Below are 57671 nucleotides of genomic sequence, written 5' to 3' on the forward strand. Positions count from 1 at the left end.
AGCGCTCTTGGTCTTCAGGTGTCATAGCGAGTGATCCCTAGGGCTACCCTTCTATTCTCCCCCTTGGCACTGTTTTTGCAAAAGTGGGATGCTCCCGTTGACGTTGAGCTGGAGGAACAGAATCGCCGGCGATCGCCCATTGAACTCAACCAGCGCGATGGTCGTCTCGATGTGGATCTTTATGATCGTCGTCGTCCAGAAACCGACGTTCGCATTCAAGGCGATGATGACTCCTATGGAATCGAGATCGAGCGCCGAGAGCCCGAGCCGCTGCTGCAGTTTGGCATTCCTCTAGACGAGGGCGATCGCTAAGGTCGCTGTAGGCGTCGCTGATAAGAGTAGGAGAAGCGGGCTCAGCAACAGCCAAGCCCGCTTCTCTTCGTTATTGAGTAGGTGGATTAGTAGGTGGACTCCATTCGAAGCTCTGTTACCGGGTCTCGACTCCCCTCAACCCTCTTCTCATAAGGATTAGAACATTGAGCGCCGTCGAAATACTTGCCCATAGCTACTTAGTTCAACTCGTCATAGATTCAAACCGTCTCTTCATCAATACCTTCATCCATTGGCGGCAAGCTTCCCTGATCCATATTTTGGGGCAGCAGCCAGTTGAGCAGAATTGCCGTGAGACCGCCGGTGGAAATCCCCGACGAAAACACATTTTTAATCAGCGGATGTTTGTCGGCAAGAATCTCGGGAGAATAGACCACTCCTAATCCCAACGCTAGGGAAACCGCCACAATGATCAGAGAACGGCGGTTAATTTCAGCCGACGCAATAATATTGATACCCGCTACGGCGATCGCTCCAAACATGACGATCGTGGCACCGCCCAGAACCGGCTGTGGCAACACTTGAAATAACCCGGCTACCATGGGCAGCAGTCCAAGCAGCACGAAAATACCCGCCACAAAAAAGCCAACATAGCGACTGCCCACCCCGGTCATTTGAATGACGCCGTTATTCTGACTGAAGGTGGTGTTGGGGAAGGTGTTGAACACAGCGGCTAGTAAGGAGTTCACACCATCACCTAGCACTCCACCCTTGATACGACGCATGTAGAGACTGCCTTTCACCGGTTGTCGGGATACGGCGGAGGTCGCGGTCAAGTCGCCAATGGTCTCAATCGCCGTGATGAAATAGAGCAGCACGAACGGAATAAATGCCGTGAAGTTAAAGTCCATGCCGTAGCGAAAGGGAATCGGGATCCGTACCAAGGGCAAGCTGCTGAGGCTGCTGAAATCAACTCGGCCGATGGCAATAGAAACGATGTAGCCAACGCCTAGACCAATGGCGATCGCTCCCATGCGCAGATAGCGGTTGCCGGTCATGTTCATGATCACGATAATCAACAGCACCAATCCGCCTAGTCCCAGATTTTGCCAATTCCCAAAGGTTTCATTTTGGAGGGCGATCGCTCCCCCAGCTAGGCTAAAAATGCCGGTTTTAATGAGGCTCAGACCAATAATCATCACCACCGTGCCTGACACCACCGGGGTAATCACCTTGCTGGCTAGGTGTAAAAATCGGCTGAGGAAAATTTCAACGAAGGCTCCGAAGAAACATAGCCCAAAAATCAGGGCCAGTGCACCCTGGGGGGATGAGCCCGCCGCGATTGTTGCTGTACCTACCCCAATAATGGGCCCCAAGAAGGCGAAACTGGTGCCCTGTAGACTCAGCAAACCGGAGCCAACGGGGCCAAGGCGCTTGCATTGAATGAAGGTAGCAACCCCGGATACAAACAGCGACATACTAATGATGTAACCCATATCCGCTGGCTCTAGCCCTAGGGCACCACCAATAATCAACGGCGGTGTGATAATGCCAACAAACGACGCCAGCACATGCTGAAAGGCCACAAAAATCGCTTCACCAACAGGGGGGCGATCGTCTAAACCGTAGAGTAGATCAAAGGATGAGCTAGGGCGATCGCTACTTGGAGCCTGTTCGCGCGGTAGGGGTTGGTTTTGGGTTGTCATAGTGGGGTACTTAAACGTGGGGTACTCAACATCAGGGCATGGCTAGGTCAAACCTGGCGCATCTTCGTCGCAAACCACAGACGGCTTTAGTGCATCGGGCCCGCTAGGATCACCTTCGAGATAGCGTCCGTCACATCCTTAGGCGATTCTTCAGCTAGCTGCTGATACCACTTTTGGGTCAGATCTGGATCTTTGCCGTGAATCATTTCTGCACGCTGCCGAGCCTTCTGCACCACGGCGGTTGTGCGCTCTTTGCGATCGCGCTCATAACGCTGGAGGGCGTAGTCCACGGTAATGTTGGTGGTTTTCAGATATTGAGCCAGCACCCAGCCATCTTCCATCGCCTGGCAGCCGCCCTGCCCGAGGTCTGGACAGGTGGCATGGGCGGCATCCCCCAACAGCGCCACCCGCCCTCGCACCATGGCATCAATGGGGCCCACATCATGAATTTCTGGCCGCGCCACCGTGGCCGGATCAAAGGCTTCAATCAACCGCTGCACCGGCTCTGCCCAGCCAGCAAAATGGGTCGCCAGCTCAGACTTGTATCGATCTGGCTCCGCTGGCGTTCCCTTAGGTAACGGAACATCAAAAAAGAAATAGAAGCGATCGCCCGCCACCGGCATCAGGGAAGCCCGTTGATGATCGCCCACATAAATGACCCAGCTCGTTTTCGGAGCCAAGTCTTCAGACGCAGGCACCAAGCCATTCCAGTTCACATAGCCGCCATACTTAGGTTCGACGGTCTTGCCTAGAATATAGTCCCGCAGAATTGAACGCACGCCATCAGCGGCAATCACCAGGTCTCCCGTCGCTCGATGTCCGTTCTCAAAGAGAGCGATCGCTTGAGTTTCGTCCTGCTCTACAGCAATACAGCGATGGTCTAGATGCACCTCGCCCTGAAATGCCTTAAGCAACATGGCTTGCAAGTCTCGGCGAGCAACCGGATAGGGTCGTTGTCCCACCGTTTCAATTAAGGGCAACAGGTCAATATCGTTCAGCAACTCTCCCGTTTTGGTGCGATATTGCATCCGGTTCATCTGCCCACCAATGGCGGCCATCTGTTCTCCCAAACCCAGGGCATTCAGCACCTTGACACCATTCGACCACAGGGAAATACCTGCCCCCGCCGGCCGCAGTTCTCGGACGCGATCGTAAATCTCTACGGTAAACCCGGCTTGCTGCAAAGCAATACCGGCTGTCAGTCCACCAATGCCTGCCCCGATGATGACCACATTCAGGTCGTGCACAACCATTTCTCCACTCAACAGTCCCAGCTAGTTTGAAGAGCGAAGCGTCTTCGTAGACTGCCTCACACCTTGAGGCTGCCCCTCAGGCTTCGGCGTTCCTAGCTGATGACTCACCCTACCGAAAGAGATCCACACCTGTTGATAGAACGGATACAAATTTAGAATTCTTCAATCGGTAGCTGTCCCAAGGGCTATATCCGTCATATCCCCTAGAAGTCCTCTGTAGGGTTCTTGCTCTCTTAGACCTTATGTAGGCAATCCTCTAGGTCATGGGCGTGTCACAATCAGCACACATTTACAGATCAGTGTATCGGTCATCACACTTCAGTCTTTTTGTTCTGGTAGCATAAAACCCACTTAATAACTTCCCCTATGTGGTGTGGGGGCATCATTACCTTAAGATTATGCACAATCACTTGCTGGTGCGACCCACGAAACTAGCGGTTTCGCTGGTTATCGGTCTATGCTCGGTTTCCCTAAGTTTTCTTCTGCCTGGTTTAGAGCAAGCAGCGATCGCCGACGATCTTCCCTTGAGTGATCCTCAAACAGGTACCTTAGCTCTGGATGACCTGCCTACCTCTGAATCCAGCCCGATCCCAGACTTAACGCTTGAGGCAGCGGTGTCTGAGGCTAGCCCAGAGGCAGCGATCGCTCCCCTCAGCGCAGCCCCCCTCGACGAATCAACCTCTGAACCTAGCGTAGTACCGGACTTAATAGCTGAAGAGTCCCTATCTGAGGTCACTCTAGACGCCACCCCCGAGGAGGCCGTAATCCCAGACCTTAACGCAGACGACTTCTCAAACCTTGGCGATGCGTCATCTCTGTCTGTGGTAGAACTAGACCCTGCCGTTCTCAATGGCAGCATGGCAACCGTTACATCGGTAAACCAGCTTTCCGATGTACAGCCCACCGACTGGGCTTACCAAGCGCTCTCCTCCTTGATTGATCGCTATGGCTGTATTGCCGGCTACCCAGACGGCACCTTTCGCGGCAATGTTGCCATGTCTCGCTATGAGTTTGCCGCAGGGCTCAATGCCTGCCTAGATGGCTTTGCCGCATCCCTATCTCCAGACGATATGGGTACGGTTGATCAACTAGTGCAGGACTTCAGCGCCGAGCTAGCGGATATTAGAAGTCGAGTAGACGATTTAGAAGCTCGTTTAGCGGTTTTAGAAGGCGCTCAGTTTTCCACAACCACGAAACTTAGTGGACTCGCCTTCTTCCACTTTGGATCTGCTGGTGCCGATGGCAGTGTTCTCGCAGAAACTAGTGACCCTGGTGCTCCCCTCAATATCCGTCCAGCCGCCCGCAACTCTGTCACCAATCGCCCTATTGTCAGCAGTATTGATGAGGATCCCCAATTCACCTTTGGATATCTTCTTTGGCTGAACCTATCGACCTCGTTTACTGGCGATGACTTGCTCTTTACCCAATTGGCCGTTGGCAATGGCGATTCCCCAGCCAACCTCTTTGTGTCATCTGGGCTGTACAACACCTATGGAGTGCCCTTTACGGATCAATCCGGTGGTGTCAACGATAACGATTTTGTGGTGCGGGAGCTGTTCTACGACTTCCCAGTGGGCGATCGCATTCGGGTAGCCGTTGGCCCTCGCATTAACTGGTATCGATATTTTGACGGCAACGCCTACACGTTTTTCCTCACGGGAGCCAGCAGCTTCAACTCTAGCGGCGGCACCCAGTTAAACGCCGTTGACCGGGGCGCTGGGGCAGTTGTGCGCTGGGATATCAACAATCAGCTTGCCCTTAATGTTGGGTACTTGGGCGAAAATACAGAATTTCTCCCCGGAGCCTTCTTCAACACCGCTACCGATCCAAACCAAGGGCTGTTCAACGCATCCAATACCCTCACCGTCGGACTCACCTACTCGCCGAGCAGCCGCGCCAATATCCGGTTTACCTACACTCGCTCCTACCTGCTGGCCAATGCGGCGATTCGGGACGAGAACGGCAATATCACTGGCTTCGGCGTAGGGGGTGCCGTCAGCGAACCGATCTATGGCGTAGCGGATGACGGCTTTGGTGGCTCCATTGACAATGCCTCAGCAGACACCTACAGCGTCAACTTTGACTGGGGCATCACCGACCGATTTGGGATCTTCAGCCGCTATAGTTATGGCTCTCTATACGTTGATCCCCTCCAAGCTGGTCGCAGCGACGGCAGCATTGACGCTCAGTCGTTCCAAGCAGGGTTGGCCTTTCCCGACCTTGGTAAAGATGGGGCTCTACTCACCCTGTCCTACTTGATTCCCTTTTCCGTCTTAGATGGACGGGAGTTTCTAGCCTCGGGCGGCGGTGATGGGGGAATTCAGTACGAATTTGAAGCGACCTACTTCTATCCCCTGGGCAACAATATTTCCCTAGCGCCCACCCTTTATGTGATCAACAATCCCAACAACTTTGACTCCAATCCAACCATCTGGGTTGGAAACCTACGGATGCAGTACGCATTCTAGCGATCGCTGCCTGACCTACAGAGCTAAACCATCCCTACGCTAAGCCCCATGGATTAACGTTCCACAGCGTAGGGATACCCCTCAGCTCTTGGACTAAGGCATGTGACCCGCACCGATGTTTAACGCTATGGCTAAACAGGACTGAGTACATCTCAGTCTTTTTTTTGGCTTTCCAGATTCTGGGACGTCAATGACGTATACACCTAAGCATTTCTGCTAGGGTCAGAAGGTCAACTCTCAAAAAACCGCGATCGCATCCTTGCGGTCTCTACTATTCCTGTCTATCGTATAAGCCATTGCGCTATTCGCCGTTTCTACCGCACCTATGATAGACCCCAGCCTATCGATTGATACATCCCTTCCTGACACATCCCTTGAAGGCGATCGCCATATCATCGCCCTAGGGCAGCTCCTCACCAGTGAAGATCAACCTCGTAAACATTTCAACCCGCAGAAAATGCAGGAACTCACCGAGTCGGTGAAAACCCACGGGATCCTGGAGCCCTTAATTGTTCGTCCCATTGACGACAACTTATACGAACTAGTTGCAGGAGAACGCCGCTACCGGGCAGCGCAAGCCGCCGGTCTGCACGAGGTTCCTGTCGTTGTGCGAGCCCTAACCCGCGAAGAGGCCCTGCAGCTAGCGCTCGTCGAGAACCTCCAGCGGGAAGACTTGAATGTGGTAGAAGAGACCGAAAGCTTGATTATGTTGCTGTCATTGCGGCTCAATCAACCGGTCAAAGATATCCCATCCCTCTTACATCGCCTTGCCAAATCTTCCGACAACGTTGTCGGAACAGCCGATGAATATGTTCTCGAACAAATTCAGGCTATCTTTCAAAGCATTGGAACCCTCTCGTGGACATCGTTTGCGACCCATCGCTTGCCACTTCTCAACTTGCCACCTCACCTTTTAGAAGCCCTACGGTCAGGACAGATTGCCTACACCAAAGCCAGGGCGATCGCTAAATTGAAGGAAACCAAGCGGCAGCAGAACCTACTCAAAGACGCTATTCGAGGGGATCTATCCCTACGAGACATCCAGTCCCGTATCGAATCACTTGCAGACGTCCCCCAGGAGAGCACCCTTCCCGAACCGGTCTATGCTCCATCCTTGGATCAACGCTGTGCTGACCTCAGTCGCCAGTTGCGCCGTAAAAAGGCGTGGCAAAACGATAGTAAGCGGAAGCGAGTTGAAAAACTGATTGCAGAACTGGAAGCCATTCTCATGAACGATGATGAGCCTTAAGAGACAACCCGGTCAGCCACTCATCTCACAGTAGTGTTTAGGCCAGGCTCTTGCCCCATGCGGGTCACCGTTCAATCTATCAAGTCCAACTCACGTTCAGCTAGGATCAGCATAATTGGGCAGTTGCACCACAAAAAATGTCCAGCCCGCATCACTGGTGACTTGCAGATCTCCCCTAAGACGCTTCACCAGCTTATGCGTCAGCTTCAACCCTAGTCCTCGACGGTTACTCGTAGCCGGTTCTGTGTCCTGAAACAGAGCAGTCAAGTGAGCTACATCCTCTGGCGCAAGCTCCGCTTGGTTGCTGACCATAAACGTCGTCATAAAGCAGGGAGGCTCTCCCAAACCGACCGGCATGGGCGATCGCGACACCTCTAGAACAATCTTGCCACGGGGAGATGTATACCGACAGGCGTTATCGAGCAGTTCACCCAAAATTTGCTCTAAATCCGTGACATCTGTCACCATAGATGAAATATAGGGTGGCAACGTGAACTGAAGAAGTTGGCGTTCAGTTTGTGCCTGCTGACGGTAGGTTTCAATCATAGTGGGCAAACGCTGCTGCAGATTGATCACCTCTGGGCGGAGAGAGCGGCTCCCAGCTTCCAAGCGCTGGAGGTCAAAGAGATTGTTAATCAGCCTCAATTCACGTGTACATTCCGAGCGCATCAGTTCAATGTAGCGCTGCATTTTCTGCACATTAGGAGACTTGCGCAGCATTTCTACAGCCATTGATATATTTGTGAGCGGGCCTCGCAGTTCCTCTGATGCCGTACTCATAAACTCATCTTTGAGATAGTTAGATTGCTCTAGTTTCTCAATCTGCTGCTGCAGCTTCAGAATCGACTGCCGTTTGCTCAGGCGTGTAGCGATCGCCTCCAGAAGCTCCGTTCGTAAAAATGGCTTACTCAGATAGTCGTCAGCGCCCAGATTCATCCCTTGGCGCATATCAGCGGCTGTTGCTTTCGCTGTTAGAAAAATAAACGACGCCAGAGCCGTTGTTGGGTCTTGGCGTAGTTGAGATAATACACTATGTCCATCTAGTTCAGGCATCATGACATCACAAATGACTAAGTCGGGTGATCGAGATTGAGCTAATTGAACGCCCAAGCGTCCATTGTCTGCCTGATCGACCTCAAAACCTTCTGCCTCTAGAATGTCAACGATGTTGCTGCGAAGAATTTCTTCATCTTCAATGACCAAAATTCTAACCATAAAAACTCAGAGCTTACTTTTAAAGGTCGCAGGTTCAGCCGCTGATGGTCTCCGGGGAAAACCATCAATCTTTGGTGATCGCTGTCTACAGGATAGACCATAGTCCAACAGTAGAACGATTTGAAATCAAGACAACCAGCAACCCTTGTTCTATTGAGCAACGCTGGTTAAGTTTTATGGTTATCATTCCTGACGTGAACTAGACAACTCTAGATCCACATCGAACCTTGGCTGACCCTTAGCAGTATAGTCTGAGATATTATTGAACACCAGGATTAGGGTTATATCTGCAAGATGATGTGTATCAAACGGGTGTCACATTCTTAATTTTGCAGATACTGTTCAGCCTGTTGACAGCATACCTTTCTTTGAACAATCTAGATAACAGAAGGCGATCGCCTACAGACATGACACACCATGAAGGATGATTCATTGCCTGGAGCGATCGCCCCAAGAATGAGAGACATACACCCAGATCTAGATGCCTATTACCGCAAGGATTTCATATGACGTATTTCTACTCCAAGCGGCTACGGTAATCATCGTTGAAAAAGGTGTAGTGACTTAAGCCCTGTAGTTGCTCATGATTCAACGTTTCAAGCATGTGCTGCGTAGCTCAATTAGAAAAATAACGTCAACGAACGTGCAAGGTATCGCCCCATTAGCATTAGCTGAATCCATAACTTGAATCCATAACTTGAATCCATAACTTGAATCCATGGCTCAGCGTTAGAGATGATCAATCGTCATACAATACTTCTTCATCGGCCCAATCAACCGAGATAGACGACATTAGGCGACAATCCAACAGATACCGAACCGTCGCACTTAGGTCGTCGATAAAAGATTGAATGATGGTTCGCAGTTGTTGGATATCATCCATATTGTCATCTCCCAGGGTATTCATAAAGGACTGGAGATCAAAAATGGTGCGATTGAGGACATTAACTAAGTCTTTAGTCGAACTGCCAGGCCGTGGCTCTTGCCCGTTAGGTTCAATTGCTAATAGCTCTTCCAAAGCATCATCAACAGCATGGGATAGATTTTCAAGACTGATATCAGAGCTGGGAGAGCTAGGTGGCTGAACCTCATCTGTCACCATATCTGTCCATCCGTCGTAGCTCGAAGAATCGCTATGGTAAGCCTTAAGAATTGACAATACTTCGTGCTTATCCTTTGACGTCAACACGTTTCTATTGGCAGAACCATCCAATGGTTGAGTAGAAAGCACTCTCAGCGATCTTTTGCTTGTATTCAACTGCATCATATTTCCTCACATGGGTTCTAGGGAATGAAAGCAACAGAGTGCAGGAACGTTCACCCTGTTGAACTGTCTTACGGCTATAGCAGTCGTCATGTTGGTTGAGACATACTGCTAATTCCCGCTGTCGGTGCTCTCTTGGAGAGAGAGCTAGAGCACAGCCCGACAGACAGGTGGCGTCGCTCAATCACGATAGGATTGGCGCTCAGGAATCGTGAGCGAGAGGCTCACACTACCTTGATTGTGAATGAGTGATGAGTGTGAGTATCTTGCTCCCATTCTGATTTCATAGCCTCATTCAGCAACGCCAGACAAGACAATGGTTTAATCGATAGCAGACCGTCCTAGAGTAAGTAGACATTGCTCTGCAATCGAATTAGCGTAACGACGAAACTCCAGCTCTGGTTTACCGGCTCATAGCAAGTCATAGTGTGACTTGTGATGATGATGGGTTAAGACAGGGATGCATCGACGACGTCAAGCATAGGCCTTAACTAGAATCCACAAGGCAGGTCAGCTACTTGTTCTAGCGCCCTATTTATGGAATTCGTTAGTTGTAGATGACACCCTGTGGTGTTCCGATGTCTGCATTGAACCGCAGAAGTCATAGCCACAGAATGTGGAAAAACACGGATTTAAGGTCATTGGGAGCACCATTCGTCTCGCTATCTTCGTAGGTATAAGGAACTGTTGATGACCTTGATGAATAGACAACCGTATATCAACGGAATTTGTGATTATATTTCAGCACAATACGCAATACTACGGAGTAGGCTATGTGCTGATGGAAAAAAGACCGCGATCGTACGATCGCGCCCTCTATGATAGTCACCGACTGCGGCAGAGCCTCAACATTTCATGCCCACCGCGCTGAAACTCATAGGGCACCGTCTCAACCGATGCTATCCAACCTTGAGATGGGTACCATTCCAGCAAAGCATCCAGGTAGGGTGATCGGGTTCCATCAAGCTGTACTAGTGGAAAGATACGCGCGTCATGAGCAACTCGCATCATAGACTGCAGGGCCTGTTGATGAAATTCAAACGATAGGCGATCGCCATACAGCAACAAAAGATGCGAACAGAGGGCTAGATCAAAGCTGCTGTCCTCAAACGGAATCTCAGGTAAACTAGCAGGCAGATAGCGGCGATCGCTCTTTCCCTGGTCGTAGTCATCCAAAAACATCTGCATGGATGCCATGCGAGTCTCACCCAAGGCTTGGACGGAAGGAATCCTATCCCAAACATAGTCGTCTTGATTATCCTGCACTTGCTGGAGGATAACATCAAAGGTCTCTTGAATGCGATTGTTGATGTCTTGAGTCGCAAACTCGTAGATAGGATCGATGGAGATCACATACCCGCCACGACGGGTAACCTCACTGTTAAACGAGGCTGGCCCATCTCCACAACCTAAAATTTTGCCAGCTAAGTCTTGTTCTGAGAGGGCAAACATATCAATATACTCTTGAAATGATCGCCCCCAGGGCACGATTGAGGACAATGTCATAGCCATAGTTATTTTTCGCCAGTAGTACTTTAGTATGCAGTCTATCCTTGCGTGATGAGTGTTTATTTTAAGCGATCGCTCTCTCATTCAATACGCTAACAGTACATTTGAACTTATCGGCACTCTACGCAAGTGGCGTATATAGTATGACTTAGCTCAAACGTCGTCAACAAACGATGAAACTATCCGGAATGCAAGGGCAAACGCTTGTTATCACCTAGGACATCTCCGTAAAACACCAAGAAAATCACGTGTGTTTTGTTCAAGGTTTCAGTAAATAAACTTAAACAACAACCCCAATCATGATTTTTCTTGATATGAATGAGATGTCAATGAACATCTGTGCCTGAACAAACTTCGATTAAGAACGCTGTTCATCCAGATGTTCAGGTCAACATCCACCTTAACTACCTCATCATCGTTCGTCACTGTAGTTCACCACCGTAGGCATGAGAACGCGTTCCTTGGATTAAGGATTTGGTTTCTATAGGTATCTCGAATAGCAGCTTTTAAGCAACTGAGCTGTTCACTCTGCTGCGATGGTAGTTGTTAACGCAGCTTCTATTGAGATCTGAAGGTATTGGTATAACACTATCATCCGTTGAGATCAGAGAACTATTGCCTTAGTCCATAAACTTATCTAATCAAGTGTTTTGCCCACAGTGGTGCTTTCAATCTGATACTTTTTTCCTGAATCAAGAGGCATAGTTTCAATGGATATTCTTGGCATCTTAATGATTACCATACTCGTTACCTGGTGGACACAAACAACGCTGTTTCCTAAGCCTCCTAAAAAAAAGACAGAAGAGGAAAACCTAGGGGAAGCGATCGGCAAGGTGCTAGAAAAAGGTATCAAGATCAATGTTGTTCACTCTACTGATACAAGTGGCAAGAAATAACTTAAGTAGGTGGGCATTCATAACGCTGAGCTTTGGTACGTTATGCTATTGCTCATCTGGTTGACTGACAAATCTTTTTACATAGGCTGGTTTGAGCAACGTGAAAACCTACCAGCTTAGATTTCATAGGCTGAGTTACGTTAACCCAGCCTATGAAAGAAGCTGAATGGCAGGAGTTTTGTCAGTTAATCAGGTTGCTCATGTATGCCACCCAACTGGGAGTCGAGAGGCTGAGATTGGCCGATGTCTAGGTCTCTCGGCCAAGGTTAGACAAGGGCTGGAGTGAAGATAGATCCGGCGGCTCTTGAACTAGATGTTACACAAGACAATCGTTTCATGCTTGCCCATGGGGGAGCGATCGCTTGTATTCCCCCTGCATCTCCTTCGTTCATTTGTATCAAAGTGTAACGCCGCGACAAGCTATGGCAGACTGTGGTGATCCATCAGACAACTTTCTCCTCATTGCATCACCAGAGCGATCGCTTTCATGACCACAACTTCTCAATCCTGCAGGTTTTCCATGGTGTTGAGCGGTTTTAGTCCCCCGATATCCCATGGAAGATCTCCAGTAAACGTGAGACTTCATCAGTCTTGTCTCAAAAGACTCAAAATTTCCGTATTCAATCACTTGGCTTTGAACTGTAGCACCAGCCGTCAACGATGCTCATGGTGGCGTTGATTTAGTAAGACAACGTTTTCCGTATCGCATCATTTGATATGTGTCTCATACCGTCTACAACCTGTCCCAATCGTGATGACTGTGAGCTTTGTCCTTCATGACTGGCTGATTAGAGCCCATATAAATCCTCTAAACGCCTTGTATATGAATGCATTCAAGATAGTTGATGCTCTATACATAGATTGTCATTTTTCATGAGACAACCAAGACAGCTTTTTCCGTATCGCTTCACCAAAGATGTCTCGTTACGGTCTGCAGTGGCATCTTTAACAAGACAACTATCTCCGTGTTGTATCACCTATTGATCTATTTGAGGTCGTTGGAGATGTATCTCACTGATGAGACAGCATTCTCCGCATCATGTCACTTAAGACAGCCAGAATTGCTTCAAGGATCGACTCTAGTCTGACTAGCCTATACACAATAAGCACTTTGAGTCTCTGGAATGGGCAATATAGTGTGTTGTGGATTACTTGCATCTAAAATTAGCCCTGTCTTTTAAGACAGAATTCTCCGCATCTTGTCACTTAAAACCATGGCTGATGTCAAGATCAAGGCTTGGTCTTAAAATAGCTAGGATGCCCTTGGTGTAAAGCTTAGAGCGATCGCCACTATCTTGTCTTAAGTCCATTGGCTTGTCTCGTTTGCTCCCACTTAGGTCGTTGTCTTAGACTAAATAGTTCCTAAAATGATACCTAAAGCCTTGATAGGCATGGATCTAAGCTGTGAGACAAGTTGTTCCGTACCCTATCACGATCACCTCCGGATCCCATCACGATCTCTTCTGTATGTCGTCACCTTTACATTTTTAAAGCCTTGCTACATAAGGCGTTGAGCGATCGCGAGACAGTAATCAGTCTGATAAGACTGATCGATACAGCCGTCTCGTAAACCATGACTCTGGCAAAATTCTGTGTCGGTTCCCATTGTGATACAGAAGACATGCCCGAGCGATCGCGACTCCTAAGACCTATCCAGCCGTGCTTTCAGCAGCCCTTAGGGGGTGGAAGACGGTGGTAGTTCGTGCAGTCGTGTCTCAACCCTTTCACTATATTGAGGAACGAGAAGAGGCATTTTTCTCCCTATTCCCTCACCGATATGACTATATTGTTGCCGAACATCCAGAGATAGGTCAGTCTCCCCAATGGCGCACCGAGCGGCGGCATCCCTTGTCTGATCGCTTGCTGCAGCAAGCAGCCTATCTTTATGGCGTTCGCTTTGGGGCAGAGACCCAGTATTGTCTCATCGACATTGATGCCGGTAGTGCCTACCATCCTGGTAGAGATCCGCAGGCGGTGTCTCGTCTTTTAGATGCTCTAGAAGCCATAGACCTGACAGCATCGATTATTTGTACATCCAGTGAGACAGGCGGGCTCCACCTCTACATTCCTTTGTCTCACGCTGTGAATTCTTGGAAGGTAGCAGTCGCGCTCTCAACAACCCTCAGCCATGCTGGATTTCATCTACGTGGCGGTCAGCTTGAAATTTTCCCAAATCCCAAGTCCTACTCGCCTGAGACACCTAGTCTATTTCATGCCCATCGGCTGCCGCTGCAGCCAGGCTCCTATTTGCTGAATCAAGACCTACAGCCTATTCAAGGGGGGCGATCGCGCTTTACAACGCTATGGCGATCGGCCCAGGTACAAAATCGATTCACGCCTAAAAAACTAGAGCAGATCCTAAAACGTTCTGTTCGGCAACCCTATCGAATCTCGACCAAAGCCGCCAAGTTCCTCAATGATTTAAACGCCGAAATTGAGTTGGGCTGGACAGACTATGGACAAACCAACCGCCTATTGGGTCGCATTGCCCTGAGAACCTATGTCTTCCACCATGTTCTATCTGGAGGAGCACCTTTGGAAGGGCAGGCGTTGACGGACGAAATTATGGCGATCGCTCAAGCCTTGCCTGGATACCGAGATTGGTGTCGGCATCAGCATGACCTAGATCGCCGAGCAGCCGAATGGGCGCGCTGTGTGGAGACGAGTCGCTACTTTCGCTATGGTGGCTCAAAACAGTCACTGGTTGAGCCGACGGTGTCTATCCCAGCTGAAAACCGATGGAATGTTCAACAGTTGCAAAAAACGCGCCATCGCATTGCCATGATTGTTGAGCAGCTTCAGCATTTGAGACAGCTTCCCAAAGGTATCACCGAACGATTTCGTGCCTTAGTGCAGCAAGGAATTGGCGGTAGCTCGCTTTATCGTCATAAAGATCTATGGCATCCAAACTTGATACAAGATTCAGATTCAACCTTATTAGCCAACAATGCCGACCATGCTAGCGCTTTGCCTGAAGAGACTTCGCCTGAGTTTTTTGAGATTGAAAACGCTCATAGTACGAATTGGTCTGACGATTGCCTAGGAAAGGCATCGTCAGACCAACCTTCTACAAGCTTATTTGTTTCGATAGGTGGTAATCCTTTACAGAATCAAGACTTGAGCGATCGCCCTCAACCCGATTCTGACGACAGAGGTCGTAATACATATCATCTGCCTGGGGAAAACTTCGATCAGATGGGTGATCAGGCTCGGTTAACGATAGATCCAGGGCCAATGTCTGATCCCTTGGGTGTTCACTATGTGCAGCAGGTCTTGCAGTGGGTCAAAGATCAGGCGAGTCATTGGAAACAAGTGTCTCAGCGGGTGGTGACATGCGATCGCTCCCATCAGTATGAGCGCTATGATCAGGATCAATGGGCCCGAATGCAGCAGTTTTTGGACTCGGGGGATGCGATTTTGATGGCAGAAGCGACCCAGTGGTTCTCGCTGCAGAAGCTGGATGGTCAGTCCGACCTATCCCCTGGGTTGGATAGACCGCAGCCCCTAACCGACCTTCATGAACTTGGTTCACCGCTAGATGCCAGCGTTGAGCGGCTCGTCAACCAGGAAAGCGATCGCCCCGTAGGTGAGCACATCAAGAAACCTTGGAGAGGCTTAAACGTTTAAGCCTTCAGCTAGGACATGTCTCAACCAGCCTGGCTATGCGATCGTTGATCGGATTTGAGCCTAGATTAACCCTGATGCAACTCCACGATCCGTTGATTGAGCGGTCGTATGGGGCGGGCATTGTGAGGGTAGAGTTGCTGAAACCTTAGGAGTTGCTCTGCCGACATGGTGATTGCTTGTTCCAAAAGGTACCAGCGCACGGATTCACTACAGGGGGGCGTTGTCAAGGATCCCATGTAGCTAAGATAGGTGCGGTCAATCGGCAGTAAATCCGCTGCATTGATCTGCACCGCTGCCTCTTGATAGGTCTCTCCCACCTTAGGGCTGTGCTCCCAAAGAGTTTGAATCAGAGGATTGGCCTCGCCCTCTTCTACCAAGATGCTCACTACGGCTAGATCGCCCGCCCCATTGCGATGCACCAAATGCACCTCCATGGGGGCAGACCGTCCGGCCCGCTGATGTTCACTGGGGGTATGGAAATGAAACTGAATCAGCCGATAGTCTTGGTCTTGGATACGAAGATGTTGCCCGACCTGATCATAGACCTGGAGCGTATGACCATCATTGCGGATGGCTAACGGCGTTGGGGCATAGTCAACCTCAAGGGGGGTGCGATCGCCCTCTACCCAAGCTGTGACATCAATGGGAGACTGGTTCTGCCCTTGGGCACAGAGCGCATAGGCAGGGCTAAGATCTCCCCAGCGGTCAGGATGGGTTTCGCCTTCATAGCTCCACTCGGGTAGGACAGGATGACCCCAAGCGATCGCCCCTTGGGGCAGCAGAATGCTCACGACCATCATCAAGCCTGCTACAAGTCCCCAATACCATGTCCCCATTCCCAGCATGACCCTAACGTGATGGTTCAGACCTAGGCAGAAAGCTATCAGAGGGCGATCGCATCTAGACGATCTAACCCCAAATAGTTACTTATGATACAGTCTGTCGCTGTCTATTGTATCGCGTTCAGGTAGGGTTGAATAAACGATAGATGTCTTGCTGGGGGAACCATCGAACTACGGTGGGCTGGTCTTTGTCTGACGTTTATTTAGATAAAGATTTGGTGTAGTAATCGGCTAAAACCTACCGTTAGAGTAATGGGTACCATTACAGTGCATTGACGTTGAAAGTCTTGCAGCGCATTATGGAGAGGGAGTATGGAGATAGCTCTAGATATTGCTTAAAAACCTGGGTGGCGTTAGTTTATACGGACGTGATTATCCATGGCTAGCAGTTGAGTTCTCCGTAAGTTCACGGATAGATCAGGGTTTTACGATATCGAGCATGATTACAACAGTCATGGCATTGCTATTGACCGTACATATGCGCATTGTCTGATGATGGGGAGCACTTGTGTGACTCCCATTGCCTACTATTTTCTTGCATTCTTGCAGCCAACTTCATCCTATGCTTCAACTTTCCTGGGATTCTCTTAAAACTGCGTCAACGTTGTATCAACCGCACTACTTTGCATTCACGTTGTCTAATCCAAGTGATCACGTTGAGGAGAAAGTTGGAGCGATCGCTTTGATGATGGCGTTGCTTCACCATTCGACCCAACAGCCTCATATTGAGCTGGATGTCTACCTATCGACGGCCCTGCTGGATGATGCGGTATCTTTAGCGGTGACGCTCACAGCCGACACCACCGCCCATACGCTTCAGCAAACTGTGCTCCAGCAATTAACGGCGGCGGCTGCTCCCCAGCGGTCAACCTCAGCTAATGTGGTGTTGACCCTAGTATCGAATCGGCAGGAGGATTGGGAGGCGATCGCCTCCAGCCATGCCGAGGCCTCTGTTCAGCCACCTGACCTTCATTGGATTCTGGATCCCTCAGGGGCCGACTGGCAGGGCACGGTGGTGTACAATGCTAATCTTTTCCAAGCCGCCACGATTGAGCGCATGGTGGGCCATCTCAAGCAGCTAGCCCAGGGCATGAACGAGGAGAGCGATCGCCCCATCACAACACTCTCCATGTTAACGCCGGCAGAGCTGCAGCAACAGGTCGTGGACTGGAGCAGTCCGCGCGTAGCCTATCCGCCAGTGCCCATTTTCCACGCCATTGAAACCCATGCCGTTCAGCAGCCAGATGCGATCGCCCTGCGCTATAACGACCAAACGCTGACCTACAGTGCTTTCAATCAACGGGCCAACCAGCTTGCCCACTATTTAGCTGATCTAGGGGTTACTCCTGGGGTGCGGGTTGCCACCTGCTTTGAGGCATCCTTGGAGGCCTTAATTGGCATTCTCGCCATCTTTAAGGCGGGTGGGATTTATGTACCCATGGATCCTAGCCATCCAAGCGATCGCCTGATTAGCATCCTTGATGAAACCCAGCCTCCCATTCTGCTCACCCAAGCACACCTGCTCCCAGTTCTGCCAGCGATCGCCCCACCCGTTCTCTGTCTTGATCGAGATTGGGGTAAGGTAGAATCTTATCCGGCTGATAATCCTAACTGCTCTGTTGACCTACAGCAAACGGCTTATATTATTTATACATCTGGCACGACAGGTAAACCCAAGGGCGTCATGGCTAGCCATGCTAACCTTGTGAACTACATCTGGTCGGCTCACTATACCTATGGCTTTAGTGCGGCGGATATCATGCCTGCTATGGCTCGGTTTACCTTCAGTATCACCATGTTTGAACTGTGGTCTCCCTTGGTCGCAGGGGGGCAACTGCAACTGCTAGAGCGTGATCATATTTTTGATTTTAAGCGAATGGTGCAACTCTTGCAGTCGATCACCATCATTCACATGTCACCCAGCCTTCTGCGCCGCCTGCTTGCCTATATTCAGGAACAAGGGTTTGATGCGCAGGCTTTCCAAAATCTGCGCCATGTGTCCTCTGGTGGAGATATGGTATCTGCAGACCTGCTGGCTACGATGCGATCGGTATTTCCCCATGCTGAAATTTACGTGATCTATGGCTGTAGTGAAGTGAGCTGCATGGGCTGTACCTATTTTGTGCCGATGGAGCCTCCCATTACGAAAAGCCGAGTGGGTAAACCCTTTCCTAATGTGTCGGTGCGCCTCTATGATTCCCATTGGAACCTAGTTCCAGTAGGAATGGTGGGCGAAATTCACTTTGGTGGAGAAGGCATCACCCAAGGATATTTAAATCGGGATGAGTTAACCCAAGAAAAATTTGTTGTTATTGATGGTCAACGGTTTTATCGTACGGGTGATTTGGGGCGCTTTGATCCAGATGGCAACCTGGAAATCCTAGGACGATCTGATTTTCAGATTAAGTTGCGGGGGATCCGCATTGAGCCTGGAGAAATTGAAGTGACTCTGCGCCAAGCTCCTGGTGTACGTGATGCTGTGGTTGCAGCTCATGAACTACGACAGAGCGAAAAGAGCTTAATTGGTTACCTCATTTTAGAATCAGACTATTCTCCGGAACTGATTGCCGATATTCGTCAGTTTCTCCAGTCGAAATTACCCGACTACATGGTGCCATCAGGGTTTATGATCCTTGATGCTCTGCCGTTGAATATTAACCAAAAGGTTGATCGTAAGGCGTTACCTATTCCTACCCTGCAAGATTTAGCTGGCGCTAAGCCCCTAGTGGCTCCTCGTAATGAGACGGAACAGAAGCTTCTAGAGATCTGGGAATCAGTCCTAGGCTTACATCCCATCGGTGTTCAGGATAGCTTCTTTGATATTGGTGGCGATTCACTGCAGTCTATTGAATTGATGGAAGCGATCGATCGCACCTTTGGACGCACGCTGCCCCTGAGTACCTTGCTTACGGAGGCAACCATCGAAGATATGGCTGCCGTGCTGCAGCAGGATAAGGTATCTGATATCCATGAATCCTTAGTGGTGCTGAAGAAAGGCGGTTCCAAGCCACCGATCTTCTTCGTCCATGATGGAGAAGGTGAGACGCTGCTGTATCGAAACCTAGCTCTAAAACTGCATCCCGATCATCCGGTTTATGGTATCCAGCCCTACAGTCGCGATCGCTTTCCAATCCTTCATACCCGCTTGACGGAAATTGCAGAATACTACACTGCTAAGATCCTGAGTGTTCAGCCAGAGGGGCCATACTATCTCAGCGGTCTATGTATTGGCGGCTTTATAGGGTTTGAAATCGCTCGTTTATTGCTGCAGCAAGGGAAAACGGTGGCGATGGTGGCGCTCATTGATACGGCTGACGTAAAAGCACAGTTGCGTCCAGGATTGGTGACGAGCAATCGTCTGGATCGGTTATCTAAGTCTATGGGAGACAAGAAGAAACAGCCGATCTATCAACGCATTCCAGCTCTAGCGATGATGGTTGCTAAAAAGGCTACCAATGTTCTGATGTATGAGACCACGTCACGGATCGAAAGGAAGCGATCGCACCTGCAGATGCGACTGTTGCGGCTATATCTCGATCGCCAATGGCCTCTACCCTCTTTCTTGCAGGGGATTTCAGTACGGGTGGCGCTGAAGTTTGCTGAAAAAGAATATGTTCCCGCTGAACCTTATCCTGGCGATGTGTTGTTATTCCTAGCTACAGAGAAAAGCCCTGCTTTTGATGGTACACAGATTGACGACACTCCCTACACGGAGCTCTATAGCGATCCGCTGCTGGGATGGCGAGATCGGGTGGATGAGGTACGGCTGTATCCAGTTCCCGGTGGACATTCCAGTATGCTCCAAGATCCCAATGTTCAAACTATTGCTCAGATTATGCAGACCTATATGGATGAAACGCAGGGCGATAGCTTTGAACAGGCAACCGGACTTGAGATGGAAATGTCTGAAAGATAAAAATAGTCTCATTTGAGACATTGCTGAATCGCAAGATGATTTGCACTAGTGAACCGTGAGCGAGACACTTACCCTTCCTTCAGAATCAAGGTAGTGGGAGAATCTTGCTCGCAGGTTAGTTTCGGCGTTGCTGAATCGCAAGATGATTCCGCAGGATTTTACGTGGAGTTTGAGAGCTTCTAGTTCGAGGTTCATCCCCTAACTCAGCAACCCCCTACTTTCATAGCTTCATTCAGCAACACCTCATTGGATAAGCGGTCAATCAAGTCAGTTGAGACAGCAAACCCCAGCGTCCCGGCGACTTTAGGCGCGGCTATCCTGACCAAACCCGCCTACGCAGGTTCAAGATACCCCAATCTCTAAATGTCCTAGGTCATCTGACTCAAGCTATATCTAAAAGATAAGAGCAACGACGTGCTGCGGATGCTATGGATTACAGTAGGGACAGTAGCTAGGGTCTGCAACGGGCGGTGAATTGGGACAGGGGATATCTTGCTGGTGCTGGCATTTCTGGCACTGATAGCGAATGGAAAGGGTCATGAGTGTAGGGGTACCGCATAGGCTACAGGGTAGTCCAGGCCATCGCTTAGTCTCGGCGAAGCCAGGACTGCCACAGGTAGGACAGGATTGAGAGATGACCTGTAACAGATGGTCTGTTGCTTGGGCAATAACTGCCATACGGGTAGGATTGTAGAGGGCGCGCATATCGGTTTCAAGGCGCGCTAGGCGGCGATCGGATCGCCCAAGGGCTACTTCAACTGCTGCCAATAGCTCGTCGGGGGCAGTGATGCCTTTGGCAACAATGGTCTGGGTCTCCTCGACCTTAACGACTAGACCATGGTCAGGAAAACCTACGGATTGGGCAAATGTTAGGGCAGCATCTGGGCTATGGACAGTGTCTTGGCGATAGTTGGTGTTGGTGGAGAGGCACTCGCCGACCAGTTTGAGCTGATGGTGTCTATCAAGCAACACCACCATTTCGCGATCGCAGGCCACTAAGGGAATCTGCGGATGGGGCCCAAAGCTACCTTCGCTAGCGATCGCCAAAGTTTCTCCCGTTTGCTGGAGGGCCGCAGCAGCTTTAAGCTGAGCCGTGGTGAGTTGATTGGCTGGTCGTTGAATATCGCCCGTAAAGGTGCCAAAGCTATCGGTGTCAAAGTTAGGGGGCACCACCACAGTCACCCCCAGACCGGATTCGAGAAGGGGGGCGATCGCCTGTTCTTTGTGGTGCATGGTAGCCAGCACGGCTACCCGTCCAGCAAACCAGTCACGCGAGTCAGCCATCCTAATCTCCTTCATGGTGGTCAAAGCGGTTATAAAGAAAGTCTAGGGCATAGTTGCGTGGTTGGTAGTAGCGGCTTCTATAATCTGGTCGCGTCTGTGGGGTGAATGAAGAGACTATCCATGATTTGGCGTTACTCAATAGTGATAGGACTCCGCAACAGGTTGCATGGCGTTGCAGATCCTGTCGCGAGAGGTTCATCTCTTAATTTAGCAACGCCGACCTTCATGGGGAACAGTAGAGCCCCTTGCGGGACAGGCACTAAAAAAAGCGGGAACTACGGTTCCCGCCTAGGTTATCTGAGTGAGGGTTAAGTACGTTAGTCCGAGTATTGCACCTAATCTTCGTAGATGCGGCACTCGGGAGCGTGGGGATTGGCAGCACAGTACAAACTAAAGGCGGTCGGCCGATTGTCTGTCTGACGATAGTGGGCCGTCGTTAGTTCTTCGACGGTTTCCCAGGCGATCGCTACATCCTTGTGGCTACTGCCGTACATATCGGTCAGGCGACGGGCATGTTCTAAGGCAGCCTGCAACCGTCTAGCTAGCGTTGATTGGGTGGCAGAGGTAGGGGTAGTCAGAGTGGCTGTGTAAACCATGGCGGACTTTCTCCAGTGCTGTAGTGAATCTATGTATAGCTTATTAATAATTCTCCCAAATGAAAATAGGTTTTATATATAAATTCTTGTTATGATTCATTAGATTTTTTTACCTTACACGGTGCTCCCTTGGGCAGCGGTCATCAATTCGCTTGAGGTAGCAGGTTTCAGTCCTCCGGTGGCTAGGCGTCACGGTCATACAGACTAATCGGTGTTGCTGAATGAGGCGATGAAATCGGAATATGAGCAAGATGCTCTCACTCCCACCTCATTCACCATGAAGGTTGTGTGAGCGTCTCGCTCTTAGCGCAAATCATAGGTCGATCCAGCAACGCCACTTAACCTACCTGCGCGGGGTTAGAACCCCCCCTAATCTCTGGATGTCCTAACCCATCTGATTTCTGCTGTATCACCTGAGCACATTCTGATGAGTGCTCAGGTGATAGCGCGCGGCATCTGATGAGAGATTTTCGAAGGGTTCTACAGAAGGGATGATTGTGAGCGATCGCTCCGCAAAGATAGACTAGACAAGAGGATAGACTCAAGCAGCATAGGTTATTGTAGAACAGGAACCTTAGGGGATGATGCTCCTTCTACTTCTGCTAACAGTTGTGCTGCTAGTTGACGCTTACCATCAGCATCCAGCTTTTTAATCTCATTATGCAAGACGCGCTGATTCACCGTCTGATTCCAGTAATCAAGGGACTCAAAGCCCAGCAGTGCCATCTTACCCACAAACTGACGGAGGACTTCATTGGTGGGGCCCATCACCCAACCAGCTTTTCCATCACGCAAATATCGCTCAATCTCTAAATCTTTCTTAAATCCTGTACCACCGCAAGCGTGCAGCATTTTATCGCATACATGGGCTACGTTTTTAGCTGCAATAAACTTGATCTGCCAATACCAATGTAGATAAACCGACCTGGGTAATGCACTTGGATCCTGGTTATGAACTGACCAGTCACAGTTGTTCGTCAACTCGTCCATCAGTTTAGCCATGGAAAACGAAAACGAACGAGCAGCATTCGTATCCATAATTGCCTCCCCTACATAGTCCTGAATAGTAGGGTAATCTGCCACGCGCATACCTACATCCACATGCTTTTTACGGGTTGTATGACGTTTGGCAATGTCAATTGCACCTAGAGCAATACCGTTCCAGCAGCAGGATGAACAAAGCAGGAAAAAGGGATCGACAATTTCATCGTTGGAATAGGCCCCATCTCCCTTAGGGCCAACCATGCGATCGCTAGGTACCGTTACGCCATCGACCAACAGCGTTCCTGACTGGTTGCCGCGCAGACCAAGGGCATCCCATTTTTGAGGCTCTGCCTGTACTTCGTTGCTGTAGATCAGGAAGCAAGATAAATCAGAATAATCGCCATTAAAATCTGGGCTGCTCGTTTGCACAATGTACCAATCAGCAAAACCTGCTGAGGTTGTCCAGGAAGCTTTTTTGAAGACCGACCATCCATCCTGAGTGCGCTCGGCACGGGACGACACCGGATACCAAAAATGGGATCCTGTTTCTGGATCAGAGTAAGATAAAGTTCCAATGAAGACATCTCGATCCAGCCGTTGCAGAACAGACTGAAGTTCCAGATTATCTGCTGCGCGGAATAGTGCAGCGGCTGTTGCTCCCAAATGCATCACGTAGCACATCGCCGTACTCGGGCAGCCGTAACGGGCAATGGTTTCTACAACCATCGCGGCACAGGTATGGCTTTCGCCCAGACCTCCCCACTCCTGGGGCACGAGTAACCCCAGGAGACCCAGTTGGGCTAGAGCTTCAAAGTTTTTGCGTGGATAGATTAAGCCACGATCAGACTCGATCGCATTCGGACGTAGGGTCGTCGCACAGAGTTCAATCAGTTGCTCCTGCAAGGCTTGCTGTGCAGGCGTCAGGTGCCATTGAGGGTCAAAATCAAACCCAAGTCCCCAATAGGGTTCCGATTGCCAAGTCTTTGTGTGGGTCATGCTGTGAATCCCGGTGGAGGATGCGGAGGTCAGGGCGATCGCTCTCGGATCGGTTGAACGCTGACATGTTTCAGTTAGGTTCATAGACCTTAACTATTGGGCGATCGCGCTTCTCCAGAGCATAGAGGCTGTTTTCTATCGATACCGTTATCTAAGATACCGTTGTTATAACAAGTTCACCTCAAGCGATCGCTAGAAGGGAAAGGGCTTCCAGGGAATCCAGGTATTCCACAAGTGCGATAGGGTACCGTCGGCTATCAGATCCTCTAGAACCTGATCAATCGCATCCCGCAGCTCCAGATTACCTTTCCGCACCCCAATGGAAAAGCGTGCCTGGGTGGGCAGACTGAAGGCTATCTTGAGGGTCGGGTCGTCTTCCGCCGCTACCACCAGCACCAGTTCATCATCAATTAAGGCATCAATCTCCCCTGCCCGCAGGGCAGCCAGCATCTCAGGCAACACCTGATCGCTGCCGGGAAACGGTACCAAGATCACATCTGGAAACGTAGCGGCTAGGGCAATATTGGTACTATCTGCCAGACCGCCAACCTTAAGACCCACCAGATCGGCCGGCGACGCGATCGCCCGATCGCTTTTCACCAACACCGCTTCATCAAAAAGCCCATAGGGACGGCTAAAGTCTACCCAGGCTTGGCGTTCTGGCGTATTGGCTTGGTTGAACCACACCACATCAAAGTGTCCCGCCTGCATTTCTGGATAGAAATCTTCCATGGGTAGATTCGTCCATACAGGGGTCAATCCCAAGCGATCGCACACCAAGCGGGCTAAGTCGGGCTCATAGCCCAAGCGCTGCTCCCCGTCTACGTAGGTCATTGGCCGAGCATCAAAGTCACTGGCAGCGATCGCTAATGTGCCTTGTTTTAAGGTCGATAATCCCATAACCTCTTCATCACCCTATAGCGTCAAGTTGTTATAACATCTGCTGTCATAACGTAGAACCTTGCCCAGACGTCGTAGCTTAAACTACCTTTTTCCTGGCATCGCTCCTAGCCGCTGGGGATGGGGGCGAGGAATCCGCCATGACTAGAGATAGAGACTAGAGATGGGGGGCAAGCAATTTTAGGGGAATAGCCTGAACTTGATCGTTCGCCTGTCGGTGAATAAATGCGAAATTTCCTGCGAGCGGGCTGCTTACACAAGAGAGATGTCTGCTACAATAGAGAACCTCTGGGTGACTGGCGCAACGGCAGCGCATCGGACTCTTAATCCGCTGGTTCTGGGTTCGAATCCCAGGTCACCCATTCTGTTATGAGTTGCTTACATAAGGGTAGCCCAGGTTCCTAGAATAGCGACTGTTGGGTGCGGTATACTCTGCCTGCACCCATGAAAGCGATCGCCATGATGCCTACCCCTGCTCCCATGAATGACACCTGGTTCACCACCAAGCAGGTGACCGATGGGCTGTATTTGATCACAGAGCATCACTATTATTGGTGGAATCGAGCTAATCTCTGGCTGATTAAGGGACGGGATCAGGATCTCTTAATTGATACCGGTTTAGGCGTGGCTAGTCTGCGCCATTATTTAGCCGGCCTGTTAGATAAACCTCTGTTGGCGATCGCCTCCCACATCCACTTTGACCATGCCGGTGGAATCTATGAATTTGAGCATCGGGCCATCCACAGTGCAGAAGCCGAGGCACTGCGATCGGGCGACGACCACGAAGCGCTCTGCACACCTGAACTAGGCTGGGTCTTGCCCGACCATTTTGAGCAACCACCCTATCCGGGCTTCACGGTGCAGGACTACACCCTGCGATCGGCGGAACCGACCCAGATTTTGCACGAGGGAGACGTGTTGGACTTGGGCGATCGCGCCTTTGAAGTCATGCACCTTCCTGGTCATTCCCATGGCTGCATTGCTCTGTATGACTCCCAGGCGCAGGAGCTCTTCTCCGGCGATGTGATCTACGACGGCGAACTCTTGGATGAACTGCACTGTAGCCATATTCCTAGCTACATCGCCACCTACGAACGGCTGCAGAACCTGCCCGTCGAGACGGTTTATCCCGGCCACTATGCCATTGTGGGGCGATCGCGCTACCAGGAAATTCTGGGTGATTATTTAGACGCTCGCCGTCAACCCGGTTGCCCATCGGAGGTCGGGCTGCCCCAGGGTCACCATTCTGCTTGATCAAAACCGACCTTCATCAACCCGTACGTTGGATGACCTGATAGCGAAAAGCCTCGTGCAACGGTGCGTTACGGCTTCGCCTAACAGCACCCTACAGCGGACAAGACCTTCGGGCTGACCTGTCCGCCTGTCTCCCATACGTTGCCCCATTCAGGGTGACGAAGCGTACACCAGTCAAGCTCACGTTCAATCTAAGAATTGCTGGACTCGACCCGCAGGGATAGCCCAGTCGGAGCGGGTATGAGAGACTAGACGTTATGCCCACTTACGGTTTAGGCCTGGTTACGAATGCAGGAGCATGACGGTCACGTTTCCCCAACGAACACCAGCGATTGGACTTGGCCCTTTTGGCCCATTGTGCCGATCTATCCCTATGGGCAGCGACGTACTCTGCGCCAAGAGGTGGTGCCAGACTGGATTTGGACGTTTGACCAATGCCAAGGCATCCTTTACGTGATTGTGCCAATTCGCATGACCGTGGTGCGGTTAGAAGCTGGGGGCTTGTTAGTGTATGCGCCCATTGCCCCCACTCGGGAATGTATGCGACTGCTGCGAGACCTAGAAGCCCGGTATGGCCAGGTGCAGCATATTATCTTACCAACTGTGTCGGGTATTGAGCATAAGGTTTTTGTGGGCCCCTTTGCCCGCCAGTGTCCTGAAGCGCAGGTTTGGATCGCGCCCGACCAATGGAGTTTTCCGGTCAACTTGCCCCTAAGCTGGCTCGGACTGCCGCGTCAACGCACCCGTGCATTACCCATGTCGGGAAATACGCCCTTTGCCCAAGAGTTTGACTACGCCATCCTTGGGCCCATTAATCTTGGTCTAGGCCCCTTTGAAGAAGTTGCCCTATTCCACCGGCGATCGCGCACCCTTTTGGTGACCGATTGTGTTGTATCAGTTCCAGAGCAGCCCCCAGCGATTATCCAGCAGGATCCTTACCCATTATTATTTCATGCCAAAGATCACGGCGGCGAGATTGTAGAAGACCAGATGCGATCGCGTCTAAAGGGCTGGAAACGCATTGTCCTCTTTGCCTTTTATTTCCGCCCTAGTGCTCTAGAGGTGGTCGGCACGCTACAGTCTATTCAGGATGCGTTCAAGGCCAGCGATCGCTCCCGTAAAGCCTACTTTGGCTGGTATCCCTTCCGCTGGCAAGACACCTGGGAAGCCTCCTTTGAGACCCTACGGGCCAATGGACAACTGTTTGTTGCACCCATTTTACAAACCCTGATTCTTAACCGGGCTCCCGTAGAAACCCTGAATTGGGTTGAGCGGGTTGCCCGATGGGACTTTCAGCGGATCATTCCCTGCCATCTCGATGCTCCCATCCAGGCAACTCCTGAACAATTCCGCCAAGCCTTTGCCTTTTTGAACCCCTACGGTGATCTGGGCAGACTGCCCATGGATGACCTAGATTTTCTACAGCAAATTGAACGCAGCCTCAGTCAACGGGGCATTACTCCGCCCGCTCGTCTGAACCGACCTTAGCGTTGTGGCAGCGATCGCCAGATGTCTGAGTCAACCCATCCAACTAGGAGCTGCAAGAGAATGTGTCTTCATGCAACTCCTGCTATGGGACAATGGCTGCATTCAGTCCTGTCTGAGGGATAGACAAGCGATCGCTCCTTGGGAAACCTACCCTTTCGGGTTGGTCTCTAACGCCTCAAACTCCTTCTCCCAACGCTGATAGTTGGCCTTCGCCTCCTTCGCTAAGGGCGAAAAGGAGAGGATTTGGGACACCGTCCAGTTCAGCCACGATAACGGAAAGCGGAAGGGACGCTCGATATCTAAAAACAGCACGGCCCGGTAGCCATCGGTATCGTTCCACACGGCATGGGGATAGGTGTCGTCAAAAATGAGACTCTTGCCCTCCTCCCAGTGGCGCATCTGCCCGCCAACCTGAATGCGGCATTGCTCCTTGGGTTCTGGAACCATCAAGCCGAGGTGGTAGCGAATTAACCCCTTGTGCTTACCGCAATGCTCCGGAATCTGCTTGCCCGGACTCAAAATGGAGAAAAATGCTACCTTCAGGCCCGGAATATCCTTGAGTAGCTTCCAGGTTTCGGGGCAGCGATCGCAGTTTTTGGTTGCCTTAAACCCAAACGCGTAAAAATAGTAGGTTTTCCAACCATCATCAGCACTGATGCGCTTTTGGCGCGGCATGATGTCTTGAAAGTTGGGCAGAGCATTGACATGCTGAAAGACTTGCTCAAATTCTTGGCGAATCACCGACCAGTTAGCTTCTAGATCATTGGCCCAAGGAAACTGATCGTTCCTGAAAAAAACCGACTCCCCCACGAGGGAATAGTCTGGCACCATTTGCTCAATCTTTTGCACAATGGGGCTTTTGACAATCATACGAACCCAATCTGTCACGGTATACTCCTCATAAGATCCTCGCCAGAGGATCCATTGTGCCATGCTCCATCTTGGCTGTGAGAAAAACCTGTGACAGTCTTTGATGTGACAGCCTTTGAAATGATCTAAGCTGCCCTAGATGTTCCTTGCGCTCTGATGTATTCCATGATGTCCCTTTTTGAGTACTCTTGGAAAAAGGAGGGCAAACTCTGATGCTCTCTTCATATCACATCTAGTTGAATGTTTTTGACTGTAACATCTTCATCCTGCCTTCGATCCCCCGCTTTGCCCCCTTGCCAAGGGATCTACAGACATCTGGGTACTGCCCTCCGTCAGCACCAATTGCTGGAGGAGCGATCGCATCTCTTCAATAGATACGCCATACCGGGAAGCGATCGCCACCGGAGCTTCTGTTTCCAGATGCTCCACAATCTGCTTACCCACATCATTAAGCTGCACAAAGGTCACGTCCTCTGGGTTCCGTAAAATCCAGTGTCCGTCATTTGTTTGAATCCAATGTACAGACTCTTTAAGGCGCGGCCCCGTTGTGGGACGGAGGGGGGCTACAGTCTCCGCATCCTCAGCCGAAGACGGCTCTTCCGCAGAATCACCGACGCTGATAATGCCCAAGTCAACCAGCTTATGCAACAGATCAGCTATGAAGCCATCGGGCAGGTCTGAAAACTCCTGCCGACACATCTGCTGCACAAGCCGGATCGTAAACCGTCCCACAAAGTACCGCAAAGCATATCCTTCCGCCGCCGTCATGGTATGACGTACCGCCACCTGCTTGCCCCGCAGCCAAACGCTCTGCCCATCTGGGTCTTGCAGCAGTACCCAGTGTAGGCTGAGATCTGGACAGAGCCAGGTATCATTCAGTTCAGCGCGGACAGGCGGGGTAGATGCCATGACGGGAAACCTAGGAAAATGCCTCTACAGAGAATTACGCAGGACTGTTCAGGTTTTACGCAGTCCTGCGTAAGTTTTACGAAATCCTTAACAATTGCTAGGAGACTGGGAGGGGGCGATCGCTCCTTGAACTACGGGAGTCGGTTGGGCCCTCTCCACCCCTTGAAGTTGGTGCGGGGAGGGTGATCGTCAATTAAGTAGGTCGATCAAATCAAATTTAGCAACGGATGATGCCAGAATTTCCGCAGAAATCCTAACTGGATGGGAAAACTCAAGGGCGATCGCTGGCGATAAGATGACTCATTAGCCAAGCTATAGCGTTGTGTCATTCGATGCTGCTCAAGCAACAGAGTGCTTTTGTCTGTGAAGTAAGCAGCATCTAATGTCTAGGCTAGACCGTGAAGATTGTGCTGACACATCAGGTAATGTCCTTTGAATTAATATCCTGTGTACCTGAAATGTTCTTCAAGCAGTATGACGGAAAATTATGCAGCGATCGCCTTCTTCATACAAAATTAGTATTGTTCTAGAATCGCTTTATCAAAACAACATGCCTGCATATTTTTTGGTAGATTTTGCAGAACTATAGAATGTCTATGATTCAATTCATGGTGCAAAACCATGGAATACTTATCACAACCTCAGGCGAATGGAACGATAGAATCAGGAATCTAGGCAAGCTTCAAGCTGCATGTAACGATGAGTAACGAGTCTTGAGTTACTTCACGGATTCTTTATGCTTGTTTTTGGGGATGTCTCCGTATAAACTCGCATGACTCTATCGAGTAAAACGCGGTAAGGTCTACGGCCGTGTCATTATTTTCCATGGCGCGATCGCCTTGAAATATGCGATCGCCCATTATAAGCAGGGTGTTCCTTATATTGAGCTTAGTTATGCTATGTCAAGTATGTCGAGGATCAGGCCGGCGCTGGTTTGTTAGGTATTTTATCAGCGGAGTAGTCCTGTGGGGGTTGATGCCTACCAGCGTCCTTGCTGCTGAAATGCTGGATCGAGCGGATCAGGATCGATCAGATCAATGGTCGGTTTTACAGGAGCGATCGCTGGTGATTGGGTCTGATCGATTAGTCGCTCAAGGTTCAACCCCTGATCTACCGCCACCTCAAGATTTGGTGCCGGAGCAGCCATCGTTTACCCCTATTCCTGATCTCTCGCCGGAGCTGCCAAGTCCCGTGGATCTGAATATTCCGGAGGTAGATGTTATCGAGCCAGACGCCATACCGTCAGACACATTTGTGGTACAGTCATTTCAGTTTTTGGGCAATACACAATTTACCGATGCAGAATTAGCTGCTCTTCTAGAAAACTATACTGGGCAAGTTCTCAGTTATCTTGACCTGATCGAGGTGACCCAAGCGATTACTCGGTTCTATGTTGAGCAGGGCTATATTACCTCCAGTGCTGTGATTCGCTCCGATCGGTTGGCTGACGGGATAGCGGTCGTACAAGTTGTGGAGGGACAGGTTGATGAGATTGTAGTGACTGGAACTGAGCGGCTACGACCCAGCTATGTGCGATCGCGTTTGGCACAAGGAACGACGGCACCCCTGAATCAGGAACGACTTTTAGATGCACTACAACGACTGCAAAATAATCCCTTAATTGACTCCTTTGATGCCAGGCTGGTGCCCAGCGTAACGCCAGGAGCCACCACCCTAACGATTGATGTGAACGAGGCCGATTCATTTAGCCTTGACGTGGTGAGCGCCAACGATCGCTCTCCCAGTGTCGGTAGTTTCCGGCGGGGCGCGGTGTTGACGGAGGCCAATCTCTTGGGCGGGGGCGATCGCCTCTCGGTGGGCTACAGCAATACAGACGGTAGCGACGTGATCGACTTATCCTACGGGGTACCGATCAATGCCCAGGGAGGTGAACTTTCGCTGCGATTTGGCACGACATCGAATCGCATTATTGAACCGCCGTTTAATGAGTTAGATATCGAGTCCTCATCTCAGTCCTATGATCTCAGTCTACGGCAGCCGCTGTGGCAGTCAGCGCGTCAGGAATTTGCAGTGGGTTTGGCGCTGTCTCACTATCGCAGTCGCAGCTTATTAGACGATAGCGGCATTGCCCTATCACCAGGCAGTGACAGTACTGGACGTCTTCGCATATCTGCCCTACGGTTTTCCCAAGAATGGACGTCTCGCAGTCCTCGCAGTGTGTTGGCCTTGCGATCGCAAGTTAATCTAGGTGTTGATCTCTTCGATGCGAGCCGCAATGATACGGAACCAGACAGTCAGTTTTTCAGTTGGCAGGGGCAGGCGCAGTGGGTACAGCTCTTAGCGCCGGATACATTACTCTATTTGCGTGGAGAGATGCAGCTTGCGGATCAGCCCCTTGTACCTGTAGAACAGTTTAGCCTGGGTGGATTTAACACGGTGCGAGGCTACCGTCAGGATGCAGTGATTGCAGATAATGGTGCTTTAGCGGCGGCAGAATTACGGCTGCCGGTGCTGCGGGTGCCGGAATGGCAGGCGGTGCTGCAGCTTTGTCCATTTATCGAGGCTGGGTGGGTGTGGAATCAGGGCGATCGCTCCCTAGAACAGTCATCTTTAGCCTCTATTGGGCTGGGTTTGCAGTGGCAGCAGCCCAATTTTACCCTACGTGTCGATTGGGCAACCCCTTTAACCACAGTGCAGTCGTCAGAACGTACCTGGCAGGAAAACGGGTTCTTGTTTTCTATCACTGCACAGCCTTTTTAAGTTGCGATTATAGTATTGAGGATGATGGACATGACTAGCCGATTATGGATAACCTATACCATCAGTCTGCTGGCGATCGCGGGGTTTGGCTCTCCAGCGATCGCTCAGATTGTGCCGGATGAGTCCCTTGGGGTAGAGCGCAGCCGTCTAAATCAGCGGGTGAATGTGAATGGTCGGCGCATCGATCAGATTGAAGGCGGTGCCCAGCGGGGGCGACATCTGTTTCATAGCTTTCAAGAGTTTAACGTAGGCGATCGCCAGCGTGTTTATTTCACAAATCCCAGCGGCATTCATACTATTGTGGGGCGAGTTACCGGTGCCAATGCCTCCACGATTCTGGGAACCCTCGGTGTTTTGGGGGATGCCAATTTATTTTTGATGAATCCCAATGGTCTAATCTTTGGCCCCAGTGCTCAGCTAGACTTGCGCGGTTCGTTTGTGGGCACCACCGCCGATCGCTTAGTCTTTGGCCCTAATCTATCCTTTAGCGCCAGCCAGCCGCAAGCCCCGCCCCTGCTCACCCTAGAAGTTCCTATCGGTCTGCAGTTTGGCGCAGATCCAGCCGCAATTCTTAACCTAGGTAATCTAGAGGGAGCCCAGGATCTCGTGTTGGCAGGCGGAGGAGTGGTGAGCACAGGACAGTTGATCGCTCCCCAGGGCACCGTCGCGATCGCCACGCCCTCTAGTCGCTCCCAGACCTTGTCTCAGTTAGATCAACCTCTCACCTTGATGCCAGTGGATCCAAGGCTTTCCCCTCGGTCTCAGGCTTCTCCGTATCTAATCACTACCTCGGGATTGATACCGCTAACGGATCTACCAACGGTGGCGGCGGGGGATGTAGAAATCCAGGGGGTCAATGCCCAAACAGCCATTCTATCTGCGGGGCAAGACCTGCGGCTGCTGGGCAGTCAACTGGTCACGCAACAGGATCTGACCCTTCTCGGTCAACGTCAGGTATGGATTACAGATCAGCTTGATGCTCCCGTGACGGCGATCGCTGGGGGAGCGTTATTGATCCAAGGACGCGATCGCATTCAGATTCAGGCCCTGTCTGATCCCCAAAGTATTTTGGCCGCAGGAGATGCCCTCACCCTTCAGTCTGCCGCGCCGGTGCTGGGAGATGGGCGATTCTTCGCTGGCGGGCCCTTGCGGGTGGAGCGCTTGGATGGATCGCTGGGTATTCTGGAAAGCCCGGATGATCCAGTCCTAGGAAGTCTTAGGGATGTGGCATTTGAAACCTATATAGGGCGATCGCTTCATATCCTAGCCGCTGGCAGCATTCGCATTGAGACAGTGGAGATTACCGGGGCAGCCCAGCCCAACCAAGCGATCACGGCTGCCAATCCCTATTCCAATGTGCCCCTGGCTGATGGCACCACCCTGGTAGTTGACGGCAGCACTGCCCCCACTCTGGATCTCCGCGCGGGAATGGATGAGGCAGAAGTCCAAAATTTTCTTAATAGCTTCGCGATACCGCTACCAGAAGGGTTTCTAGGAGGCGCAGTCCCAGGATTAGAAGTCTGTATAGACTGCAATACTGTAGATAACTTAAATGGCCGAGCAGATATCATCCTAGGCGAGGTGACCATGCTTGCCCCCGATAGCGTTGTGCTGATCACCAATCGCTTTCAAGCCAATGGGAATCCTGGCAATATCAGGCTGAATGGGCCCATTACTTTATTTAATGAAGACAATGGTGGGCAATTAGTGGTGGAATCCCGCGATAATCTTACCGTTATGGGTCGGATCAATGGCAATTTACCCGATGGCAATGGTGTGCCCATTTCACTTTTTGCTGAAGATAATCTCACCGTTGCAGCCACGATCACCAGCGAGTCAGCCAACAATGCTAGCGGCACGCTGCGTCTTGAGGCTGGGGATACTCTCGCAATCGGTGGACAAACGGCAGAGGGTGACCCCATTCAACTTTCTGTCCAAGGATTCAATGACGGGACAGGAGGAGAAATCAGCCTCGTTGCCCCCACCGTGACGGTGACCGATGGTGCCCAGTTGAATGCAGGCACCTCAGGCAGCGGGGCGGGTGGTCAAATTTCGATGGATGCCCTCACCGTAACTCTTGCTGATGGCACGCGGGTATTGACAGGTACCTCAGGCGCAGGGGCGGGTGGACAAATTGTGATCACTGCCCCCACGGTTACCCTCACCGATGGCGTCCGCCTAGATGCGGGAGCCTTACGACGCGGCGCGGCCGGGCAAATTTCGATTGATGCCCTCACGGTTCTGCTCGCCAATGGCACCCTGCTCAATACCGCCACCTCCGGGGCAGGAGCGGCCGGCCAAATCTCAATCACGGCACCCACCGTCACCCTGACCAATGCTGCCCGCCTCAGCACATCCAGCTCAGGACGAGGCAACGCCGGACAAATTTCAGTTGAGGCTGAACAACTAACGTTAACTGAGGGGTCAACGATCGCATCTGGCACCATTGGTACGGGCAATGCTGGACAAGTCACCATTGACGCCAACCAAGTCACTCTGCAAGACAGTGGCATTTTGGTAAGCAGTAATCGGGGTAATGGGACAGAAGCGCCGGGGGCGGCTGGTCAGATCCAGATCCGAGGCGAAACTGTTGCCCTAGTAGGAAGCAGTCAGATTTCGGCTAGCACTGAGAGTGATACCGGAGGCGGCCGTATTGGTATTCGAGCGAATCAGATTAACCTGCAAGATCAGGCGGCTCTGTTTGGTGGTGCCAGCGGTAATGGGGCAGGCAGCACCATCGACCTACAGGCCAACCGTATCCGTCTGAGTCAAAATGCTGCGATCGAAGCGATTACCACGGGAGCTGGCAATGGCGCAACGATTCAACTGCAGGGCGATCGCATTTCCTTAAACGACCAGTCTCGCATTGTGGGAGATACCAATGGTTTTGGGACGGGTGCAACGGTGACCTTGAGGGGCGATCGCATTTCCTTAAGCGACGAGGCCTTGATTCAAGTTAATGCTCGTAACCAAGGGGCAGGCGGGCAGGTAAGCTTGACAGGCGATCGCATTTCCTTAAGCGATCAAGCCTCAATTCAAGTTAACGCTTACAACCGAGGAGCGGGCGGGCAGGTAAGCTTGACAGGCGATCGCATTTCCTTAAGCGACCAGTCTTCCATTCAGGGCAGTAGCCTGGGGCGTGGGGCAGGCGGCACGATTGTTCTCAATGGTGATCAAATTACATTTAGCCAACTGGGACGCATTGAAGCGGTTGCGTTTGGCCGAGGGCAGGGCGGTGATGTGACGTTCAACGCCGACCGCGTCTCGATGATCGGCAGCATAGATCGCGTAGACCAGAGAAGCACCGGCATTTTTGTGAACACAGACAATGCGGCCTTGGGCAATGCCGGGCGGGTCACCTTTAACATTGGCACGTCTATGGATTTGTCTCGGGCCTCTATTTTTGCCAACAGCAACGGGGCCGGTCAAGGCGGGGAGATCCTCATTCGGGGAGGATCTCTTACCTTACGCAACGATGCCCAAATCTCACTGCGCCATCTATCCACAGGGGGAGGCGGACAGATTCAACTCCAAAATATGGATCAAGTACGGATTCTTGGGAATCCTAACCGCGTCCTCCCCATGGGCTTTTTCCTGGGGACGGAAGGGGCAGGAGATGGAGCAAACCTCTCTTTGCAGGCCGATCGGCTGCTGATTCGAGACGGTGGCGGTATTTTCTCCCCAAGCAACCTTAGCGGCAATGCCGGTGACCTTACGTTTCAGACGCGAGTTCTAGAGGTTTCAGGCGAAGGGATAGGTAGTCCTAGCGCGATTCAATCCGTAGCGAGTCCTGGTTCTAGCGGCAATGCGGGACGGATCAATATTCAAACCGACATCCTGCGGGTCGTGGATGGAAGCAATATTTCCACGGAAACCGGCGGCACTGGCGATGCCGGACAGCTCAATATTCGTGCCGGGCAAGTGCTCGTCACGGGGGCAGGGAACGAAGGCGGTAGCGCGATCTCATCGTCAACCCGATTCAGCACCGGAAATGCAGGGGATTTAAGCCTAGAAAGCGATCGCATTGAGATCAGCAATGGCGGACGCATTCTCACGGAATCGACCCTAGGTAGTCAGGGACAATCGGGAAATGTTGACGTGACGACGGGAACGTTGCTCATCGAATCGGGCGGAACCTTGTCAACCCAAACGGAGGTGGGCGGCCGGGCCGGCAATGTGACGGTGCGGGCCGATGAGGTAACGGTGCAGGGCGATGGCAGCCAGGTGTTACTTGATTCCCGAGGGGACGGCAATGCGGGCCGTCTATCGATTGTGAGCGATCGCCTGCAGATCCAGGATGGAGGACTGGTGTCTGCCTTTACCGCAGGGGCGGGTCAGGGTGGCGTTTTGCGGGTGGCGACGGATACCCTACAGATCCAAAACGGCACGCTGCGGTTTAGCACCGAGGGTAGCGGTAATGCCCGGGGGATTGATGTTCGGGCACAGGTGGTGAACGTGCTAGACGGCGGACGGGTGACCGTGGAAGCCTTGAGTACGGGTCTGGCAGGCGATTTAAGCCTCCAGGCTAACCAGATCACCATTGCCGGTCGCTCGGAGCTAAGGGCGGGCACGCGAGACAGTCAGGCCGGGACAGTACAGCTCACGGCGCAGCAACGGCTAACCCTCGACCAAAGCCGCATCTTTTCCCGGGCCAGAGGCTCCGGCGATGCAGGGGGGATCCAGATCCGTACATCCCAGCTCGATCTCTCCCAGGCAGCACTCACCGTATCGGCCAATGACGGATCCGCCGGGGCTTTGACGATTGATGCTGATCGATGGGAGAGCGATCGCTCTTCCCTCAGTGCCACCACCACCACCGGCAACGGTGGAAATATCACGCTAGATATGACCCAAGGTGTGCAGTTGCAGCAGACCCGCGTCGAAGCCTCTACCCTAAGCGGCAGTGGCGGCAATGTGACCCTACGGGTACAGCGGGGCGGCTTACAACTGCAGGGCCGTAGCGAGTTGACGGCCCGCACCGATTCCGGAACTGGGGGAAATATCCAGCTCACCCTCGGCCAGGATGACCTAAGGATGAGGCAGAACAGTGATATCAATGCGTCCAATATCAGCGGTCGCGGCAGCACCATTGACATCACCCTGGGCAATGGCTCGATTCGCATGGCGTCGGCAAGTGACATCGTGGCCCGTACCGTCAGCGGTCAGGGCGGCAATATTCGCTTTGATGTCAGCGGTTCCATTGTGACCACCCTAGACCAAAATAGCGACGTCCTCGCCGATGCCCAGTCGGGTCAGGGGGGGCTGATCCAGGCCCAGGTGGGTGGCGGTATTTTTGGCTTCCGGCAATTTCAGGGCGTTGTCACCCCGGAAAGTGACTTCACAGCGATCGCCGTCACCGGCACCCCCGGCACCGTGGAGGTGATTACCCGCGATAACCTACGACCCGCGGATCTACCGGAGGACTTTCTCAACGATGCCCTAGCCACCGGTTGCCGTGCCCAGCAAGGTCTATCCCAACCGGCGCGCACCACGAGCTTGTTTCAGAACCTAGGCCAGGGCGGGCTACCCAGCGACCTGCTCCATCCCGGCACGCTCAATCCCCAGGTAGGCCTCATGACCCTCCCCGACTTGGAGAATTCGGAGGAAACACCACCCAGCGATCGCGCCTCAGCTCCCCTCTTCCAATCCCCCGCCGGCGCTCAATGCTGGGTTTCCCAGAACTAAGGATCCGCGCAGATCCCCATCCCCCCCCATCATCGACCTACCATCATCAGTCCCTCATGTTTCGCCAAATCATTGCATCTACAGCGACCCTATGGTTTACCGTACATTTTTTCCCAGCCGCTGGCGTTCTGCTCTTGCGTTGCTGGTGACCAGCCTTGTCCTAACGATTGGGCTACACCGGCCCCTCCAGGCCCAGCCCTCGGATCCAGCCCAGTGGCTGCAGCAGGCGGAACAGGCCTACTATGACCACGAGTATGAAACCGCGATCGCCCTTTGGGAACAGGCCGCCGAGGCCTTCCATCTCCAGGACGATGGCTTAAGGGAAGCGATCGCCCTCGGCAACCAGGCCCGGGCCCTGCAGGCCCTGGGTCAATGGACGGCCGCTGATGTGGCCATCCAGGCCAGCCTGCGCCGTCTTGATGACCTACCGTCTACCCCAGGCCAAACCCAAGCTCGGGCCCAGGGACTGGATATCCTCGGTCAGCAGTATTTTGAAACTGGCCAGCCCCGCGCTGCCCTTGATACCTGGACTGAGTCCGCCGATCTCTATCAGTCCATGGCTCAACCCCCTGCGGCTCTTCAGAGCCAGCTCAACCAAGCCCAGTCCCTCCAGGCCCTCGGCTTCTATCGCCAGGCCCGTGAGCAGCTTAACGCCCTCCTCCCCAGCCTCGATGGGCAAGACGCGGCCCTGCAGGCCAGGGGCTGGATTAGCCTGGGTCAGGTCGAACAGGTGGTGGCTCCGCAGATGGAGGAAGCTGAGGAGCTACTCATCCAAGGGCGAGATGCGGCCTGCGAGGCGCGATCGCCGGAATGGGTAAGTCAGGCGCTGCTGGGCCTGGGGGATCTGTATCGCGGTCAGTATATCCGGGCCCAAAATCTTCGCCGTTCTAACGATGCCCAACAGTTACTCCGGCAAAGCCTCGGCCAGTACCGGCAGATTCTCAGCCCCTACGACTGCGGTGGATTTACCCTAGACTTGCCCCACCAACGCCAGGCCCAGATTCGCCTCGTCACCCTGCAGGCCTATGCCGGTCAGCCCTTGGAGATGGATCCGGAGGCGATCGCCCGTCCCCTACTCGCCGAACCACCCCGCTGGACTACGATTGATCAGCAGCTTTCCTTAGCCCACGGGCTGTTGATGCAGCTCGACCCTGCTGAAGGATGTACCGGAGACCCCGGTCATCAGGCCCTGCCTGCCCAACTGCTCACCCAAGCCTATCAGGGTGCCCAAACGCTGGAGGATGGGCGATCGCAGTCTCGGGCTTTGGGATATCTAGGTCACTGGTATCAAGCTCAGGGGGCCTGTACCGCCGCAGAGCGATCGCTGACCCAGGCGCTACAAATCGCTCAAGACCATGGATTTTCAGACCTGAGCTACCAATGGCAGGCCCAGTTGGGTCATCTCCGCCTGCAGCAAGGCAACCGCGAGGGGGCGATCGCGGCCTATGGAACAGCGGTCAATACCCTGCAGACCCTACGCCGAGACTTAGTTTGGGCCAATGCCGACCTTCAGTTTTCCTTTCAGCGGCAGGTGGAACCCGTGTATCGCGCCCTCGTAGCCCAGCTCCTCCAGCCCGATGCCAGCAATCCTGATCTACGCCAGGCCCGTGAGACCATGGACGCCCTGCAAACGCTGCAAATTGAAAACTATCTGCGGCAGTCCTGCAACACCACCGACCTATCCACCATCGATCGCCTCGTAGATCAAACCGCTCCCCATACGGCATTTGTCTACACCATCCTACTCAGCGATCGCCTTGAGTTAATTCTCAAACTACCCAACAGCGAAGCCCTCCAGCACTATGCCGTAGCCGTCGATCGGCAGACCGTAACCACCACCCTCAATCACTTTCGCGCAGCTCTAGAGAAAACCTCCTTTGATTTTGAATATCGTAATGTTCAACGTAGCGGCTACGACCTATCCCAACAGCTCTATACCTGGCTGGTGGCACCCTACGAAGCGGCCTTACAACCGGCCGACATTTCTACCCTGGTCTTTGTCCTCGATGAAGAATTGCGGCAACTGCCCGTGGCGGCGCTCTACGATGGCAACCAGTTTCTAATCGAAAAGGGCTATGCGGTGGCTATCAACCCAGGTCTGGCGCTCCTGCCACCGGGGCAACCGGATCTCAATCCAGTCACTACCCTAACCGCAGGCATTACGGAGGCCTTGTCCGGCTTTAAGGCCCTCCCAGCCGTAGATGAAGAACTGGAAGCGATCGCCACCTACACCCAAGCCAACATTCTGCGCAACGAGGCATTTACGAAGGCTGCCTTAGCCAATGGAGTAGAATCAGTTCCCGCCGCCATTGTTCACTTAGCGACCCACGGTGAGTTTAGCGATGACCTCAACGATACGTTTATCTTAGCCTGGGATACTAGAATTTCCTTACCTGACCTCAGCCAGATCCTAGCCGCCCGCGATCAATCCTTACCTCAAGCCATCGAACTGTTGGTGCTAAGTGCATGCAAAACCGCGGATGGTAATCCCCAAGCGGCCCTGGGCTTAGCGGGGATGGCAGTACAGTCTGGGGCGCGCAGTACGCTAGCAACCCTGTGGGTGGTCAATGATGCCACCACGGCCCGACTGATGGCGCGCTTCTACCAAGAATTGGCGCAAAGCCCCTCCAAAGCAGAGGCCCTGCGCCGGGCCCAAGTAGCGTTGATGCAGGAAGGAGACCAGATCAAACCCTTCCACTGGGCCCCGTTTGTTCTCGTGGGCAACTGGCTCTAGAAGGTTGCCTCTAGCGGGCAGAAGGTCGTTGGGGTTTGGGGAGCGATCGCCCCCAGCCCCGCCTCGGTCAATACCGTATCCCAGCCCTCTGGATCAAGGGATTGCAGTTGGTCGTACCAGGTGGGCGTACTGCTCCGCTGGATGTCCCCAGTCACCCGAGGATTCCCCGATCGCCCCGCAAAGCGCTCCACCATCACCATCAGTTCCCACTGAATGCGATCGCCCTCCGGCAACGCCGTGGTAATGGGCACCTCCATCAATCCCGCCGCACAAACCGGATCGAGGAACAGGGTATCCACCCGCTGACCGTTCTGAGACAGGGTTAACTCAAATTCGTACATGCCAGCATACTGGTCTGGGACATAGAACCATAAACTTGGCGTCGTCGCTGCAGTTTGGACAGGATCTATTGGCTCGGCCATACACTCCTCAGAATCAAAGTCCAAGGGAAGCGATCGGGGTGTAATCAGGATAATCTCAGTTAAGCAGGGAAGACGCTCTGTTCCAGGTAGAGTCCTTGGTGGTGGGTCAGAATCGCCTAAATCAGAGATAGTTTTAGTTCGCGTATTTATGACTTGCATAGATGATGTAGTGCCAGCATAACTTGGCACCAACCATCCAATAGAACACAAAACACTGAGCATTAAGCTGGTCAAACTTGTTTGTTTTCGCATGTCTGAATCTTTGGCAACAACGAAACATAGACTTCAAGCAAGATAGAAAGGAAAGATCCCTAACTTCAATTTTGGAAGATAACCTCCGTTCCGTTTCTACTACCACCACCACAATGAGCATCATGGTCTAACATCAATTGTCTAGAGGTATTTTGATCGTCATCATGACCGAACATCAGTAATGATAGATTAGAAGATTGTAATTTTTGAGGTGAATGAATTGGCGTAAATTCACTCAGATGTTCTTGTCCATCAGAACTTTTAAGCATTTTAGAGGTTAGAGTGTTGAGTTGATGTCTGCTCATAGGTTGTTTCCAGTTAGGCATACTCCATATAGTAGATAGCAATACTCCAACTGCAATACCCACAGACAATTCTAGCTTCGACATAACAAACAACCTTTGAAATAACTATGCCATCAATGGCTAGTCATTTCTCGGCTGTGTCCTAACACAATATGCAAACTTGTAGCCCCCAACACCAAACCGGCAGGGATCAAAGGAACCCACCATCCCAAACAAAACAGCATATAGCAGCAACTGAAGAGGGCGAGTTGAACCAAGCTAAATATCACAATCAAAGACTGGGGCGATCGCACAACTAAAACCAAAAGTCCACCTATAACTGCCCAAATCCAGATCCAAATAGTTTCCAGCCACACTGGCCACCAGCGAATCAAGGGACGTTTATCTATAGCTGCACTGATGAGTTGACTAATGGCATGAGCCTGAATGGTCAATGGTGATTTCATGCCATCATAGAACGGCGTAAAGAACTTATATTCTCCTACACCACTACTAATTAAAACAATGCGATTGCTGACTAGATCAGATAGTTTTTCCTCTAAACTACCATTCAGCAAACGTCGGAGTGAAATAGTTGGCGGATTTGATGAACGATAGTTGAGAAGAATTTGCTGACGTCCTTGATTATCCCGAGACAATTGATAACCACCTGAATCATAATCCATATAGCTGAGCTTCAATTCTTCAACTGGTCTTCCATTATGATCAGAGCCTTCATATTTTGATAAATACAAATTAGCTATCAAAGCGCCAAATGAAACGTTTGTATCACATTTTGGCTCACCTTCCTGGCTAATAACATAGCGGCGAACCGTGTTCTTTATGTCGTCATCAACAATTAAGTTAGAAAAACCTAGGTTCATACTATTGATCACTACGCCGGGCAAGAAAGCTTCACTTGGTGTATCGTAGGACGAGATTGTACATATCGCTATCCAATCATCTAATGATTCCAGGGCATCAATTAGGTCTGGATGATTAACCTGATCTCGCAACAACCCAATGCCTAAGACATTAGGCTGATAAGGTTGAATTGTCTGAATTAATCTTATCCAAGCTTCATCTGCAAGAGAACCTTGTAGTGTCCAGTTCCTATCAAGTTGATATTGGCGATCGTCTTCATCAATTGTGACGATTAAAATGCGATCGTCTGGCGGTTCAGCGGGGCGGAGTTGCATCAGGCGATCGTAGGCATGGAGTTCTGCCGGTTGCAGCGCGCCCAGCGATCGCACCCCTACCACCAAACTGGTCACGATAATACTCGCCACCACCACTCGGCGCACCGCTGCCCAAGTCAAGCGCGATCGCTCCCTTGGTTTTGCCACCGGCGGCGGCTGCACATCCCAGATTTGCCCGGCCATCCGTCCTCCCGTATGCCCCTGTAAATCGCTCCAGGTAGGGGGCATCACCGCCGCATTTTGAAAAATCACCGGCAGCCAGCTCGCACAGGGAAACTGATGTTCCAATGCCTGTAGCTGCTCCCGCGCCGCCCGCTCTGCCAAATAAAGCGATCGCCCTTGGGCATACTCGGTTAAAAATGACCGCAGGAACATCTGTGCCACCGAATCCGGCACCGGAGCCCGCATCACGATCATCTGAGGAATGTGCAGTTCTGCCAGATCATAGGCTAGACCAAGACCATCACAGGAATTGAAGATCGCAAGCTGTAGCCCCCGAGCGATCGCCTGCCGCAGGCCATAGCGCAGCTCCTCCACCGTGATGCTTTCAGTTTGGTTGATAAACATCCGCCCCGTTTGCCCCTGGGTTTTACTATGGCCTGAAAAGCATAGAATATCCCACGGCTGCTGCCACAGCGAGGCGTTTAGTTTCGCTCGCGTCGGCTCTGGCAGAAACGTCACCGCCGCCCCCGACTCACGCAACTGCTCAAACTGTTGGCGATCGCTTTCGATATCAATCCCCGTCGAATCACCCAAAATCACTAACACCTGCACCGCATCTTTCTCAGACTGAGAGGGCTGCGATCGCACCCGTTCTGCATTCGGCTGACTTAGGGCATACTCTGCATAGCGATAGTTCTCAAAAAAATTCCATTGATGCCAGGGTAACTTCTGCAGTTCTGGACGATTGGTGCGAATGAGCACCCGAATTTCATCATCCAACGACAGTACTTCCCGCAATCGTTCATTGATGAGTGAGAATGACTCTGACCGGAGCCAAGCGGTTAACCCATCACTTACCTGTGTTGCTGCCGCCCGACAGTGATCTAAGCGCCGGTGGATAGAGCCAGTGTAAATCTGTTTGGGCTTAATTCGACTTGGTAAATCTAAGGCACAATAGATGGTTTGCCAGTCCTCTAAGGAGTGCAATAGAGCAGGATTTAATGGCAGTTCCTGAACCACCCGAATCTCAGTAGGTTCTTTTTCATTGCCAATTTCTAGACTAACCCGCCACCCGTGGTTTGGGATCTCATCAAAATCGAGAACCACTCGTTTGCCCATGATTCACCCCATTCAGATCATCCAGCGCTCTATAGGTAACTTAGCCTAAGACCGCCCCTTCTTATTAAAGCTGAAATTGCTCCTCATAACACTCCGATCCGAGATGAATTTGTATCTTAAAGCATTCACCCTGTTCTGCACTGAAGGTGAGAACCATCAGATCATTATCATCGGATGCCTTAACATGCATGACCGGATCTTGACTAGCATTCAGCACTGTCAATGCTAGCTCTGGGGGCAAATAGGTCTGCTGTAAGCCGGGGTGTATTTCAATACAAATATCCAGATCAGACAGGGTATCTGTGATAATACCCATGACAACAATCACCTGGATAGGAGAATGCATCGGCGGCGTAAAGGTGATGTATTTACCTCGCTCTACCCGCTGAGGCGGCGCTACCAGGGTTGAAGGCAACGTCATAACTCGGCTACGGAAGTTGAGGGCAAGTTCCGCATCCGATCGATCGAGCAACTGGGCTACAGATTGCCAGGTATCGTCATAAACGTCCTGAAACCATTGCATAAGTGACACCACACCCTCACGCACGGGGAATGGCAAGTGGACAGGCCTTTGCGCTGCCTCGATGTGTCTGAGCAGTGAATCTAGGGGGTCTAGATCCGTGAGGGCGATCGCTGCGGTGGGCACGGGGGTAAAGCCCAGCATCACGGCTGTACGGATGGATCGCAGGGAGGCCAGGGGCAATGGCTCTGCTAAATTCTCATCCGGCTTGGGGGAAAGCTGGACGGCTAGATATCCAGAGCGATCGCTCCAAACCTCTTCGGGGATTGAGAGGATGGTATCGCCGCTCCAGACCGGGCGACATTCCACGGAACCAACTTGAGGGATCCGTAAATCTGCCACATTCATCATAGCTTGAAGAACTGGATCAGCACTATCTCGATTGAGCAGATCAATTGTATACCCCTCTTGACTCAAATAATCATAGACTGCGCAAACACAGAGGGTATTAATATAGACCTGCTGAGCAACTAAGGGGCGATCGCCATGCACCTGGGCAGCCACTCGCGCTAACTCATGGGCATTAGTATCTAATTCTAGGAGGTGAGAATTACGGATCATAGTAGTTGAATCTCGCACTAAAGATGGGAATGTTGTTGAATGTATTCTCGAATATCATGCCGCAGGCGCTTGAGACGCCGTTGATAGAAACTACTTAGGGTTGGAACGGGAATCCCGAATTCTACTGACATCTCCTGCCAAGACACTTTATTGCAATATCGTAGAGCGATCGCTTGAAAGGTAGCCTGAGAAAAACTATCAACATGTTCTTGCAACAAGTTATCAGGATCTTCATTGAGGTAGCGCGTCACCAGTTCCGACAAGCTGTGGGCTGTGGGGCGGGGCAATTGATAGTCATTTAGGTCGCTAAAGTCTCCTTGCTCTAGGTCTAGCTTCCCTAAAATTTTCTGGCTGGCATCAAATATAAACCGACGCTGCATCAACATATTGAGCCAACCCATCACCGATGCTCTCGTAGGATCATATTTCTCAATGTTTTGAGTGACATAGAGCAACAAATCTTGTCGAGCTTCTTCATAAATCTCATCATAGCGATAACGAAATCGAGCTTGGTGGGCTCGATAAAGTCGATTTGACCGCAGGATTATTTCGGTCAGATACCCTAGATGCTTTTGCCGCTCTCGCGGTGAGGTAGCCTGCTGAGCAGCGATCGCTAACCGCTCTAGCTCTTGATCCTGCTGCCCTGGATCGAATGCTTCCATAGATGGTGCCCTAGTGCCTCCTAGACTCTACAAGTAAGGTATTAACGCTTAACCGACCGCGATCGCTGTTTGCCATACTTCCACAGCAAAGCAGCGATCGCCCTCGCCCTGAGAGCGACCTACCCAGCGTGCTCAGATGACGTTATGACCATCATCTTCCCTGTTCTGAACTGAACAGGCTGACCACCGCTATTTATCATTCGACCCAAATCTTCAATTTTTATGCAGCCACCACCATGAAATTTACAACTGCTCCTTAATCGGAGAGCGGAATCAGGCAATAGATACCTATTTTTCCGTGGCCAGAGAAATCTAACTAATCTTCAAGGTTATGTGAAATTTTCATGAAGCTCATCAAAGTTACTTGTCAAGAGCACGTATTTACACTAGTTTCTATAGAGTTATTCAGGCAGTATAGGTAAATAGATCTTAACTATACATAAGTCTTACAACTTGTTCCTCGTACAGCTCTTCGGCACATCAATGCTAAAGTTTAGCCTTGGTCAAAACCATTAAGCTGCGCTACAAGACTTGACAGTTCTTTTAGGATTCATCGTCGGAGTCCTACATTTGTTTTCGCTCAGGGTGCATCTACAATGATTACAACTTCAGTTCTTAACTTGGCACGCCAGTGTCTTCTGTCCAGCATTTTTGTTCTTGGTGGGCTGGGGGCGATCGCTTCCCCCGCTGATGCTTCCATTCTTCGAGATGGCTGGATGTATGCGATCGATGCGCCCGATGATAGCTATGCAAGCATCAATGGTGTGCGCACTGTGGGCAACACAGTCTACGAGATCTACGGCATGGCTATCCATGAAGATCTAGAAAACAACAGGATTTGGGTCGCACTCAATTCAAATCTACCCGTGGAGGGACGTCCAGACACTGAGATATTTTTCCCAGGCGAAACCGACAACGAGGACGTTCCGGGAGGTAGCGTCATGTGGGGTGATTTATTCTTCGACTTCAATGATCAGCAAGGCTACCAAACGGCTCATACACAAAGAAACTTATTTGGAGTGCGGTTCTTAAGAAATATTGATGCAGTTGGAGTTGAAAATATCAGTATCGGCGTCTACGAAAATGTATCGGGGATTGATGTAGGGCCCGCTCATTCTGGATTTAGCAACTTAGCGGGCTATAACAGCTTCGTTCGAAGCCTAGGCGGGCAAGACACCTGGATGGGTTCACTGCCTTGGAACTCTCCCTACTTTGGTCGGTATTCTCAACCGTTGCTTGTCTCTGGGGTGCCGATGCCTAACATTATCGAATCAGGCGATCGCGTTGGAGATGTGACCATGCACACCAGGGAAGAACTGGAAGCTCAAGGCTTTGACATCAATAACTTCTTTCAAGAAGGAGAGCACATCATCGGATTCAGCTTCGATCGCCCCCCAGGCTTTGTTGGTGATTTTATTGCAACCATTCTCCACGAATGCCTCAATGACGGAATTTCTTTGCCAGGCGTCTTTTCTGATCCGTCTGAACCAGAACCAGAGCCAGAACCGGAACCAGAGCCCGAGCCCCCATTCACACAACTATTTGAAGACTGCCCAGTGATGCCAGGACAACGCTACGCACTTCAGCCTACTCGTATTGAAGGGGATACTAAATATATTGACAATCCCATTAGCAACGCATGGTACGATCCACCGCCCTACGAACGCTACCAAATAAGTGTAGGGGGTGGCAGTTTGATTACAGAAATTCTTAGTTTTCCTTGCGGTATAATGGGAAGAGCGATCATACCTGGAGAAAACCCTCCCGGTGAACAGTTCGAGGTTCTAGTCGATAACATCCAACTCCCTGGTGCTTTCAACCCGGGTGGTAACTTGAGATTTGAAGACTACGCTGAACTTTTGGGTGATCGCCTGCGGCAGGGAGAAAATGGTCAATTAGGTGTTAACAGCGTTGTGATACGGGGTCGCACCGTTTGCACAGGCGAGGCTAGTGAGAATAGTGTTTGTCAACAACAGGATAAAGATCCCATTCCATACATGTGTAATAACAGTGGGGAGGCTCAATCTTTCTGCATTCAGCTTAAATTCGACAGAGAACGTCTTGATGGCTCAGTAGTGATTGGGCCAGAACCGGCCCCAGAACCAGCAACAATCTTCGGTACGATCGCTTTTGGTGGCATTCTCATGAAAGTGGCGCGATCGCGGCGGCGCTCCTAGGCAGCGGTTCAACACCGCGTTACCTGAACTATCTAGGGTATGAATGCTCAGCACCATGCCCTAGTTTTGCTGATCAAGCTTAGTGTTATTGGGATCAAATTGGGTACTCTGAATCTATGAACAGGCGATCGCCTCCTCATGAACCTTGGGTGCGGCTGACCATAGATTGACGCTACGAGTGAACTGCGATGGACTCGCTGCTGCGATCGCGCTGCCACGTCTTACCCCTTTATTGATCAACGACCATGACACATATTGTTTTACTTGGGGATTCCATTTTCGATAATGCTATGTATGTTCCCAGCTCCTGGTCGGTGATCGATCAGGTGCAACAGCATCTTACTGAAGCAGGCGATCGCGCCACTCTGCTAGCGCTTGATGGTAGCTACATTAATGGCATTGCCCATCAGCTTCAAAAACTTCCAGAGGATGCAACTCATCTATTTATTAGTACTGGGGGCAATGATGTTCTAGGCTTTGGCTGGAAGTTGTATAGTGAAACGATGAGCTTTCCTGATGTACTTGAGAAAATTCTGGTCATGAAGCATCAGTTTCATCACGACTATCAAAGCATGTTGCACCAGGTCTTGGCTCACCAAAAACCGGTGACGCTATGCACTGTTTATGACCAAAGTCCTCAATCTGATACCCTATTTACACTGTTTGCTCAAACCATACTTCCATTATTTAACGACTGCATTACTCGACAGGCGATCGCTTTTGGTCTACCGTTGATTGATTTACGATTGGTGTGTGATGATTTGGGCGATTATTCAAGCCTCTCGCCCATCGAACCATCGGTTCAAGGCGGCGGTAAGATCGCTCAGCATATTGCCATGATCGCTAAGGAACATGATTTCTCTATGCCACGCACAGTATGCTATTCATGAGATAAGAGCTAGGCAGACAACGATCAGCACTACGTCTATCATCTCTCTTTTACCTGGTAGTGCTGAATAGCAGTCTGATTGCACAACATGTTGCATGGCATGGCAGACGCTCTAGCTAGTGGTTCATACCCTGATCCATCAGTGCCGATCCAGCAATCAAGCATTATGCATGGTGAATGAGGCGACAAATATAGTCTCCTGCGCCATGCTAAGCAAAGGGAACTATGGATCCATCTTCCCGGCGTCTGGTGCGATCGCGACAGTTATAGACATCTCGGACGGGAGGATTGCCGTTGATGCGAACCGTAGCGCGATACTCCCAGTAATACTTGGCGCTGCGCCGGATATCAAGAATGCAAATTTCTTGATCATGCACCATCCGACAAGTCAGAGCTGTAGCAGGAGCGGCCCATGTCAGGGTCACAGCCCACAGGGCGATCGCCAGCAGGATCTTCAGACCTAGAATCATGGTCTGACGTGCGGTGGGTCTAAGCCCATTAAGCTGGGAGATGTTCATCACAACTCGATGATGCATGGCGACAGGCTGCAAGTCTCTAGCGTATAGCGGAACGGTCTCAATGCTGTTTTCATGGTGGGCGATCGCCGACAAATTGTATCCATGCTAGCAAAATCACGTCCCATGAGTCTGGTAAGAATGATTGAAAACCGAGCGAGGGTCGTGTCCCTTGCCTGCAAGGTTGCAATGAATCCCAGAACTGCTGTGTGAGCGACCGCCCATTCGCCCATGTGGCTCTTGTCTAGTGCTAGCAATGAGTATCCATGTTAGATCTGATGTTCTGGACTATGGTTCATGCTTCCAATGATGATCATAGACCACGCACTTGGCAATCCAATACCTATGGCTGACTCTGCTTACCTCTCCTCCTCGACGGCTATCGACACTGAATCAGTGCTTGAGTTTATTGATGTGGGCCTCAACTACACGACGCGCGATCGCCCGATGGTGGTGATGGAGGAGGTCTCGTTAACCATTCAGCAATCAGAATTTGTGTCGATTGTTGGGCCTAGCGGCTGTGGTAAAACATCGCTGCTGCGTATGATTTCAGGGCTCAATCCTGCCCATCAAGGAACCGTCTGCTTTCGGGGAGAGCCCATTACCAAGCCGCTCAAAAATGTGGGCATCGCCTTCCAGAACCCAGTGCTGTTGCCTTGGCGCAACACGATTAAAAATGTATTGTTGCCCTTGGAAATTGTCCAACCTCATAAGCACAAACTTCGTCAGCAGCGATCGCACTATATCAGCATGGCGCAGGAGTTATTAGCCACGGTCGGCCTGCGCGATTTTCAAACCCATTACCCTTGGCAACTATCCGGTGGAATGCGACAACGAGCCTCGCTTTGCCGCGCCCTGATCCATCAGCCCGAAATTTTGTTGCTCGATGAACCCTTCGCCGCGCTGGATGCCTTCACCCGCGAAGAGATGTGGGATATGTTGCAGCGTTTGTGGGAGCGTACCCAATGTACGAGTGTTCTAGTTACCCATGATCTGCGAGAAGCTCTATTTTTGTCGGATACCGTCTATGTGATGGGCCCTCGCCCTAGTCGGATTGTGCTGAAGCTCTCCGTTAATTTACCTCGACCGCGATCGCTGGAGATGTGTTTCTCTGACGAATTCCATCACATGTATTCCCAACTGCGTCAGCATATTCATCGCAACTAACTCATTCTGGCAATATACGCGATCGCTGTTTTTGGATAGACGAGCATTGTCATTCATGATGATCATAGTGCTCTAGCTTATCCTTCATAGATTGAATTCAGTACCACACACCTTAGCAATCCCAGGATCTAGTTCTATGTCTCGTGCAGAATATCTTAATCCACCCCAATCGCGCATCACTCTATCAACGTTTCTCAAATCAAAACATGCTGTTTATGTGCTGCCGTCCGTTACCACAGTGCTTCTATTTGTGGTTTGGGAGCTAGTCACTCGTCTATTCTCGATCCCAACATTTATCTTGCCTGCGCCATCGGTGATTTTAGGGCAAATTACTCCGTGGGGTGCTGTCGTTGCCAAAAATGCCTGGATTACTCTCTTTACCACCCTATGTGGTTTTGTGGCAGCTTTATGCTTGGGAGTGGTACTAGGTTTTTCCATTGGCTACTCCAAACTCGCCAATATGACCCTTTATCCACTGCTAATTGGGTTTAATACGATTCCTAAGGTGGCCTTGGTGCCCCTGATGTCCATTTGGTTTGGTATTGGTACAATCCCAGCCGTTTTGACAGCATTTCTGCTGGCTTTTTTCCCAATTGCAGTCAACGTAGCGATCGGCTTAGCTACGGTGGAGACAGAAATGCAGGATGTTCTGGTTTCTCTGGGTGCAAGCCGCTTTGAAATCTTTCAGAAAGTGGGATTTCCCCACACCCTACCTTATCTATTTGCGTCTCTGAAAGTAGCGATTTCTCAGGCGTTTATCGGCTCAGTGATTGCTGAAACCGTAGCATCTAATGGCGGTATTGGCTACGTCATTCTGACGGCGAGTTCCAACTTTAATGTTCCCTTAGCCTTTCTGTCGCTGCTAGCTTTGGCGGTCATGGGCACAGTGCTCTACGGTATTTTCGTAGTTGCAGAGCAACGGTTAGTCCATTGGCTGTAGCCTGAGACCAAGTCCGGTTGAAGGGACATCCTGCCTTTGATCCTCCCCGCTTCGCTGCCCCCTTACCAAGGGGGCTACAGACATCTGGGTACTGCTACCGCATTGAATGAACAGCGCATCTAGCCGGATTTGATCTTAGCAATCTGTTAATGTGTTGAGAAAATTCTCCAATAGGATAGAGGTGTGGTTAATGTACCTAACAGCAACAATTTCTAGTAGAGGAGATGTTTCCTGGATATCGCGGTAAACAACTCCAGCCCGCTGTAGATAGTTGACGTTGGCAGGCAGCAGCGAGACACCTAGTCCTCCAGCCACTAAGCTCAGAACCGTGGTAATCCAAGCCGCCTCTTGCACAACGTTCGGCTTGCAGTTTGCTTTTAGACAGAGTTGATCAATCTGATCCCGCAGTCCATACATTTGGGTATGGGGTGGCAATACAAAGCGATCGCCGCTGAGTTGGGCAAGAGAAATCTTGGCCTGCTTGGCTAGACGATGATGCTGAGGTAAGACAACGACTAAAGGTTCATGGAGAATTGGAATCGTTGCAAACATGGTACGCTCTTCATCGGTTAGGTTGTGTAAGGTATGTTTATGGAAAAAACCTACATCAATCTGACGGTTGCGTAGTTGCTCAATTTGATGATACGAAGCCAGTTCATGCAGAACCAAATTGACCTTGGGAAACTGTTGATGGAAAGCCTGAATAATATCGGATAGCCGACTATTGGCAATGGATGTATTGATGCCTACCTCCAGTCGTCCTTGCTTACCAGCCTGGATATCTTGAGACCGCTCAACGGCTTTCTCTGTCTGCTCGATAATCTGTTCAGCCTTTATTAAAAAGCTTTTTCCAGCCTCTGTCACCCTCAAAGGACGATGAGTACGATCAAATAATGTAAATCCTAGCCTGGTTTCTAATCGTTGGATTTGTTTACTTAAAAAGCCTTGATCAATGCCTAACGCGATCGCTGCCTGCATAAATCCTTGGTGGCGCTTGACAGCGATCGCATAGTCTAAATGTCGAAATTCCATATCTTGCCAGGGTGTAGGTTTCATCAGTACTATGATGATCCAGTCATAAATTAATGCCAATAATGGTGATTATAACATCATTATTGCCTATAGACTATAGATAGGACGTTAAACCATTGTGCTTGCTCATGTCCAAGATGATGGTTGTAGACGCAGGGATGAGTCGCGATTCATCTAAGGCTAGGACTACGCAAGAGAGTCTCATGATCATGGTTGATCGTGTGCTCTGGATCTACATCATCAGCGTTGACTCAGGTACAAAATCAAGAGCTAATCAATAGGAATCGTCATGGATGAAATTAAGCGTGTTGTGATCGTTGGTGGAACTCATGGAAATGAACTCATTGGGGTTTATCTTCATCAAAAGTTTGAACGCTATCCTGACCTGATCCGTCGATCTAGCTTTGAAACGGTTTCCTGTGTGGGCAATCCTCAAGCGATCGCTGCCGGGGTTCGGTATATTGATAAGGATTTGAATCGATGTTTTACGCTAGATGATCTTGCTCAAGGTGATAGTCAGCTCTATGAAATTCAACGAGCTAGAGAGATCAGATCTCAATTTGGGCAGGATGGATCTATGCCTGCAGATTTTATTATTGATCAACATGGCACCACGTCTAATGTAGGAACGATGCTGATTCTAGATAATCTTGATCCCTTTACCCTAAGGCTGTCAGCCTATCTAAATGCTATCCAGCCTGAGATTAAGGTTTATAGTTCTGCCCATTCTGGCCGCAATCAAGATTCATTGCGATCGCTAGCTAAGTATCGCATAGGCATAGAAGTTGGCCCGGTTGCCCATGGCACGCTGCATGGAGAGTTGTTCTGTAAAACAGAGGCTCTGATTCATGCTATCTTAGATTATCTAGAGCAGTATAATACCAAGTCAAATGACATTGAGCCAGAATCTCTAACACTCTATCAATACGTAGATTCACTAGACTATCCTAGGGATCAACAGGGTAAGCTTTTGGCTATGATTCATCCTCAGCGGCAATTCAAAGATTTTGAGGCACTTAACCCAGGTGATCCTATCTTCTTAACTTTTGAGGGAGAAACGATCGCTTATGCTGGTGATTCAACGGTGTATCCAGTTTTTGTGAATGAGGCTGCCTATTATGAAAAAGGAATTGCCATGTGTTTAACCCAGAAGCAGCAAGTTTTTAGATAAGTCTGTGAGAGGTGCAGGATAGTGTGATAGGTTTGAGTTATGGGTGTGATCTTAAAGCACTTAGCTATCTTACAGCTTGGCAGTCTATGAATCGCTTCTGAGATAAAGATTGCCTGAAGCTAGCCATGAGCCCTGTCGCATATCCCCGGGAGAGAAAGGCGATCGCTCTAGCCAAGATGACGGGATTAGTCTATAACTAAGAGCAATCAAGAGCATGTTATAACCCAGTTATAGGACAATTCACTCTATGGCTAAATCCAAGATTCGCGCGATCGCTCTATGTGTGTTTCGTCACGGCGATCGCATTTTAGTGCATAAGGAGTATGATCGAGTCAAAGATCAGGCGTTTTATCGACCCTTAGGCGGCGGCATTGACTTTGGTGAATCTAGCCAAGAGACCGCGATTCGAGAGATTCGTGAAGAATTGGGCGTAGAGTCAGAACAGATGGTGCTCTTAGGGGTGATCGAAAATCGGTTTGAGTTTAATGGTAAGCCAGGGCATGAGATTGTTTTTATCTATGATGGTGTCTTCATAGATAAAACTCTCTACGATACCCCAGTTTTAGTGGGGCATGAAGGGGATCAATCCTTTGATGCTATCTGGATTGATCTGAAGCAGGTTGCCCAAGAGACCATTCCCCTTTATCCACCTGGGTTACTCGCGCTATTAACCTCTGGATGATGGTTTAGGACAATAACTGTTTGCGGATCTCCAGGGCATGGCCCAAGCTCAAAACATCGTGGTGCCAGGTCGGCAGCACCCAAGTCATGGCTAATTCTTCTAGGGTGTGGATTACACCGATGAGAATCGCCACCCACAAAGTCACGCCGCCATAGCCATAGCCAAAGAGAGCGATCGCTGCTACCAGCAGGGTTAATCCCCAAGCTTTAGCTGTGTAGGTATGATAGCTGGCCGGTTGTCCATATTTGGCTAGGTTCACGATCCACCAGATGCCTTGGAGTCCCAGAATGCTTAACAACGGCAGCTTAAAGGCGAGGATCACGTCTGGATGGGCTAGCCAAGCTGCGATCGCCACACAGACATAGAGACCGCGATCGGCCCAGCTATCCGCCTTCCGCAGCGCGGCGGTACTCACCCCTAGGCGGCGGGCAATGATGCCATCAAAAATATCTGACAGTACCGCCAGGCAATAGAGCAGCACCCAACCCCAGCTCGTATGTCCATCCCAAGCCATGCCCACCAGAACCGGCGCGATCGCCCCCCGTAGGATCACCAATGCCATCGGTATATGAGCCAGCATAAACATCCTTGAGTTTATACACAGTGATTTAACCTTAGTCAATTTAGGGGCGATCGCTAGCGGGTTTGTGCCATTCATCAAGGTGGCTGGAGAGCGATCGCTATAGGTTTGAGATGGGCTATGTCAAGTCCAGTGAAACGCTACCGCCTGGGTTCCTCACTTGAATCTGGTTCAAAAGGGCTTGGGTGAAACATACATCCTACAGTGCTTGAATCGGATGTGAGATGAGCCAAGCATCATGTAAGCGTCCACCATCTGGATCCTAGCCGACTGCCTATCGCCCTCCCCTAATCTTGGAACCAAAAGCGTTGCTCAATGAGGCTATGAAATCAGAACGTGAGCAAGACGCTCACACTCCCAACCCATTCACTATCAGGGTCGCGTGAGCGCACATCATCTATCGATTCAGCAACGCTGGACAAAAACTAGACTCGACGATCGCCGCTGTCCTAGATCTATGAGACGATAGTATCGAGGAGGCGTCGGACGAAAGGACGGGTGTCCATCATCCTAATCAAGACATGAACCTCAACCATCGCTAGCCTAAGTGGCGATCGCCGTAGCATAGCTTCATGATGCTGGTTAAGCCAGATGCTGTCTATGTCGTTCCACGTTTGAACAAGAGTTAAAAAGGGTTGTACTCCATACTTCATAGTTCTTGATAAATTGTTGCATCCATTGCTCAAGCGACTCCCATTCATAATGGGTGTCGCTTGGCTAGATGCCAATCCTGCCTACTGAGCGCCATGGTCGAACTGGAGCGATCCAGGTCAACATGGTTGCATAGATAACTACCCTGATGTTTGCCGTATGACCTTCATGCACATTGTGATCAGTCCACCTTAAGATCCACCAACGACACCCAAATAAAACTCCTACGGCTCACAGTTGCTTGTTTCGCTTGATGTCTTGGCAAGAATCACGTGAGATTCCAGCAGGGCATGAGAGCGGGGAAACTCAGAGACAGGCGATCGCCTCGTTAGAGCCAGAGCACCCTAGACGTCAAGCTAGATTCAGTCAGGTTTATGCTGTCATTCGCAAGATCATGAAAATTACAAACCAAATTCACTTCCGAAACCTTAAAGGGGACATTTTTGGAGGGCTGACGGCTGCTGTTGTAGCATTGCCGATGGCCTTGGCATTCGGGATTGCCTCCGGCGCTGGTGCTTCAGCAGGACTATGGGGTGCTATCTTAGTAGGCTTTTTTGCGGCATTATTTGGCGGCACCCCCAGCCTCATTTCCGAGCCAACCGGGCCGATGACAGTGATTGTCACCGCTGTGATCGCTGAACTCATGGCCAATGATCCTAAGAATGGCTTAGCGATGGCCTTCACGGTGATTATGATGGCGGGTATTTTCCAAATCCTGTTCGGAGTCTTACGCCTAGGGCGATACATTACGATGCTGCCCTACAACGTCATCTCTGGATTTATGACAGGAATTGGGATCATTCTTATCTTTTTGCAAATTGCTCCCTTTGTTGGACTGGAGACTCCTTCCGGCGGCGTGCTTGGTGTCATTCAAAATGCGCCGAATTTGATCGTTAATCTCAATCCATGGGAAACTATGCTGGGGGTAATTACCTTAGCTATTCTATTCCTCTATCCATCCAGCTTAAAGCGGATCATGCCGCCCCAACTGGTGGCACTTTTGATAGGTACTGCAATTTCCTTGATTTTCCTGCGCGATGTTGATATCCGCACCATTGCCACGGTGGGCGAGATCACGCCTGGGTTGCCTGAATTTCAACTGCCGACCTTTACGGCTAGTAATCTACGCCTGATGTTTGTCAATGCGATAATTTTGGGCATGGTGGGATCGATTGACTGTTTGTTGACCTGCTTGGTGTCAGACAGTTTAACTCGAACAGAGCATAAGTCTAATAAGGAACTGATTGGTCAGGGCATTGCTAATCTGATTACTGGTCTCTGTGGTGGTATTGCCGGATCTGGGGCAACGACTGCTACGGTGGTGAGCATCCAAGCCGGTGGTCGTACGGCATTAGCTGGTATCAGCCGCGCGTTTGTGTTGATGATTGTTGTGTTGTGGGCTGCTCCCCTCACCTCCGTGATTCCCCTAGCAGTTTTGGCAGGGATTGTCTTAAAGGTGGGAATTAACATTATTGACTGGGGTTTTCTCAGACGAGTTCACAGTATTTCCTGGAAGGCAGCAGGTATTGTCTACAGCGTGGTGTTTCTCACCGTATTTGTAGATTTGATGGTGGCTGTGGCTGTGGGTGTCTTCATTGCCAATATCTTAACGATCGCTCGTCTTGAAGAACTACAGTCAAAGTCTGTGAAGGCGATTACCGATGCAGATGATCAAATTGTTCTGCTGCCTGAGGAAAAACAGATTTTGGATGCAGCCAATGGGCGGGTTTTACTGTTCCATTTGAGTGGGCCGATGATTTTTGGGGTAGCTAAGGCCATTGCCAGAGAACATCATGCGATCGCTAACTATGATGTGTTAATTGTTGACCTGGGAGAGGTGCCTGTCCTTGGCGTCACGTCGTCACTAGCCATTGAAAATGCTATTCAAGAAGCCATTGATGAAGGCCGCGAGGTGATTGTGGTTGGTGCCGCTGGGGGGGTTAGACGGCGACTGGAGAAGTTGGGTATTGCTGGTCTCATTCCAGGACATCACTGGATGGGCGATCGCCTCACGGCACTCCAAGAAGGTTTGATCTTAGTGCAGCATAAA

Annotated in this window: 38 protein-coding genes and 1 tRNA gene (1 of these 39 running past the window's edge); 19 read left to right on the forward strand and 20 right to left on the reverse strand. The window is 50.9% G+C overall.

Features of this window, described 5'->3' with window-relative positions; translation table 11 throughout:
• Window positions 1-63: 63 nt before the first annotated feature.
• Window positions 64-312, forward strand: coding sequence for a hypothetical protein (locus tag JUJ53_RS02065; RefSeq protein ID WP_204150319.1), 249 nt, complete (start codon window positions 64-66; stop codon window positions 310-312).
• Between the two features lie 218 nt (window positions 313-530).
• Here the strand turns inward: JUJ53_RS02065 and JUJ53_RS02070 are convergent, their stop codons facing one another.
• Both JUJ53_RS02070 and hpxO read right to left on the reverse strand, forming a co-directional pair.
• Complete coding sequence (locus JUJ53_RS02070) at window positions 531-1976, reverse strand: nucleobase:cation symporter-2 family protein (RefSeq protein WP_204150320.1); 1446 nt, start codon at window positions 1974-1976, stop codon at window positions 531-533.
• Window positions 1977-2062: 86 nt separating this feature from the next.
• Window positions 2063-3223, reverse strand: a complete 1161-nt coding sequence (gene hpxO / locus JUJ53_RS02075; RefSeq protein ID WP_204150321.1) for an FAD-dependent urate hydroxylase HpxO — start codon at window positions 3221-3223, stop codon at window positions 2063-2065.
• 404 nt (window positions 3224-3627) lie between these two features.
• Here hpxO and JUJ53_RS02080 point away from each other — a divergent pair, with 404 nt between their 5' ends.
• A complete protein-coding gene (locus JUJ53_RS02080; RefSeq protein ID WP_239124702.1) occupies window positions 3628-5697 on the forward strand; it encodes an iron uptake porin in 2070 nt (689 codons plus the stop codon).
• 325 nt (window positions 5698-6022) lie between these two features.
• Entirely contained in the window at window positions 6023-6946 is a 924-nt protein-coding gene (locus JUJ53_RS02085; protein ID WP_204150322.1) for a ParB/RepB/Spo0J family partition protein, read from the forward strand.
• 96 nt (window positions 6947-7042) lie between these two features.
• Here JUJ53_RS02085 and JUJ53_RS02090 read toward each other — a convergent pair whose 3' ends face one another.
• From JUJ53_RS02090 to JUJ53_RS02100, 3 genes are all read right to left on the reverse strand, one after another.
• A complete protein-coding gene (locus tag JUJ53_RS02090) occupies window positions 7043-8161 on the reverse strand; it encodes a response regulator (protein ID WP_204150323.1) in 1119 nt (372 codons plus the stop codon).
• A gap of 739 nt (window positions 8162-8900) precedes the next feature.
• Window positions 8901-9263: a hypothetical protein gene (locus JUJ53_RS02095; RefSeq protein WP_204150324.1), complete on the reverse strand. Its 363-nt coding sequence runs from the start codon at window positions 9261-9263 to the stop codon at window positions 8901-8903.
• Window positions 9264-10250: 987 nt separating this feature from the next.
• Complete coding sequence (locus tag JUJ53_RS02100; RefSeq protein ID WP_239124703.1) at window positions 10251-10937, reverse strand: SAM-dependent methyltransferase; 687 nt, start codon at window positions 10935-10937, stop codon at window positions 10251-10253.
• A gap of 707 nt (window positions 10938-11644) precedes the next feature.
• On the opposite strand from JUJ53_RS02100, the gene JUJ53_RS02105 reads away from it, so the two are divergent.
• Together JUJ53_RS02105 and JUJ53_RS02110 are read left to right on the forward strand one after the other, a co-directional pair.
• Entirely contained in the window at window positions 11645-11830 is a 186-nt protein-coding gene (locus JUJ53_RS02105) for a hypothetical protein (RefSeq protein WP_204150325.1), read from the forward strand.
• Between the two features lie 1710 nt (window positions 11831-13540).
• Window positions 13541-15457, forward strand: a complete 1917-nt coding sequence (locus tag JUJ53_RS02110) for a hypothetical protein (protein ID WP_204150326.1) — start codon at window positions 13541-13543, stop codon at window positions 15455-15457.
• Window positions 15458-15522: 65 nt separating this feature from the next.
• Here the strand turns inward: JUJ53_RS02110 and JUJ53_RS02115 are convergent, their stop codons facing one another.
• A complete protein-coding gene (locus JUJ53_RS02115) occupies window positions 15523-16254 on the reverse strand; it encodes a carbonic anhydrase family protein (protein WP_204150327.1) in 732 nt (243 codons plus the stop codon).
• Between the two features lie 679 nt (window positions 16255-16933).
• Here JUJ53_RS02115 and JUJ53_RS02120 point away from each other — a divergent pair.
• Window positions 16934-20215, forward strand: a complete 3282-nt coding sequence (locus tag JUJ53_RS02120; RefSeq protein WP_204150328.1) for an amino acid adenylation domain-containing protein — start codon at window positions 16934-16936, stop codon at window positions 20213-20215.
• 426 nt (window positions 20216-20641) lie between these two features.
• On the opposite strand, the gene JUJ53_RS02125 is transcribed toward JUJ53_RS02120, so the two are convergent.
• The 4 genes from JUJ53_RS02125 to JUJ53_RS02140 form a co-directional block, all read right to left on the reverse strand.
• Window positions 20642-21499, reverse strand: coding sequence for a DUF6671 family protein (locus JUJ53_RS02125; protein WP_204150329.1), 858 nt, complete (start codon window positions 21497-21499; stop codon window positions 20642-20644).
• A gap of 335 nt (window positions 21500-21834) precedes the next feature.
• Window positions 21835-22095, reverse strand: coding sequence for a Calvin cycle protein CP12 (locus tag JUJ53_RS02130; protein WP_204150330.1), 261 nt, complete (start codon window positions 22093-22095; stop codon window positions 21835-21837).
• Window positions 22096-22650: 555 nt separating this feature from the next.
• Window positions 22651-24159 (reverse strand): acyl-CoA dehydrogenase family protein, encoded by a 1509-nt coding sequence (locus JUJ53_RS02135; RefSeq protein WP_239124704.1) that lies wholly within the window; start codon window positions 24157-24159, stop codon window positions 22651-22653.
• A gap of 108 nt (window positions 24160-24267) precedes the next feature.
• Entirely contained in the window at window positions 24268-24975 is a 708-nt protein-coding gene (locus JUJ53_RS02140) for a transporter substrate-binding domain-containing protein (protein WP_204150331.1), read from the reverse strand.
• Window positions 24976-25265: 290 nt separating this feature from the next.
• Here JUJ53_RS02140 and JUJ53_RS02145 point away from each other — a divergent pair.
• The 3 genes from JUJ53_RS02145 to JUJ53_RS02155 all read left to right on the forward strand — a co-directional run bounded on the left by JUJ53_RS02145 (window position 25266) and on the right by JUJ53_RS02155 (window position 27717).
• Window positions 25266-25337 (forward strand) — tRNA-Lys (locus JUJ53_RS02145).
• 100 nt (window positions 25338-25437) lie between these two features.
• Complete coding sequence (locus tag JUJ53_RS02150; protein ID WP_204150362.1) at window positions 25438-26229, forward strand: MBL fold metallo-hydrolase; 792 nt, start codon at window positions 25438-25440, stop codon at window positions 26227-26229.
• A gap of 288 nt (window positions 26230-26517) precedes the next feature.
• Window positions 26518-27717, forward strand: coding sequence for a DUF4336 domain-containing protein (locus JUJ53_RS02155; protein ID WP_204150332.1), 1200 nt, complete (start codon window positions 26518-26520; stop codon window positions 27715-27717).
• A 147-nt stretch (window positions 27718-27864) separates the two neighbouring features.
• Here the strand turns inward: JUJ53_RS02155 and JUJ53_RS02160 are convergent, their stop codons facing one another.
• Window positions 27865-28548, reverse strand: a complete 684-nt coding sequence (locus JUJ53_RS02160; protein WP_343327874.1) for an aspartyl/asparaginyl beta-hydroxylase domain-containing protein — start codon at window positions 28546-28548, stop codon at window positions 27865-27867.
• Window positions 28549-28848: 300 nt separating this feature from the next.
• Window positions 28849-29496, reverse strand: coding sequence for a PqqD family protein (locus JUJ53_RS02165; protein WP_204150333.1), 648 nt, complete (start codon window positions 29494-29496; stop codon window positions 28849-28851).
• Between the two features lie 975 nt (window positions 29497-30471).
• On the opposite strand from JUJ53_RS02165, the gene JUJ53_RS02170 reads away from it, so the two are divergent.
• From JUJ53_RS02170 to JUJ53_RS02180, 3 genes are all read left to right on the forward strand, one after another.
• Window positions 30472-32217 (forward strand): ShlB/FhaC/HecB family hemolysin secretion/activation protein, encoded by a 1746-nt coding sequence (locus JUJ53_RS02170; RefSeq protein ID WP_204150334.1) that lies wholly within the window; start codon window positions 30472-30474, stop codon window positions 32215-32217.
• A gap of 30 nt (window positions 32218-32247) precedes the next feature.
• The gene (locus tag JUJ53_RS02175; RefSeq protein WP_204150335.1) at window positions 32248-37902 is read left to right on the forward strand and encodes a filamentous hemagglutinin N-terminal domain-containing protein; all 5655 of its coding nucleotides are present in this window, start codon (window positions 32248-32250) and stop codon (window positions 37900-37902) included.
• Window positions 37903-37993: 91 nt separating this feature from the next.
• Entirely contained in the window at window positions 37994-40636 is a 2643-nt protein-coding gene (locus tag JUJ53_RS02180; RefSeq protein WP_204150336.1) for a CHAT domain-containing protein, read from the forward strand.
• Here the strand turns inward: JUJ53_RS02180 and JUJ53_RS02185 are convergent.
• The 5 genes from JUJ53_RS02185 to JUJ53_RS02205 form a co-directional block, all read right to left on the reverse strand.
• The gene (locus JUJ53_RS02185; RefSeq protein ID WP_204150337.1) at window positions 40633-41058 is read right to left on the reverse strand and encodes a DUF928 domain-containing protein; all 426 of its coding nucleotides are present in this window, start codon (window positions 41056-41058) and stop codon (window positions 40633-40635) included. The genes JUJ53_RS02180 and JUJ53_RS02185 overlap by 4 nt on opposite strands.
• Window positions 41059-41375: 317 nt before the next feature.
• A complete protein-coding gene (locus JUJ53_RS02190; protein ID WP_204150338.1) occupies window positions 41376-41699 on the reverse strand; it encodes a hypothetical protein in 324 nt (107 codons plus the stop codon).
• Between the two features lie 29 nt (window positions 41700-41728).
• Entirely contained in the window at window positions 41729-44074 is a 2346-nt protein-coding gene (locus JUJ53_RS02195; RefSeq protein WP_204150339.1) for a CHASE2 domain-containing protein, read from the reverse strand.
• A 64-nt stretch (window positions 44075-44138) separates the two neighbouring features.
• Window positions 44139-45155: a DUF1822 family protein gene (locus tag JUJ53_RS02200; protein ID WP_204150340.1), complete on the reverse strand. Its 1017-nt coding sequence runs from the start codon at window positions 45153-45155 to the stop codon at window positions 44139-44141.
• Between the two features lie 17 nt (window positions 45156-45172).
• Complete coding sequence (locus JUJ53_RS02205) at window positions 45173-45817, reverse strand: hypothetical protein (protein ID WP_204150341.1); 645 nt, start codon at window positions 45815-45817, stop codon at window positions 45173-45175.
• A 716-nt stretch (window positions 45818-46533) separates the two neighbouring features.
• Here JUJ53_RS02205 and JUJ53_RS02210 point away from each other — a divergent pair.
• Together JUJ53_RS02210 and JUJ53_RS02215 are read left to right on the forward strand one after the other, a co-directional pair.
• Window positions 46534-47994: an XDD3 family exosortase-dependent surface protein gene (locus JUJ53_RS02210; protein WP_204150342.1), complete on the forward strand. Its 1461-nt coding sequence runs from the start codon at window positions 46534-46536 to the stop codon at window positions 47992-47994.
• Window positions 47995-48239: 245 nt separating this feature from the next.
• A complete protein-coding gene (locus tag JUJ53_RS02215) occupies window positions 48240-48884 on the forward strand; it encodes an SGNH/GDSL hydrolase family protein (protein ID WP_204150343.1) in 645 nt (214 codons plus the stop codon).
• A 208-nt stretch (window positions 48885-49092) separates the two neighbouring features.
• Here the strand turns inward: JUJ53_RS02215 and JUJ53_RS02220 are convergent, their stop codons facing one another.
• On the reverse strand, window positions 49093-49419 hold the full coding sequence (locus JUJ53_RS02220) for a hypothetical protein (protein WP_204150344.1): 327 nt from the start codon (window positions 49417-49419) through the stop codon (window positions 49093-49095).
• A 324-nt stretch (window positions 49420-49743) separates the two neighbouring features.
• On the opposite strand from JUJ53_RS02220, the gene JUJ53_RS02225 reads away from it, so the two are divergent.
• Window positions 49744-50565, forward strand: a complete 822-nt coding sequence (locus JUJ53_RS02225; protein ID WP_204150345.1) for an ABC transporter ATP-binding protein — start codon at window positions 49744-49746, stop codon at window positions 50563-50565.
• Between the two features lie 136 nt (window positions 50566-50701).
• Window positions 50702-51505, forward strand: coding sequence for an ABC transporter permease (locus JUJ53_RS02230; RefSeq protein ID WP_204150346.1), 804 nt, complete (start codon window positions 50702-50704; stop codon window positions 51503-51505).
• Between the two features lie 135 nt (window positions 51506-51640).
• Here JUJ53_RS02230 and JUJ53_RS02235 read toward each other — a convergent pair whose 3' ends face one another.
• Window positions 51641-52561: a LysR family transcriptional regulator gene (locus tag JUJ53_RS02235; RefSeq protein ID WP_204150347.1), complete on the reverse strand. Its 921-nt coding sequence runs from the start codon at window positions 52559-52561 to the stop codon at window positions 51641-51643.
• A 265-nt stretch (window positions 52562-52826) separates the two neighbouring features.
• Here JUJ53_RS02235 and JUJ53_RS02240 point away from each other — a divergent pair, with 265 nt between their 5' ends.
• On the forward strand, window positions 52827-53708 hold the full coding sequence (locus tag JUJ53_RS02240; RefSeq protein ID WP_204150348.1) for an aspartoacylase: 882 nt from the start codon (window positions 52827-52829) through the stop codon (window positions 53706-53708).
• 247 nt (window positions 53709-53955) lie between these two features.
• Window positions 53956-54390: an NUDIX hydrolase gene (locus JUJ53_RS02245; RefSeq protein WP_204150349.1), complete on the forward strand. Its 435-nt coding sequence runs from the start codon at window positions 53956-53958 to the stop codon at window positions 54388-54390.
• A gap of 4 nt (window positions 54391-54394) precedes the next feature.
• Here JUJ53_RS02245 and JUJ53_RS02250 read toward each other — a convergent pair whose 3' ends face one another.
• Complete coding sequence (locus JUJ53_RS02250) at window positions 54395-54952, reverse strand: CDP-alcohol phosphatidyltransferase family protein (RefSeq protein ID WP_239124705.1); 558 nt, start codon at window positions 54950-54952, stop codon at window positions 54395-54397.
• Between the two features lie 1063 nt (window positions 54953-56015).
• Between JUJ53_RS02250 and JUJ53_RS02255 the strand changes: the two genes are divergently transcribed.
• On the forward strand, window positions 56016-57671 hold the 5' portion of the coding sequence (locus tag JUJ53_RS02255; RefSeq protein WP_204150351.1) for a SulP family inorganic anion transporter. The gene runs 48 nt beyond the window's last position; only the first 1656 of its 1704 coding nucleotides appear in the window; its start codon is at window positions 56016-56018; its stop codon lies off the right edge, out of view.

Origin of the sequence: Leptolyngbya sp. CCY15150, assembly GCF_016888135.1 — a bacterium.
GTDB lineage: Bacteria > Cyanobacteriota > Cyanobacteriia > RECH01 > RECH01 > RECH01.

Bases quoted from the DNA above. Each gene is read 5' to 3' on its own strand.
- JUJ53_RS02175 (WP_204150335.1), top strand. From the start codon at position 32,248: ATGACTAGCCGATTATGGATAACCTATACCATCAGTCTGCTGGCGATC.
- JUJ53_RS02250 (WP_239124705.1), bottom strand. From the start codon at position 54,952: ATGGCATTGGTGATCCTACGGGGGGCGATCGCGCCGGTTCTGGTGGGC.
- JUJ53_RS02180 (WP_204150336.1), top strand. From the start codon at position 37,994: ATGGTTTACCGTACATTTTTTCCCAGCCGCTGGCGTTCTGCTCTTGCG.
- JUJ53_RS02210 (WP_204150342.1), top strand. From the start codon at position 46,534: ATGTATGCGATCGATGCGCCCGATGATAGCTATGCAAGCATCAATGGT.
- JUJ53_RS02105 (WP_204150325.1), top strand. From the start codon at position 11,645: ATGGATATTCTTGGCATCTTAATGATTACCATACTCGTTACCTGGTGG.
- JUJ53_RS02245 (WP_204150349.1), top strand. From the start codon at position 53,956: ATGGCTAAATCCAAGATTCGCGCGATCGCTCTATGTGTGTTTCGTCAC.
- JUJ53_RS02155 (WP_204150332.1), top strand. From the start codon at position 26,518: ATGCAGGAGCATGACGGTCACGTTTCCCCAACGAACACCAGCGATTGG.
- JUJ53_RS02235 (WP_204150347.1), bottom strand. From the start codon at position 52,561: ATGAAACCTACACCCTGGCAAGATATGGAATTTCGACATTTAGACTAT.
- JUJ53_RS02090 (WP_204150323.1), bottom strand. From the start codon at position 8,161: ATGGTTAGAATTTTGGTCATTGAAGATGAAGAAATTCTTCGCAGCAAC.
- JUJ53_RS02135 (WP_239124704.1), bottom strand. From the start codon at position 24,159: ATGAACCTAACTGAAACATGTCAGCGTTCAACCGATCCGAGAGCGATC.
- JUJ53_RS02170 (WP_204150334.1), top strand. From the start codon at position 30,472: ATGCCTACCAGCGTCCTTGCTGCTGAAATGCTGGATCGAGCGGATCAG.
- JUJ53_RS02130 (WP_204150330.1), bottom strand. From the start codon at position 22,095: ATGGTTTACACAGCCACTCTGACTACCCCTACCTCTGCCACCCAATCA.
- JUJ53_RS02190 (WP_204150338.1), bottom strand. From the start codon at position 41,699: ATGTCGAAGCTAGAATTGTCTGTGGGTATTGCAGTTGGAGTATTGCTA.
- JUJ53_RS02220 (WP_204150344.1), bottom strand. From the start codon at position 49,419: ATGCATCATCGAGTTGTGATGAACATCTCCCAGCTTAATGGGCTTAGA.
- JUJ53_RS02215 (WP_204150343.1), top strand. From the start codon at position 48,240: ATGACACATATTGTTTTACTTGGGGATTCCATTTTCGATAATGCTATG.
- JUJ53_RS02125 (WP_204150329.1), bottom strand. From the start codon at position 21,499: ATGGCTGACTCGCGTGACTGGTTTGCTGGACGGGTAGCCGTGCTGGCT.
- JUJ53_RS02070 (WP_204150320.1), bottom strand. From the start codon at position 1,976: ATGACAACCCAAAACCAACCCCTACCGCGCGAACAGGCTCCAAGTAGC.
- JUJ53_RS02095 (WP_204150324.1), bottom strand. From the start codon at position 9,263: ATGGTGACAGATGAGGTTCAGCCACCTAGCTCTCCCAGCTCTGATATC.
- JUJ53_RS02195 (WP_204150339.1), bottom strand. From the start codon at position 44,074: ATGGGCAAACGAGTGGTTCTCGATTTTGATGAGATCCCAAACCACGGG.
- JUJ53_RS02165 (WP_204150333.1), bottom strand. From the start codon at position 29,496: ATGGCATCTACCCCGCCTGTCCGCGCTGAACTGAATGATACCTGGCTC.
- JUJ53_RS02085 (WP_204150322.1), top strand. From the start codon at position 6,023: ATGATAGACCCCAGCCTATCGATTGATACATCCCTTCCTGACACATCC.
- JUJ53_RS02200 (WP_204150340.1), bottom strand. From the start codon at position 45,155: ATGATCCGTAATTCTCACCTCCTAGAATTAGATACTAATGCCCATGAG.
- JUJ53_RS02140 (WP_204150331.1), bottom strand. From the start codon at position 24,975: ATGGGATTATCGACCTTAAAACAAGGCACATTAGCGATCGCTGCCAGT.
- JUJ53_RS02080 (WP_239124702.1), top strand. From the start codon at position 3,628: ATGCACAATCACTTGCTGGTGCGACCCACGAAACTAGCGGTTTCGCTG.
- JUJ53_RS02100 (WP_239124703.1), bottom strand. From the start codon at position 10,937: ATGGCTATGACATTGTCCTCAATCGTGCCCTGGGGGCGATCATTTCAA.
- JUJ53_RS02150 (WP_204150362.1), top strand. From the start codon at position 25,438: ATGCCTACCCCTGCTCCCATGAATGACACCTGGTTCACCACCAAGCAG.
- JUJ53_RS02225 (WP_204150345.1), top strand. From the start codon at position 49,744: ATGGCTGACTCTGCTTACCTCTCCTCCTCGACGGCTATCGACACTGAA.
- JUJ53_RS02205 (WP_204150341.1), bottom strand. From the start codon at position 45,817: ATGGAAGCATTCGATCCAGGGCAGCAGGATCAAGAGCTAGAGCGGTTA.
- JUJ53_RS02185 (WP_204150337.1), bottom strand. From the start codon at position 41,058: ATGGCCGAGCCAATAGATCCTGTCCAAACTGCAGCGACGACGCCAAGT.
- JUJ53_RS02115 (WP_204150327.1), bottom strand. From the start codon at position 16,254: ATGGTCGTGAGCATTCTGCTGCCCCAAGGGGCGATCGCTTGGGGTCAT.
- JUJ53_RS02230 (WP_204150346.1), top strand. From the start codon at position 50,702: ATGTCTCGTGCAGAATATCTTAATCCACCCCAATCGCGCATCACTCTA.
- JUJ53_RS02240 (WP_204150348.1), top strand. From the start codon at position 52,827: ATGGATGAAATTAAGCGTGTTGTGATCGTTGGTGGAACTCATGGAAAT.
- JUJ53_RS02160 (WP_343327874.1), bottom strand. From the start codon at position 28,548: ATGGTGCCAGACTATTCCCTCGTGGGGGAGTCGGTTTTTTTCAGGAAC.